Genomic DNA, 56322 nt, shown 5'->3' with positions numbered 1-56322 from the left:
CGACCTCAGCCCCGAGGCCCGCACGTTCAACTGGCTACTGGACTCGTTCACGTCCAGCACCGCCGGAGTGGTGGAGGCGATCGCGGTCTCCTCCGACGGGCTGCTGATGGCCATGTCGGCGATCAAGGACCGGTCCAACGCCGAACGCCTCGCCGCCGTGGTCTCCGGCATGACGAGCCTCGCCGGCGGCGCGGCGAGCTGGTACGCCCTCGGCGGCCTGAACCGGGTCATCGTCGACATGGCCGACGGCTACCTGCTGATCAGCGCGATCAGCGCCGGCTCGGTGCTCGGGGTGGTGGCCGACCGGTCGGCGAACCTCGGCACGGTGGCGTACGAGATGACCCTCTTCGCCGGGCGGGCCGGCGGCGCCCTCACCCCGCGACTGATCGCCGAGCTGAAGAACGCCGTCCAGCAGTGAGCCCGGAGGTCGCCGGCACCGGGCCGGATCCGGAACCCGCCGTCCGGATCCGGCCCTACCTGCGGGCGCCCTCCCCGGGCGACGGCGGGCCGGGCGGCCCGCCGGGTGGACCGGGCGGCTTCCCCGGCGACCAGGGCGGCCACCCTGGGTTCACCGGCGGTCCGGGTGGCACTCCCGGCTTTCCCGGTGGCACTCCCGGCTTTCCCGGTGGCACTCCCGGCTTCCCCGGTGGCACTCCCGGCTTCCCGGGTGGCCATGGCGACGGCCCGCCCGGCAGCCCCGGGAACGACCTTCCCGGCAGGCTGGGCGTTCCCGATCCGGAACTGCCGGCCGGACCACGCCCGTTCGTGCTGACCTCCGGCAGGGTTGCCGGGGTGGACCCGGCGATCAGCCTGGAGACCCAGGTGACCGCCAGGCCCGGTTCCGGCGCCCGGAGCACGGGGTCGTTCTCCCGGCTCGCCCCCGAACTCCAGGCGATCATCGCGCTCTGCGGGGACCCGATCTCCGTGGCGGAGATCTCGGCCCGGGCCCGGCTGCACTTCGGCGTCACCCGGGTCCTGGTCGGTGACCTCCGGGCCGCCGGCCACCTCGACGTGCACGTCAGCACCGCCAACGACGCCCTTGACCCCGACATCATCCTGCGAGTGATTGATGGACTCCGTGCGATCTCCTGAATGGCCGCCGGCCCCGCTGGGCGGGCTTTCCGCCAACAGCGCCGCCGCCCGCTACGGCACCCCGGCGGGTGCCACGCCGGCCACCGGACGCGCCACCCCGCCGGCCACCCCGGCACCGCCGCACCGGCCGCCGGTCGGGTCGCGGCACGGCGTGCCGGACGTCGGCCCGGGCCGGTCCGCGCCACCGATCCCGGTCAAGATCCTCGTCGCCGGCGGCTTCGGAGTGGGCAAGACCACGACGGTCGGGGCCATCTCGGAGATCGCGCCACTGACCACCGAGGCGGAGATGACCAGCGCCGGGATCGGCATCGACGACCCCGGCGCGCGGTCCGGCAAGACCACCACCACGGTGGCGATGGACTTCGGCTGCGTGACGATCGACCGCAGCCTGAAGCTCTACCTCTTCGGTACGCCAGGCCAGAACCGCTTCGGGTTCATGTGGGACGACCTGGCCCGGGGGGCGCTCGGCGCGCTGGTGGTGGTCGACAGCTCCCGGCTGGACGACTGCTATCCGGCGATCGACTTCTTCGAGCGTGCCGGGCTGCCGTTCATCGTCGGGGTGAACGCCTTCGACGGCCAACTGGCCGTCGACCTCGCCTCGATCCGGTGGGCCCTGGCCATCTCCGACCAGGTGCCCCTGGTGCAGTTCGACGCCCGGGACCGGCTCTCGGTGCGGGACGCCCTGCTGGTCGTCCTGGACCGGGCACTGGACCGGGCCACCCGGGACAGGAGGGACTGAACCGGCCCGGTTCGGTCCACACGCGGAAGGGGTGGCGACATGAGAGGTGATCTCGACGAGACGCTGGCCCGGCTCGCCCGGCGCGAGGAGGCGCTCCGCCGACGGGGCGCCGACCTGGGAGACGAGCCCGGCCGGGAACCGGCGGCTCCGGCCGTCCCGGTGGAGACCCCGGCCCTGCGCTCCCGGCCGGGGGGCGACGCCGGCCCGAACCCGGCGGACGCCCTGCCGCGCCGGATGGGCAGCGTCCCGGCCCTGCCCGCCGCGCCGGCCCTCGCCTATCCGGCCGGTGCCGCCGCCGGGCGGGACCCGGTCGACGAGGTGAGCGAGGCGGTCGCCCGGGTGGTGGCGGCGCACCCCGGCATGACGGTCGCGTTGCGGGTGGAGCACGACGGACAGTCGTACCCGCTGCGGGTCGGCTGGTCGAACGGGCGGGTGACGGTCGGCGCGGAGGCCGCGACCGTACCGCCCCCGGTGTGGCCGCTGTCGGTCAAGGCCGGTCCGGCGTGGACGTCCGACGACGACCGCCTGAAGGCGGACCCGGCGGCCCGGCTGGCGGAGCTCATCCGGCGCGACCCGTCACTGCTCGACGGCACCGACCCCACGCGCTGACCCCGACCGCCGCCCCGCCCCGCCCAGCCGCCCCGCCGGCGTGCTCACCGGCCCGGTGGCGGTGTGAGAGGGGAACCCTTCTCTACCGTAGGCGTTAACAGGGGGCCCTTCCTTGCCGCTAACCTCGGGCGGTGGCCGCACCCGACCTGACCCTCGTCGCCAGCCTGCGACCGGCCGCGCTGGACGGCCGGCGCGGCGTGGTGCGGCTGCACCCGGAGGTGTTGACGGCGCTCGCGCTGCGCCCCGGCGACCCGGTGCGGCTCGCCGGCCGCCGGGTGACCGCCGGGATCGTCGCGCCGGCCGGGCCGACCGCGAGCACGGCGCTGCTCTACGCCGACGACCTGCTTCTGGGCAACCTGGGGATACGCGACGGCGGGCAGGTGACGGTGAGCCGGGCGCCGGTGCTCCCGGCCCGCCGGGTGACCCTGACCGGGCCGGTGCAGGTCGCGGCAGCGGTCTCCCCGGAGATGCTCCGGCTCGCGCTGCTCGGCAAGGTGGTCACCGTCGGCGACGACGTCTCCCTGCTGCCGCAGGACGTGCTGCCGGACGCCTCGGTGCGCGCCCTCGTGGCGGCGGCCCGGCACAGCCTCTCCACCACCGTCGGGTACGCCTGGACGAGCACCCTGCTCACCGTGGCCGCCGCCGAGCCGGACGTCGCCACGCTGGTCACGATGGACACCGTGGTCGGCTGGGAGCACGGGCCGGCAGCCCTCCCTGACGGGGCGACCAGAGCCGACGAGGGGACCGCCAGCGGCGCGGGTGGCGGGCTGGACGCCGCGCCGGCCGTGGACGAGCTGCCGGGGCTGCGGGCACAGGCCGAGGAGCTGACCGAACTGCTCGACCTCGGGTTCCACCACCGTGAGGTGCTGGGCCGGCTGGGCACCTCCGTGTCGCTCGGGGTGCTGGTCGCCGGGCCGGCCGGATCGGGCAAGTCCGCCCTGGTCCGGGCGGTCGCCGCCCGGGTGGGTGCCCGGGTCCGCCCGCTCTGGGCGCCCGAACTGGCCGCGCTCGCCAACGACGCGGCGGCCCGGCGGCTGCGCGCCGCCGCCGACGAGGTACGCGGCGGCGGCCCCGCCGTGCTGCTGGTCACCGACGTGGAGGCGCTCGCCCCGGCCGACGACGCCGGCCCGGTGGCCACGGTGTTCCGCCAGGTGCTCGCCGAGACCGTCCGGGCCGGGGTGGCCGTGGTCTGCACGACCAGCCGCCCCGAGGCGGTCGACCCCGGGCTGCGCGCCCCGGACCTGCTGTCCCTGCGGATCACCGTGCCGCTGCCCGACCAGGCGCTGCGCCGGGAGCAGCTGACCGTGCTGACCCGCCAGGTGCCGCTGGCCGAGGACGTCCGGCTGGACGAGGTCGCCGGGCGTACCCCCGGGTTCGTCGCCGCCGACCTGGCGGCGCTGGTCCGGGAGGCCGGGGTACGGGCGGCGCTGCGGCAGAAGTCGGCCGACGCGCCGACGGTGGCGATGGCCGACTTCACCGCCGCCCTGGAGGTGGTCCGGCCGACGACCATGGCCGGGTCCACGCTGGAGCTGGCGGACGTCACCCTCGACGACGTCGGCGACATGGTCGAGGTCAAACAGACGTTGACCGAGTCGGTGCTGTGGCCGCTGACCTACCCGGACACCTTTGCCCGGCTGGGCGTGCAGCCGCCGCGCGGGGTGCTGCTCTACGGGCCTCCCGGCTGCGGGAAGACGTACCTGGTGACCGCGCTCGCCGGGTCGGGGCGGGCGAACGTGCTCTCGGTGAAGGGCGCGGAGCTGCTGTCGAAGTGGGTCGGCGAGAGCGAGCGGGCGGTCCGGGAGCTGTTCCGCCGCGCCCGGGAGGCCGCCCCGACCCTGATCTTCCTCGACGAGGTGGACGCGCTCGCCCCGGTACGCGGCCAGGCCAGCGACGGGGGCACCACCGACCGGGTGGTCGCCGCCCTGCTCACCGAGCTGGACGGGGTGGAGTCGCTGCGCAACGTGGTGGTGGTCGGCGCGACCAACCGCCCGGACCTGGTGGACCCGGCGCTGCTGCGCCCCGGCCGGCTGGAGCGGCTGGTCTACGTGCCGCCGCCGGACGGGTCGGCCCGCGCCGAGATCCTGCGCGCCGCAGCCCGCAACGTCCCCTTCGCCGACGACGTCGACCTCGCGGCGCTCGGTGCAGGGCTGGACGGCTTCTCGGCGGCCGACTGCGCGGCGCTGGTGCGGGAGGCGGCGCTCGCCGCGATGCGCGAGTCGCTGACCGCGTCGACGGTCACGGCGGGGCACGTCGAGGCGGCGCGGCGGCGGGTCCGCCCGTCCCTCGACCCGGCCCAGGTCTCCTGGCTGGCGGCGTACGCGCAGGCCCGCGACGCCCGCTGAGGCCCGCGCCGCGGCGGGAGAAGGGTGCCGGTTGACTCAGAAGGCGGGCGGGATGGCGTCGAGGGAAATCTCCGCGCGCACCGCGTCGCCGTCCTCGATCAGCTTCGCGCCGCACCTGCGGAGCACCGAGACGGCACCGGCGTTGTCCCGGGTTGTCTCCGCCACCACCGTGTGCATCCCGGCCGCCGCCGCGAGGTCGAGCAGGTCGCGCAGGGCGGCGGCGCCCACGCCCTGACCTCGGGCGGAGCGGCCGAGCCAGATTCCCGTCTCCACCGTCCCGGGCTCGGCGCGGCGGGTCATCCGGATCATGCCCAGCACCTCGCCGCCGACGAGGACCGCGTACATGGCGGTGCGGGTGGGGCCGTCGAGACCCGCCATGCCGGTGCGGTAGTAGTCCCGGAACGCCTCCCGCCGGGCGTGCGACCAGCCGGCCGGCGCGTCGACCGGGGGCATCACGTCGTCCGGCTCGGCCTCGGCGACCGCCACCGAGAGCAGCGGCTCCAGGTTCCGTTCGTCCACCGGCTCCAACCGGACCGTTCCCGTCACCTGCCGAAGTCTGCCGCCCCGCACCCGCCCGAGTCCACCCTTTGGCGTCCCTCCACCGGTCCGGCAGCAGCTACGACCCGGTCGGACGGTGGCTCGACCGGGGCCGAACTCGCAGAGGGCGACGGGCCGCCGGGTCAGCGGCGTCGGTTGCGGGCCCGGGAGGAGCGCAGGCGGCGCAGCCGGCCGACGAGGACCGGCTCGGCGGCCAGCGCGGCCGGATTGTCCAGCAGGCCGTTCAGCAGCTGGTAGTAGCGCGTCGCGGAGAGGCTGAAGGTGTCCCGGATCGCCTGTTCCTTGGCCCCCGCATGCCGCCACCACTGCTGCTCGAAGGCGAGGATGCGCAGTTCCCGCTCGCTGAGGCTGAGGCCGGGGGTGGGGCTGGGGGCGGGGGCGGCCGGCTCGGCTTCGACCGGCTCGGCGGTGGCGGGTTCGGCGGTGGTGGCCGGCCCGGCATCGGGTTCGGTGGGGGTGGCGGACTCCGGTGCGGACCGGGGCGGGGGGACGGTGACGCCCTCCCGGGTGCCCGTGGCCTGCCGGGTGCCAGGGCACGCCGGCCTGGGCCGGTCGGTGTCGGCCGGGGCGGCGTCGGCAGGCGGCATGGCGGTCCTCACGCGGGCGTGCGAAGGGCCGGCGGAGCCGCGCCGGCCGGGGGATCCCCAGCCTAACCAGGGCGGACCCGGACCGCATCGGACGTGCGGTGCGGCCCGGGCCACCCGGTGGCACTGCTCAGGCGACGTCCCGCCGGCGCATGCTGACCAGCGCCGCGCCGAGGCAGACCACCAGCGCGACGGAGAACAGGATCGACGCGTGCTGCCAGGTCAAATCGAAGGTTGCCGGCTCGCACTCCCCGTAGTAGGTGGCGTTGCAGGCGTTCCAGTCCTCCAGGGTGACCTTCTTCATCATCCACGCGAGCCCGTACGTCGGCAGCAGCCACGCCTCGACGAAGCGCGCCCCGGCCATCGACATCACCATGCCCAGGCCGAACTGGCCGACCACGACGGCGCCGATCGCCCCGCCGAGGGCCATCGCGGTGTGCCGGCCGAGCGAGGCGAGCGCGAACCCGATGGTCGCCGCGACCACGATCAGCGCCAGCCCGCGCAGCCCGGTCAGCGCGAACGACTGCCACACCCCGGCCGTCATCTTCTCGGTGGTGCCGCGCAGCGTGCCGACGACCCAGAACCCTGCGGTCCAGACCGCCGCGGTGGCCAGGGCCACGGCGACGAGCCCGGTGAGCAGCGCCGCCAGCTTGGTCAGCAGTACGGTGAGCCGCTGGGGCCGCCAGAGCAGCAGGTTCATCATCCCGCCGGAGCTCCACTCGGCGCCGACGAAGGAGGCGCCGATCACGAACCCGAGCCCCGCCAGGATCGCGGTGAAGGTGATGATCATCTCTTCGAAGCTGGCCCGGAAGTCGAACGTCGACGGCAGGTACCACTGCGCCTCGATGCTCTCCGGCGGCGGCGGGGTGATCATCTCGCAGTCCGGCGGGAACCGGCCGTCCTGCTCCTCGGCCTGACCGGACGCCTTGGCCTGCTCGCAGGCCTTGCGCTCCTGCTCGGCCCAGCGCACCTGCTCCTGGTACTGCTGCTCGGCCTGCCGCTGGGCGGCGGCCTGCTGCTCGGGGCCGATCTTCTGGTTGGTGAAGAAGACCCCGACGAGGACCGCGCCGAGCACCAGCAGGCCGAGCACCGTCGCCCAGCGGGCGAAGCGCCGCTTGCCCAGCCGGCGCAGCTCCGTGCGATAGAGGCTCATGCGCCCCAACCTCCTCCGGCGACGCCGGGCTGACCCGCGTCACCGACCTTCGTGGACTGGTCGACCTGGCGGTGCTGCCCCGGCACGGGGGCGGTCGAGGTCAACTCCAGGAAGACGCTCTCCAGGTCGACCGTGACGGGAGCCAGCTCGCTGACGTACAGGCCCTGACCGGCGAGGATCCGGCTCACCTGGGCCGGCTTCTCGACGCCGGCGAGCATCAGGTGGTCGGGATGGGCGGTGACCGCCACGCCCGCCCGGGTGAGCGCGTCGGCCGCGGCCGGAAGGTCGGTGACCGCCTCCAGCCGGACCCGCACGGCCCCGCCGGAGTGCTCGGCGAGCACCTGGTCGACCGGGCCGAAGGCGACCCGGCGGCCGAGCGAGATGATCGTGACCGAGTCGCAGATGAGCTGGATCTCGCCGAGGATGTGGCTGGAGAGCAGCACGGTCATCCCCGAGGCGGCCAGGTCCCGGGTGAGCGTGCGCATCTCCCGGATGCCGCCGGGGTCGAGGCCGTTGGCGGGCTCGTCGAGGATGAGCAGCTTCGGGTTCTTGAGCAGCGCCGAGGCGACGGCGAGCCGCTGTTTCATGCCGAGCGAGTACGTCTTGACCCGCTCGCCGGCCCGGTCGCGCAGGCCGACCAGCTCCAGCACCTCGTCGACCCGGGTCGGTGGCACCTCGCCCGCCCCGGCCAGCAACGACAGGGTGTCGCGGGCGGTGAAGTGCGGAAAGAACTGCGGGCTCTCGACGATCGCGCCGACCTGGCCGACGACGGCGGGCAGGGCGGCGGGCACCTCCTGCCCGAGGATCGCCATCCGGCCGCCGTTGGGCCGGATGAGCCCGAGCAGCGTACGCAGGGTGGTGGTCTTGCCCGACCCGTTGGGGCCGAGGAATCCGTGCACCTGCCCCTGCTCGACCAGCATGTCGAAGCCGTCGAGGGCGTGTCGGACCCCCCGACGGCGACTCTTGTACGTCTTACGTAGACCTTCTATTTCCAGGACAGCCGACAAGCTGTGCCTCCCCCGATGAGAACCGGTGACGACGACACCATACGCGGTATGCAGGGGGACGCAATACCCGGTATGCAGTCCGGTGTGTCAGGCGGTGACGACGTGGACGCCCGCCGCGCGGAACACCTCCACCAACACCGGGTTCGCGCCCGAGTCGGTCACCAGGGTCTCCACCCGGTCGACTGGGCAGATCCGGGCGAACGCGTGCCCGCCCAGCTTGGACGAGTCCGCGATGATCACCACCCGCTTGGCGCGGGCCACCATCAGGTTGTTCATCGCCGCCTCGCCCTCGTGGTGGGCGGCGGCGCCGAGCTGCGGGTCGATCGCGTCCACGCCGAGCAGGGCGACGTCCAGGGTGACCTCGCGCAGCAGCGCCCCGCCCAGCGGGCCGACCAGCTCGAACGACTTGGGCCGGACCACACCGCCGGCCACCACCACCTTCATCCGGGAGCGGACCAGCAGCTCGTTGGCGATGTTGAGCGCGTTGGTGACGACGGTGAGCTGGGCGCCCTCGGCGCTGGTGTTCAGGTCGGGCCGGACGGCCAGCGCGCGGGCCACCTCCGTGCTGGTGGTGCCGCCGTTGAGGCCGACCACGGTGCCCGGGGTGACCAGCGCGGCGGCGGCCGCGCCGATGCGCTGCTTCTCGGCCGAGTGCTTGGCGGTCTTGTAGCGCAGCGGCAGGTCGTAGGAGACGCCGTTGGCGACCGCGCCGCCCCGGGTGCGGGTGATCATCTGCTGCTGGGCGAGCTGGTCGAAGTCGCGCCGGATGGTGGCCTGGGAGACGTCCAGCCGCCCGGCGGCCTCCTCCACGCTCACCCGGCCGTTGTCAGTGAGCATCTCCAGCAGCGCGTTCCATCGGGCGTACCGGTCCACTGCGGGGCCTCCACTGACTGCACGAAGGGTGATCGATTGCGTGCACAGTAGTGCGCGAAACTAGAAGGTGCAAAACTCCGCTCTGCGCGATCGGGGACCCGGTTGCCAGGGACGCGAGGTTTCGCGCAGAATAACGCGCGAAAGGCGGCCGTATTGCGCCGTATTGCGCACGACCTCCCAGCGAGGAGTTCTCATGGCGTTCGTGCCCGCAGAGATCGCGAGTCAACCCGACTGTTGGCGGGAGGCAGCGCTGCTGTCCCCCACGGTCGCCGAGCACCTGCCGCGCCCCGGGGAGCGGGTCGCCGTCGTCGGCTGCGGCACGTCGTGGTTCATGGCGACGGCGTACGCCGGGCTGCGCGAGGCCGCCGGCCACGGCGAGACCGACGCGTTCCAGGCGTCCGAGTTCCCCACGGGCCGCCGCTACGACCGGCTGATCGCCGTCACCCGGTCCGGCACCACCACCGAGGTGCTGGAGCTGCTCGCCGCGCTGCGCGGCCGGATCCCCACCACCGTCATCGTCGGCGACCCGGTCTCCCCCGCCGTGGACGTCGCCTCCGCCGTGGTCGCCATGCCCTTCGCCGACGAGCGGTCCGTGGTGCAGACCCGGTTCGCCACCACCGCCCTGGCCCTGCTCCGCGCCCACCTCGGCGACAACCTCGCCGCGCTCTCCGCAGACGCCGAGGTCGCCGTCCGGGCCCCGCTGCCGATCGACCCGGCCCACATCGAGCAGGTCACCTTCCTCGGCCGGGGCTGGACGATCGGGCTGGCCCAGGAGGCCGCGCTCAAGTGCCGCGAGGCGGCCACCTTCTGGGCCGAGGCGTACCCGGCCATGGACTACCGGCACGGCCCCATCTCGGTGGCCGCGCCGGGCCGGCTGGTCTGGGCGTTCGGCGACATCCCGGAGGGGCTCGCCGAGGACGTCGCCGCCACCGGGGCCGCCTTCGTGCACAGCCGCACCCACGGCTGCCGCACCGTGCTCTCGAGCTGGGCCGCCGGGCGTACGCCGGTCGACCCGATGGCCGACCTGATCCTCGCCCAGCGGTTCGCCGTCGCCCTGTCCACCAGCCGGGGCCTCGACCCCGACGCGCCCCGCCACCTGACCCGCTCCGTGGTCCTCGCGTGAACCCAGCCGACGTCGTCAGCCCAGCCGACGTCGTCGTCGCGCTGGACGTGGGCGGCACCGGCATGAAGTGCGCGCTGGTCCGCCCGGACGGCACCGTCGTGCACGCCGAGCGGCACCCCACCGACGCGGGCCGGGGCCCCGAAGCCGTCGTCGAGACGATCCTCGACGTCGCCGACGGGCTGGCCGGCAAGGCCCGCGCCGACGGGCTCGACCCCGTCGCGCTGGGGATCGCCGTGCCCGGCGTCGTCGACGAGGCCGCCGGGGTGGCGGTCTGGTCGGCGAACGTGGGCTTCCGGGACGTACCCCTGCGGGACCTGGCGGCGGCGCGGCTCGGGCTGCCCACGGCGCTCGGCCACGACGTGCGCGTCGGCGGGCTCGCCGAGGCCCGGCTCGGCGCGGGCCGGGGCACCGGGCACGTGCTCTTCGTCGCGATCGGCACCGGCATCGCCGCCGCCCACGTAGTCGACGGGTCGGCCGCCACCGGCGCGCACGGTGCCGCCGGGGAGATCGGCCACATCCTGGTCCGCCCCGGTGGCCCGCGCTGCGGCTGCGGGCGCGACGGCTGCCTGGAGGCGGTCGCCTCCGCCTCGGCGATCGCCCGCCGGTACGCGGAGCTGACCGGCGCGGGGCTGACCCGCGCGGCGGGGAACGGCACGGCGGGGAACGGCGGCGGACCGCCCGACATTCCCGCAACCGCCGCCGAGGTGGCCGACCGGGCCGCCGCCGGGGAAACCGTCGCCGGGCGGGTCTGGGCGGAGGCGGTCGAGGCGCTGGCCGACGGGCTGGCCACCGGCCAGGCCCTCTTCGACGTGCAGACCGTCGTGCTCGGCGGCGGCCTCGCCCAGGCCGGCCCCCGCCTGTTCGACCCGCTGCGCGCGGCGCTGCGCGAGCGGATGACGTTCCACCGCCGGCCGCGCCTCGTCGCGGCGGCCCTCGGCGACGAGGCCGGCTGCCTCGGCGCCGCCCTGCTGGCGCTCGACGCCCGCTGATCCGTACCGGCACGCCTCACACAGGTCTGGAGAAACTGATGACCCTGCGGGTTAACGGCAAGGTGGTGACCCCGACCGGCGTGATCCGGCAGGGCTGCGTGGAACTCGACGGCGACCGGATCACCGCCGCCGCCGAGTACCCGTCGGTGCGCGACGGGCACTGGATCGTCCCCGGCTTCGTGGACATGCACACCCACGGCGGCGGCGGGCACACCTTCACCACCGGCGACGCCGAATCCGCCCGCCAGGCGGCGGCCTTCCACCTGGGGCACGGCACCACCACCCTGCTGGCCAGCCTGGTCAGCTCGCCGTTCGAGCTGATGCGGGCGGCGACGACCGCATACCGGCCGCTCGTCGAGGAGGGAACGCTGGCCGGCGTCCACTTCGAGGGGCCGTACCTCTCCCCGGCCCGGTGCGGCGCGCAGAACCCGCAGTTCCTCCGCGACCCGTCCGTCGACGAACTGACCGAGCTGATCAAGCTGGGCGGGGGCGCGGTGCGGATGGTCACCCTGGCCCCCGAGCGAGACGGCGCGCTGGAGGCGATCAAGCTGCTCACCGCCCACCGGGTCGTCGCCGCCGTCGGCCACACCGACGCCACGTACGACCAGACCAGGGCCGCCGTGGCGGCCGGCGCGAGCGTCGGCACCCACCTGTTCAACGGCATGCGCCCGGTGCACCACCGCGAGCCCGGCCCCGTCGTGGCCCTGCTGGACGCCCCGCACGTCGTCTGCGAGCTGGTCGCCGACGGGGTGCACCTGCACGACGGGATGCTCGCCTTCGTCACCGCGACCGCCGGCCCCGAACGGGCCGCCCTGATCACCGACGCGATGTCCGCCGCCGGCATGCCCGACGGCGAGTACGAGCTGGGCGGCCAGGCCGTCACCGTCGCCGACGGGGTGGCCCGGCTGGCGGCCGACGGGGCGATCGCCGGCAGCACCCTCACCATGGACGCCGCCCTGCGGCACGCCGTGCACGCGGGCGTGCCGATGGCGGACGCCTGCCGGATGGTGGCCACCACCCCGGCCCGCGCCATCGGCCTCGGCGACCGGGTCGGCGCGCTCCAGGTCGGCCTCCGCGCCGACCTGGTCGTCCTCGACGACGACCTGAACGTGGTCCGGGTGATGCGCGGCGGCTCCTGGGTGGAGTGACACCCCGCGCCGGGGCCGCCGGGCCGCCTCTCGGGCGGCCCGGCGGCGCGGGGGCCGGCCGGGTCAGGGCAGGGCGTCGACCTCGACACCGAGGACGGCCTGCTCGTCGGGGCGGTGCACCAGCACGTCGGCCAGGTACGACTGCACCGCGTGCCGCATGCCCACGTCCCGGCCGGCCCGCTCGGAGAGCAGCCACTTGTGCTCGATGATCTGCGCGAACAGCTCCTGCGGCTCCAGCTTGCGCCGCAGGTGCGCCGGCACCGCCCGGACCACCGGCTCGAAGACCTCGGTGAGCCAGCGGTGGGAGGCCTGCTGTTCGTCGGTCAGGTCGCTCTCCGCCCGGTACGCGTCGAGGTCGTTGAGCAGCTTGCGGGCCTGGTTCTCCTCGGCGTCCAGCCCGGTCAGGCGGAGCAGCCGGCGGTGGTGGTAGCCCGCGTCGACCACCTTGGGCCGCACCAGGTACCGCCCGTCGGAGATGCTCGACATGGCCACCTCGGCCACGTCGAAGCCCAGCTCGTTGAGGCGGCGGATCCGGCCCTCGATGTCGTGCCGGGCCTCCCGCTCGACCTGCTGCTCGTAGGTGATCTCGTGCCAGAGCCGCTCGTAGCGCTGCACGACCTCCTCGCACACCACCTCGGGGTCGATCGACTCGTGCAGCAGGCCGGCGGCCTGGAGGTCGAGCGCCTCGCCGAAGATGTTGACCCGGGCGATCTCCAGGTCCTCGCCGCGCTGGCCGTTGGAGAGCGAGTTGTGCAGGGCCCCGGTCTCGGCGTCCACCAGGTACGCGGCGAACGCGCCCGCGTCGCGGCGGAACAGCGTGTTCGACAGCGAGCAGTCGCCCCAGAAGAAACCGGTGAGGTGCATCCGGACGATCAGGGCGGCCAGCGCGTCGAGCAGCCGGCCCATCGTCTCCGGGCGCAGCGTGTGGGAGAACAGCGCCCGGTAGGGCAGCGAGAACTGGAGGTGCCGGGTGATCAGCACCGGGTCCAGCGGCTCCCCGTCGTCGGTCTGCCGGTCGGCGACGATGGCCACCGCCTCCACCGCCGGGAAGTCGATCCGCTCCAGCGCCCGCAGCAGGTCGTACTCCCGCTCGGCGACCCGCTCGCCGGTCTCCTTGACCGCGTAGACGTACCCGCCGAGGCGGACGAAGCGCACGATGTGCCGGGAGATGCCCTGCGGCAGCGCCACCAGGTGCTCGGCAGGCCACTCCTCCAGCGGGGTCGACCAGGGAAGGTCTAGCAGCGCCGGGTCCACGAGGGCAGAGGTGATCCGCACGCCGACAAGCATGACGGGTCGCCCGCCGCAGCGCTCCCCATCGTGGCTCGCCCCACAGCGGGCGGGCAGCGGCCCGGTAGCGTGGTCGCGTGCGCGAGACCCAGACGGTACGGCGGAAAGTGCAGCTCAGGCCCGTACGCCCGGCCGGCTGGTGGTGCGACGCACTCCTGCTCGCCGGATTGGCGACAATCACCCTCGCGCTGGCCCGGGGGGCGCTGCTCGGGCTCGACCTCGCGGTGAGCCGGTGGGCGTTCGCCAACGACCCGGTGCCGCTCTACCGGACCGCCCAGGTGTTCAACCTGCTCGGGCAGGGCGGCTGGCTGCTCATGCCGGTCTCCGGCGCGCTGGCGGTGGCCGTGGCGTGGCGGCGGCGCTCGGTGCGGCCGTTCCTGCTGGTCGGCGGGGCGTTCCTGCTGACGTCTGCGACCATCGGGCCGCTGAAGCTCTGGACCGACCGGGCCGCGCCGACCGCCAGCGTGAAACCGCCGTTCCTGCCGCCCGAGGAGGCGGTGCGCATCTTCAACCACCTGCCGGCCGGGGCGTACTCGATGTCGTACCCGTCGGGGCATGTGGCGAACGCGATCGTCTGGTACGGGGTGATCGCGGCGCTGCTCGTCGCGCTGACGGCCGGGCGGCTGCGCCCGGCGACGCACCGGCTGATCCGGTTCGCGCCGCCGGCGATCCTGCTGGTCACCACGACGTACCTGAACTACCACTGGCTCACCGACGGGCTGGCTGCGCTGCTGCTGGGGCTCGTGCTCGACCGGCTGCTGCACCGGGTGCCGTGGGACGACGTGCCGCTGCCCCGCCGGTGGCTGGCCGGCTGGGATCGTCCCGCGCTGTTCACCTCGACCCCCTAGGGTCCGAGGCGTGGAGCGGCTGGCGCGGCGGTTGGGCGTACCCGATGCGGTGGTCATCGGTCTGGGGTCGATGCTCGGCGCGGGCGTCTTCGTGGTCTTCGCCCCGGCGGCGGCGTCGGCCGGCGGGGCGGGCCTGCTGGTGGCGCTGGCGCTGGCCGGGTTCGTGGCGTTCTGCAACGCGACCAGCTCGGCCCGGCTGGCCGCCCGCTACCCGGAGTCCGGCGGCACGTACGTCTACGGGCGGGAACGGCTGGGCCCGTTCGCCGGCTTCGTGGCGGGCTGGGGGTTCGTGGTCGGCAAGACGGCGAGCTGCGCGGCGATGGCGTTGACCATCGGGGCGTACCTCTGGCCGGGGCGCGCCCGGTTCGTCGCCGTCGCCGCCGTCGCGGCGGTGACCGCCGTGAACCTGCACGGCATCGGCAAGACCGCGACGGCCACGAAGGCCCTGGTGGGCGTGGTGCTGGCGGTGCTGGCTCTGGTGGCGGGGGCCGGCCTGCTCGGCGGCGACTTCGACGCGGGCCGGATCGCCGGGCCGGGTGCCTTCGGCGGCGGTGACCTCGGCGGCGGGCACGGCGTGCTGGCCGCCGCCGGGCTGCTCTTCTTCGCCTTCGCCGGGTACGCCCGGATCGCCACCCTCGGCGAGGAGGTGCACGCCCCGGAGCGGACGATCCCCCGGGCGGTGCCGCTGGCCCTCGGCGTGGTGCTGGCCATCTACCTGGTGCTGGCGGTGGTGGCGCTCGGGGTGCTCGGCCCCGAGCGGCTGGCCGCGTCCGCCGCCCCCCTGGCCGACGTGGTGACCGCCGCCGGGCTGCCCGGCCTCGCCTGGGTGGTGCGCGCCGGGGCGACCGTCGCGGTGACCGGGGTGCTGCTGTCGCTGGTCGCCGGGGTGGGCCGGACCTTGCTAGCGATGGCCCGCCGCCGGGACGTGCCGCACGGCCTGGCCGCCGTGCACCCGGTGCGCCGGGTGCCGCACCGGGCCGAGCTGGCCGTGGCCGCCGTGGTGACAGCCGTGGTCCTCGTCGGCGACGTACGCGGGGCGATCGGCTTCTCCAGCTGCACGGTGCTGGTCTACTACGCCATCACCAACGCGTCGGCGCTCACCCTGGGCCGGGACCCGGGCCGCCGGCTGCCGGTGCGGCTGCTCGCCGTGCTGGGGCTGGTCGGCTGCGTGGCGCTCGCGGTCAGCCTGCCGCTGCCCAGCGTGCTCACCGGGTTCGGCGTGCTCGCCCTCGGCGCCGCCTGGTACGCCCTACGCCCCCGGAGATGACCAGTTCGTACTGCGCCGATCAGTCCGTCTCGCGGGGATGCCCGGCACCGGCATAGGTGAGCCAGATCGTACGCCGGCCATCGTCGATCAGGTACCAGATCCGCCCCCCACCGGTCACCTCGTACTGCCAGCGCTCGAACTGCTCCCCCTTCCAGACCGCCGACGCGAGTGTGCCCTTGAGGCGGTGCTGCCGCTCAGGCGTCGTCCTCGACCTCGGATCTGCCCGCAGTGCCTTATAGGCCCGCCGGAGGTTTCCCGGCGCCTGCCGGGCGAGCTGCTCCCAGCCGTCGGCCGCCGCGGAGTCGGCGAAACGCAGCTCGAACTCGGTGCCGACGGCGGGCGGGGCCGCCCGATCTCCCCGCTTCGGACTCACTGGCGAACCTCGGGGGCGGGCACCGGGCCGAGATCACCGGCCGGCTCTCGGGTCAGGATCTCCAGCAGCGTCGGGTCGGCGTGGATCTCGGCGGTGTGCCGCCACTGAGCCAACAGCACCGCCACCGGCGACAGGTTCTCCAGCGACGCCGCGCCCTGCGCCACCTCGATCAGCTCGCCCAGCAGTTGGTCGACGTCGTCCTCAGGCAGGAAGGACACCCATGGCAGCGCCTCACCCAGCACCCGGCGCACGGCGTCGGGAGACTGGGTACGGACCAGACCAGCCAGCAGACGCGCGGTGAAGTCGATGACGACGGCATCCTGCTCCAACTGGTCTGCACGGGTCAGCGCCAGATCCCCTGCGCCGCGTCGCCGCAGCCGCAGGGCGCGTACGGAGTCCAACCGGTCGGCCACAGCCGCTGGCCTGTGCAGGAACTCGCTGAACGGGAGTTCTTCGTATACAGCCGTCACGACTTCCACAGTACCTTGGAAGTAGTGCGGAGCAAGTGGCTAGCCGGACGCGCACTACTCTTCGCTCGTCCTGGGCGGGGGTGGGCCGGCCGGGGCGGCAGGCGGGGGCTGCGGCGGAGGCGGGGTCGTCTCGCGCAGCAGGGCGGTCAGCCCCGCCCGGCGGGCCACCACGGTCAGCCGGTCCCCGGCCGTGATCACCAGACGGTGGTCGGCCGACCAGTCCGCCTTCTGGCCGGGGCGGGCGTGCGCGAGCAGGCGTACCGCGCCGGGCTGGGCCACGGCGGCCAGCGGGCGGCCGTCCAGCGGCGACCCGGCGACCACCTGGACCTCGGTGACCAGCAGCGCGTGCCGGCCGACCGGGATGGTGGCGATCACCGCCCGGTCCAGCAGCGCGGCGGCGAACGACGGCGCGGCAAGGTACGACACGCTGCGCGAGATGCCGATGCCGAACGCCTTCTGGACGCGCTCGGCGAAGTCGCCGTCGAACAGGCGCAGCACCACCCGCAGGTCGGGGGTGAGCCCCCGCGCGTTCAGCGCGGCCCGCAGGTTGACGTCGTCGTCGGTGGAGACCACCACGAGGGCCTGGCAGGTCTCGACGGACGCCGAGCGCAGCGTCTCCTCCCGACCGGCGTCGCCGACCACCAACGGCACGCCGAGCCGGTGCGCCAGCGACGCGCCCCGGGCGTCCGGGTCCTTGTCGATGGCCACCACCTCGACGCCGAAGTCGTTGAGCTGGGCCATGACGCGGGTGCCGATGTTGCCCAGCCCGACGACCACGACGTGCCCGGACCGGGCGGGCTGGATCCGGCCGGCGTGCAGGGCCAGCCGGGCGTTGACGATCCCGTCGACCACCACGGCCGTGATCAGCGGGATCAGCGCCAACCCGGCCAGGTTGAGCACCACCTGCATGACCTGGGCGGCGACGGGCTTGGCGACGTCCGGGTCCTCGCCGGTGAGCGTGGTGACCAGGGTGAGGTAGAGCGCGTCGGCCCAGCCCACGTGCGCAGCCCGGGCGTTGAGCCAGCCCAGCGCGGCGATGACGGCCAGCAGCACCAGCACCGCGATCCCGATCTTGCGGGTGGCGAAGCTGCGGACCGCCCGGAGCAGCACGGCGACCGGCTGCCGGCGGCGGCGGGCGCGGACCAGCCGGCGGGCGGCCAGCTCGGTGCCCGGCGGCTGCCCGGTCGCCTCGGCCAGCACCACGTCGGCCGTCGCCTCGTCGGCCGGCAGGACCCCGGGCCGGGCCGCATCCCGGGTGTCGGCCACCCCGCACACCACGTCCGTTTCGCGTACGTCGGCGCGGCGCGCCACGTAGAGGGTGCGCCCGGCGTGCCGGAAATGGGTCGGGGCGACCTCGCCGAGGGCGGCGGCCACGAACGCGGGGGCGGCCATGGAGGCGTCCGAGAGCACCGCCGAGTCGGGGAAGAGCTGCCGCAGCCCGTTGGCGAGGCTGGTGTTGAACATGCGTACCACCAGCCGCAGCCGGGGCTCCACCTCCTGCGCGCAGAGCGCGGCGTGCATGTTGCCGACGTCGTCCTGGTGCAGCAGCGCCAGCCCGTCCGCGCCGGACAGCCCGGCCCGGCGGAACGTCACCTCGTCGAGCCGGACGGCCCGGACGACCTGGAGGCCGGGGACGTCGCGCCCGTCCGGGCCGTCGGAGCGGCGGCGCTCCGGCACCACCAGGGTGATCCGGATGCGGCCGCTGTCCAGCTCGGTGGCGAGCAGCGCCCGCACGACCCAGTACGCCAGCGGGTCCGACCCGCAGACGACGTAGTGCGGGCGGGTCTCCCCGTTCATCCGCAGCCGCCAGCCGGTGGCGCGGCGCGCGCGGTCACGCAGGGGCTCCGCCATGCGCCGAATCGTAGTCAGCGGCCGGGAGGCCGCGCAGCCCCGTGCTGCAAGCCCCGTGATCATGAACGACCGTCGGGAACGGTTGTCGGGTCTCGGGGCGGGTAGAGCAGCAGCATGCAGACGTTCCTGCCGTACCCGGACTTCCTGGCCAGCGCGCGGGCGCTGGACGCCCGGCGGCTCGGCAAGCAACGGGTGGAGGCCATCCAGGTGCTGCGCGGGCTGACCCGGCCGGGGTACGGCTGGCGCAACCACCCGGCGGTGAGGATGTGGGCCGGGTACGAGGAGGCACTGGTCCGCTACGGCCTGGACGTCTGCGCGGTGTGGTGCGAACCGGGGCGGGCCGACACCTGCGCGGCGACGCTGGCCGTCGACCTCGCCGCCGCCTGCGGCGTGACCACCGTACGAACCCAGGCGGAGCTGGCCGACACCGGTGAGCTGCCGCCGTGGCTGGGCCGCGACGACCTGCACCGCAGCCACCGCTCGTCGCTGCTGCGCAAGGACCCGGGGCACTACGGGCCCCTGTTCGGCGACGTCGACCCGAACCTGGAGTACGTCTGGCCCGCCTCCGACCGCGAACGCCGCTGCCCCGCGCGCTGAGGCCCCGCGCGCTGCCCGCGCACGCTGAGGCCCCGCCGGGGGGTGTAAGAAGGGGACCCTTCTCTACCGCAGGCGTTGACAAGGGGCCCTTCCTTGCCCTCGGGCAGACTGGGCGCATGGCGCTGTCTCGGGTGGTGGGTCGGCTCATCGGCGTACGGCAGCACGTGGTGGACCCTGGTGGCCGTGGCGGTGGCGCCCGCCGCGTGCCGCGCCCCGTGGACACCGTGGTCGTCGGCGGCGGGATCGCCGGCATGTCGGCGGCGGTGGTGCTCGCCGAGCACGGGGTGCGGGTGACCGTGCTGGAGGCCGCGGCGACCCTCGGCGGCCGGCTCGGCGCGTGGCCGCAGCAGCTGGCCGACGGCGTCCAGGCCAACGAGCACGGCTTCCACGCGTTCTTCCGGCAGTACTACAACTGGCGGTCGATCCTGCGCCGGATCGACCCGGGGCTGCGGTTCCTCAAGCCGATTCCGGGCTATCCGATCCTGAGCGCCGACTGGCCGACGGAGGAGTTCGGGCGGCTGCCCCCGGCCCCGCCGGCCAACCTGCTCGCCCTGCTGCTGCGCAGCCCGAGCCTGCGCCTGGCCGACCTGCGGGCGATGGACCGGGACGCCGCGCTGCCGCTGCTCACCTACGACCCGGTGCGCACGTACGCCGAGTTCGATGGCATCTGCGCCGACGAGCTGCTGGACTCGCTGCGGCTGCCCGACCGGGCCCGCGCGATGCTGTTCGAGGTCTTCTCCCACTCGTTCTTCAACCACGAGGCGGAGATGTCGGCGGCCGAGATGATCGCCCAGTTCCACTTCTATCTGCTCGGCAACCCGGAGGGGCTGGCGTTCGACTGCCCCGACGAGGACTACGGCACCGCCATCTGGCAGCCGCTGGCCCGGCACGTCGAGCGCCACGGCGGGCGGGTGCGCACCGGCGTCGCCGCGACCCGGCTGGACCGCACCCCCGACGGCTGGCGGGTGGGCGCCGCCGACGGCACGGCGTACCCGGCCGGGCACGTGGTGCTCGCCGTCGACCCGCCGGCCCTGGCCGCCCTCGTCGGGGCCTCGCCGGTGCTGGCCGGGGCCGCCCCCGCGCTGGTGGCGGCGATGCCCGCGTTCGGCGCCCCCGGCCCGCCGTACGCGGTGGCCCGCTACTGGTGCGACGGGGACGTCGACGCCGGGCGGGCGGTGTTCAGCGGGGTGTCCCGGCAGCCCACCCTGGACTCGGTGACGCTCTATCACCGGCTGGAGAACGAGTCCCGCCGCTGGGCGGAGCGCACCGGCGGCTCGGTGCTGGAGCTGCACGCGTACGCCTGCGAGCCGGGCGTGCCGGCCGAGGAGCTGGCCGAGCGGATGCGCGCCGAGCTGGTGGCGCTGTGGCCGGAGGCGGCCCGGCTGCGGGTACGCGAACTGCGGGCCCGGGTGGAAGCGCAGGCCCCGGCGTTCACCCCGGGCAGTCACGCCCGGCGGCCGGGGGTGCGCACCGACGCCGAGGGCCTGTACCTGGCCGGCGACGGCATCCGCACCGACTTCCCGAGCGCCCTGATGGAACGGTCCGCGGCGACGGGGATCGTCGCCGCGAACCACATCCTGCGCGCCGAGGGCCGGGCGGCCGAGCCGGTCCACTCGATCCGCCCCCGCGGCCTCCTCGCCCGGAGGTGAGGAAGGGCACCTTGTCAACGCATTCTGTATAGGAAGGGCCCCCTCTCAACACCGCCCCTCCCAACACCGCGCGTCAGGCGGCCCAGCGCGTGCCGTGGTACGCCGCCCGCATGAGCTGCTGCATGTCGTCGAGCATCGGCATCCTCGGGTTGGCCGGCGCGCACTGGTCCTCGTAGGCGTTGATCGCCTGCTGCGGCAGGGCCGCCTCGAACGCGGCCTCGTCGACCCCGATCGCGGCGAACGACGGCTCGATGCCGACCGCGTCGCGCAGCCGCTCCACGGCCGCCGCCAGCGACTCCACGCCCTCGGCCGGGGTGGCCGCCGGCAGGCCCAGCGTCCGGGCGATCTCGGCGAACCGCTCCGGCGCGCGGTAGCTCTCGTACCTGGGCCAGCCGGAGAGCTTCGACGGGACGGTGCCGTTGTATCGGATGACGTGCGGCAGCAGCACCGCGTTGGTGCGTCCGTGGGCGATGTGGAAGGTCGCCCCGAGGGTGTGCGACATGGCGTGCACGATGCCGAGGAACGCGCTGCCGAACGCCATCCCGGCGATGGTGCCGGCGTTGTGCATCCGTTCCCGCGCCCCGGCGGCGTCGCTGGCCACGGCGTGCGTCCGCGCCCCGGCGGCGTCGCTTCCAATCCCGGCGGGGCCCGCGTCGCCGCCGGTCACCGAGCGCTCCAGGTTGGCGAAGACCAGTCTGATCGCGTGCAGGGCCGGGCCGTCGGTGAAGTCGTTGGCGTAGACCGACACGTACGCCTCGATGGCGTGGGTGAGCGCGTCGAAGCCGCTGTCGGCGGCGATGGCGCGCGGCATGCTGGCGGTCAGCACCGGGTCGACGATCGCCACGGTCGGGGTGAGCGCGTAGTCCGCGAGGGGGTACTTCCTGCCGGTACGCCGGTCGGTGATGACCGCGAACGGGGTCACCTCCGCCCCGGTGCCCGAGGTGGTCGGCACGCAGACCAGCCGGGCCCGCTCGCCGAGGGTGGGGAAGGCGAAGGCGCGCTTGCGGATGTCGAAGAACTTCTCCCGCAGGTCGTCGAAGACCACCTCGGGGTGCTCGTAGCGCAGCCACATCACCTTGGCGGCGTCCATCGCCGAGCCACCGCCGAGGGCGATGATCGTGTCCGGCTGGAAGGAACGCATCAGGGCGGCGCCCCGGTCGACGGTCTCCACGCTGGGCTCGGGCTCGACGTCGTCGATGATCTGGAGCGCGACCCGGCCGGGGCGGCGCTGGAGGATCCGGTTGACCCGGTCGACGAAGCCGAGGCGGGTCATGGTGGCGTCGGTGACAACGGTGACCCGGTGCACGTCCGGCATCTCGGCGAGGTAGCGCAGCGCGTTCGGCTCGAAGTATATCTTCGACGGGACCTTGAACCACTGCATGTTGTTGGTCCGCCGGCCGATCCGCTTGATGTTGACCAGGTTGACCGCCGAGACGTTGTTCGACACCGAGTTGCGGCCGTAGCTGCCGCAGCCGAGGGTCAGCGACGGCAGGAACGCGTTGTACATGTCGCCGATGCCGCCCTGGGAGGCCGGCGAGTTCCAGATGATCCGGACCGCCTTGACCCGCTGCCCGAACTCCTCGACCAGCGCCTCGTCCTCGGTGTGGATCACCGCGCTGTGGCCGAGGCCGTGGAACTCGACCATCTCCTCGGCGTACCGCAGGCCCTGCTCGCGGGTCGCGGCGCGCAGCACCGCGAGGACCGGGCAGAGCTTCTCCCGGGTCAGCGGCTCGTCGGGGCCGACGCGGTCCACCTCCGCCAGGATGATCGAGGTACGCGGCGGGACGGTGATCCCGGCCCGCTCGGCGATCCACTCCGCCGACCGCCCGACGACGTCCGGGTTGAGCCGGCCGGCGGGGAACAGCAGCGCCTCCAGCTTCGCCTTGTCCTGCGCCGACGCCACGTACGCGTGCAGGGCCCGGAACTCGTCGAGCGCGGCGTCGGCGACGGCCTCGTCGAGGATCACCGCCTGCTCCGAGGCGCAGATCATGCCGTTGTCGAACGACTTGGACAGCACGATGTCGTTGACGGCGCGCTTGAGCTTCGCGCTGGCCTCGACGTACGCGGGCACGTTGCCCGCCCCGACGCCGAGCGCTGGCTTGCCCGCCGAGTACGCCGCGCGGACCATCGCGTTGCCGCCGGTGGCGAGGATGGTGGCGATGCCGGGGTGGCGCATGAGCGCGGTGGTCGCCTCGACCGACGGCTGCTCGATCCACTGCACGCAGTGCTCGGGCGCGCCCGCCGCGACGGCCGCGTCGCGGACGGTGCGGGCCGCCTCCACGCTGCACCGCTGCGCCGACGGGTGGAACGCGAAGACGATCGGGTTGCGGGTCTTCAGCGCCAGTAGCGCCTTGAAGATGGTGGTCGAGGTGGGGTTGGTGACCGGGGTGATGCCGGCGACGACGCCGACCGGGTCGGCGATCTCCACGATGCCGTCGATCTCGTCGCGGCTGATGATCCCGACGGTCCGCACCCGCGCCATGCTGTGGGTGACGTGCTCGCAGGCGAAGATGTTCTTCACGGCCTTGTCCTCGAAGACCCCCCGGCCGGTCTCCGCCACGGCGAGCCGGGCGAGTTCGGCGTGCCGGTCCAGGGCGGCCACGGACGCCTTGCGGACGATCCGGTCGATCTCCTCCTGGGTGAACCGGTCGTACTCGGCCAGGGCCTTGAGCCCGTCGGAGACGAGCGCGTCGACCATGGCGTCGAGTTCGGTCGACGGGGCGATCCTCGGTTCGGCCTTCATCTGTCACACCTCGGCGGTTGCGGCGTCACTGTCATCTTCAGAATCGACCGCCAACGATCCCGATGGTGGTGCGAAAGGACCCGTCCGGCACCCGCCGAAGGTCCCGAACCTGCCCCTCAATTCTCCACAAAGCAAACTATTGGTGCATATGCTCGAAGGGGTGCCCGGGGCGTCCGACAGGGCTCGCCCGCGACGAGCTGGCCCGCGAGCTGTGGCGCGACGTGCTGACGGCGGCAGGCTCCCCCACCACCCGCGCGGCCGTCGCCCTGGTCGGGCTCGGCGCCGGGCTGACCGCGATCTGGCGGACGGTGTCCGGGCCGACCCTCGCGGTCGCCGGGGAAGTGAACCGGCCGCTGCTGGAGGGCGAGCTGACCGTGCGGATGGCCGGCCGGGTCGACGGGCCGCTGGCCGACGCGCGGGCCGCGGCCCGGAGCCGACGGCAGGGGCACCCGGACCAGATCCCCGGAGGATCGAAATACGTTGCCGGCCCCGCCCCCGCCGACCTACCGTGATCGCGCAAAGTCAACCAGCCAGCCGGGAGACAGCCATGCCGTTATCGCACGTCAGAGACGTGCCGTCGGCCCTGGCCGTCGACGGTTGCCGATTCGCTGTGCCCCGGCACGAGTGGCCCGACTGACGCGTGTCCGCACGTGTCGAGCCGCCCGTCCTCCGCCGGACCCGGGCGGCTCTTCGCTGTCCGGCCCGGCCCCACCGTCAGCCCTGGGAGGAGACCCGGTGGACGCCGTCCTCGTCGTCAACGCCGACCTCGGCCCGCTGCACCGGGTCACCGTCCAGCACGCGATCCGGATGCTCTGCCGGCGGGTCGCCGAGATCCACGAGGCCGAGCCGGACCGGGTGATCGGGATCTTCCCGGTCCCCCGGGTGGTCCGCCTCGTCCGGTACGTCGTGACCCGCTGGCGGTTGCGCGCCGGCCCGGCCTGGTCCCGGACGGGCGTGCTGCGCCGCGACGACCGGTGCTGCGCCTACTGCGGCGGGCCGGCCAGCACCATCGACCACGTCCTGCCCCGCTCACGCGGCGGCCGGAACACCTGGCGCAACACCACCGCCGCCTGCTACGCGTGCAACCAGCGCAAGGGCGACCGGACGCCCGCCGAGGCGGGCATGCCGCTGCGGCACGAGCCGGCCGTCCCGAGCTGGGCGTCGCTGGCGGGGCGGTGACCGGCCGGCCGGCGGGAACGGGGGGCCGCGTCGGGGGTACGCCCCGGCGCGGCACCCGCCGGCCCCGGCCGAGTCACCGAAGGCAGGGCCACCGGACTTCGGGCCACCGCAGGCAGGGCCATCGCAGGCAGGGCTACTGCCGGCAGGGCCGCCGGGGCACGGTCAGCGCTTGGTCTCGCGTACCCTCGGCACCACCTTGCCGTTGGCGCAGCTCGCCCGGACGTCGCTGGCGTGGGTGGCGGAGCCGAGCACGACGCGGATCTCCCGGGCGGGGCCCGGCACATACTCCTCGACCTGGTAGCCGTCCGCCGGCGCGGTCGACGTCACCGCCGCGATCTGACCCGTGCAGGCGACCCGGACGGTGCCGCCGCTCGCGCGCACCGCGACCGCCGGCGGCTCGGCGGGGGCCGGCTCGGCCGGATCGGCCGGGGCGTCACCGGAGCCCGGGGCGGACGGGGACGCGGACGGGGCACCCGGAGCCGACGGCGACCTGCCCGACTCGCCGGGGGTCGACGGGCCCGGGGCGCCGCCGCCCGGGTCGGGGCTGCGTGCCGGGTCGCCGGGACGCGGCAGGCCGCCGTCCCCGCCGGGGAGGCCGAGTTCACCGGTGGGCTGGACCCCGCCGACGGGGGCGACGACCCCGTCGGCGGAGGGTGCCGGCGACGCGGTCGGACCGGCCGTCCCGGGCCGGTGCGGGCGGGACGAGTCGGCGAGCGAGCCGGCCGCCGCCACGGCGATGACCAGCGCGGCGCCGATGACGAGCGGGGCCCGGTACCGCCACCGGACCGGGACCCGGCGTGGCACAGGGCGCGGTGCGGGCCCGCGCGGCGCAGCACCGGGGCCGGCCGCCGCCCCGGCCGCACCGCCGGGCCGATCAGCACCGTCACCGGCCAGGCCGTCACCGGCAGCCGGAGCCACAACAGCCGGAGCGACAGCGGCCGGCTCGGGCAGGGCCACCTCCGCGGCCCGCATCCGGGTGACCACCGCAGCCAGTCGCGACGCCGCCTCCTCGGCGGACGGGCGTGCGGCCGGGTCCTTGGCGAGGCAGCGCCGGCACAGCTCGGCGACCTCGGCCGGCACGCCGTCGACCGGCGGCAGGGGTTTCGGCTCGACGTAGACGTGGGCCCGCAGCATCTGGGTGGGGGTGTCGGTCTCCCAGGGCAACTCGTCGGTGAGCACGAGGTGGACGAGCAGCCCGAGCGCGTAGACGTCGGAGGCGGGCACCACCTCCCCGGCGTCGAGCCGCTCCGGCGCCAGGTAGGAGGGGGTACCCAGCAGCTTGCCGTCGAAGTCGATCTCCGGCTGGCCGACGGCGGCGGCCGTGCCGAAGTCGACCACCTTCGCCCCGGACGGCGTGAGCACGACGTTGGCCGGTTTGACGTCGCGGTGCACCAGACCCCGCGCGTGCGCCGCGGCGAGCGCGGCGGCGACCTCGGCGCAGATCCGCAGCCCCTCCACCGCCGGCAGCGGCCCGTCGTCCAGCCGCCGGGCCAGGGTGGGGCCGGGCAGCAGCTCCATCACCACGTACGGCGCGACCTCGCCGGTGCGGGTCAGCGCCTCGCCGTAGTCGTAGACGTTGGTGACGTTCGGGTGCGACAGCCGGGCGGCGGCCTTCGCCTCGGCGCGGATGCGTCGGCGGGCGGCCCGGTCCGAACCGAGCAGCACCTTGACCGCCACCTCGCGTTCCAGCAGCTCGTCGTACGCCCGGTGGACCACCGCCGTGCCGCCCTTGCCGATGCGATCTCCCAGGCGGTACCGGCCGTTGAGGAATTGATCGATCTGCACCGGCACAGCGTGCCAGCACGGGCCCCGCCGCACCAACCGATCATCGAGAAAACCCGATCGGGCAGGTCACCGCCCGGATGCCGGCCGGTCCGTCGTGGAGGGGCCGGCGGCGGAGGGCGGGGCCCAGCCGAACCGGGGCGGTCGGCGCTCGTTGGCCGCCGCCGCCCCCTCCCGGGCCTCCCCGCTGTCCCGGACCTGCCCGTGCCACCAGGCGATCCGCTCCGCGTCGGCCCGGTCGTCGACGATCTCCTTCGCGGCGGCGACGGTGAGCCGGGAGCGCTCGGCGATCGCGGCGGTGAGCGCCGCCACCCGGGCAGCGAGCCCGTCCGGCGGCAGCACCTCGTCGACCAGCCCGATCCGCAGGGCCCGCTCGGCCTCGATCAGCTCCGCGGTGAAGAGCAGGTGCTTCGCGGCGGACGGGCCGACCAGCCGGGCCAGTCGCCAGGTGGTGGGCGCGGGATAGACCAGGCCGAGCCGGGCCGGCGGCACCCCGAACCGGGCGTCGGTGGCGGCGAGCCGCAGGTCGCAGGCCACCGCGAGCTGGCAGCCGCCCCCGACGCAGGCACCCTCGATCGCGGCGACGGTCGGCCGGGAGAAGGCGGCGAGCCGCTCCTCGGCGGCGACGGCGATGCTGGCGTCACCGGCGTCGAGCAGTTCGTCGAGGGCGCCGAGGTCGGCGCCGGAGCAGAAGGTGCCGGCCGCGCCGGTGAGCACCAGCGCGCGGACCCGTTCGTCGGCCTCCAGCCGGTCCAGCAGCACCGGCAGCCGCCGCCACATCGCCGGGGTCATCGCGTTGCGCCGCGCCGGGTTGGAGATCACGATCGTGGCCACCGGGCCGGTCGTCCCGACGGTCAGCTCCGCGTCCGACACCGCCACCACCCCTCGACCATAACGACGTGGGCCCGGCGACCACCCGAGTGGGGTGGCCGCCGGGCCGGAAGGCGGTACGGCTACGTCAGGCGACGTCGACCGCGGTGTCGTCGACGACGAAGGACGTCTGGAGCGAGAAGTCCTCCGTGCCGGTGAACTTCAGCGTGACGGTCTGGCCGGCGTACGAGGCCAGCGAGAACGACTTCAGCGCGTACCCGGTGGCCTTGTTCAGGTTCGAGTACGTGGCCAGGGTCGCCAGCACCGTCCCGGACGAGTTGAGCACCTGCACCGTGAGCTTGTCGTACTGCGTGCTCGTGGTGGTCTCGGCCGAGTCGATGTGCAGCCAGAAGCTGAAGTTGTACGAGGCGCAGCCGGCCGGCAGGCTCACCGACTGGGAGAGCGTCTCGGTGCTGCGGCGGCCGACACCGTTCAGCCAGGCGCTGAAGGTGCCGGTGTTGGCCGGCTGGCTGGCGCCGTGCGCGGCGATGACGCCCGAGCTGGCCGTCCACACCGTGTTGCCGGACTCGAAGCCGGGGTTGCCGAGCTTCTGGCCGGCGCCGGTGCAGCCGCCGCCGACGCTGCTGACCGTCAGCGTGTAGGTCGCCGTGTGGTTCACCGACGTGCCGGTGCCGGTGACCGTGACGGCGTAGGTGCCCGCCGGGGTGCTGGCGCCGGTGGCGATGGTGAGGGTGGACGACGCGCCCGAGGTCACCGAGGCCGGGCTGAACGACGCGGTCGCGCCGGCGGGCAGGCCGGAGGCGGAGAGCGTCACGGTCTGCGCGGTGCCGCTGGTGGTGGCGGTGGCCACGGTGGTGGTGGCGGAGCCGCCGGCGGTGACCGAGCCGGAGGTCGGCGAGAGCGTGACGGAGAAGTCGTTGCCGGTCGACGAGCAGGGCGCGTCGCTGCCGGCCACGTTCACCGCGGTCCACGCCGCCTGGACGGCCTTGTACTCGGTGGAGCAGCTGCCGTACAGGTCGGTGGCCGCCCGCAGGGTGTACGCCCGCGCGGTGTTCGACGGGGTGGTGTTGTTCACGTACGACGTGGTGGAGGTGAAGTACACGTCGAGCGCGCGGAACCAGATCTTCTCCGCCTTGGCCCGGCCGATGCCGGTCATCGCCGGGGCGGAGCCGCAGACCGGCGAGGTGCCGTACGCGGTGGCGCCGGTGCCCTCGGCGAGGTTGAAGTAGAAGTGGTTGCCGACGCCGGACGAGTAGTGCACGTCCTGGTTCTTCGTGCTGGTCGACCAGCACGAGTCGGACGAGCCGTCCAGCGACGGGTTGTACATGTAGCGCAGCGGCGTGCCGTCGCCGTTGATGTTGATCTTCTCACCGACCTGGTAGTCGCCCGGGTCGCTCGGCGCGGCGGCGTAGAACTCCACCATGTTGCCGAAGATGTCGCTGGTGGCCTCGTTGAGGCCGCCGGCCTCGCCGGAGTAGACCAGGCCGGCGACCGCCTCGGTGACGCCGTGGCTCATCTCGTGGCCGGCCACGTCGAGGGAGACCAGCGGGCGGGAGTTGCCGGAGCCGTCGCCGTAGGTCATCCGGGAGCCGTCCCAGAAGGCGTTGACGTAGTTGTTGCCGTAGTGCACCCGGCTCGGCACGCCCGCGCCGTTGCCGAAGATGCCGTTGCGGCCGTGCACGTTCTTGAAGTAGTCGAACGTCTTGGCGGCCCCGAAGTGGGCGTCGACGGCGGCCGACTGCCGGTTGGAGTTGGCGCCGGTGCCCCAGACGTTGTCGGCGTCGGTGAAGGTGGTGCAGGTCGACGTGCCGTTGTTCATGTCGCAGGTGGTGCCGTTGCCGCGCACCGGGTCGATCATCTGGTAGGTGCTGCCGGAGAGCGTGGTGTCGACGGCGACCGCACCGGTGTAGATGCCGGTTCCGCTGCCGGCGACCGACTCGATCTCGTCGTACGAGCCGATGAGCGCCCCGGTGACGGCGTCGGTGATCACGTGCAGCTTCGACGGGGTCTGCTTGTCGGCCTTCCAGCCGGTGGCGACGGTCTCCCAGGCCAGGCGGCCCTTGCCGGAGCTGGCGTCGACGAAGAGCTCCGGGGTGCCCACGGCGGTGAGCGAGCCGGAGAACTCCTTGCGCGTGGCTGCCTTGGCCTTGGCCGAGGTGACCTTCGGGCTGGTGCCGAGCGCCAGCGGGGCGGCGAGACCCACCGAGGCCCCGGCGTACTGGCCGTTGGCCGTGGCGTGGATGACGAAGTCGCCGCCGTAGACGCGCAGGCCGTGGTAGGTGCGGGTGTAGCGGGTGTGCGACGCTCCGCTGCCGTCCACCTTGGTCCGGACGACCTGGTAGGCCTCCGCGCCGGTGCCCTGCACCGCGCCGGGGTTGGCGCGCAGGACCGAGTCGGCACGGGCCGCGGCGGCGGCGTCCGGGGTGGGGGCGGCGGGCGGTGCCGCTTGCGCCGTGGTGGTGACGCAGGCGAGCAGGCCGCCGGTCAGCAGCACTGCGCTCGCAGCGGCGAGGGTTTTCTTCACGTGCCCTCCTGGCAAGAAATTGTGACGGGGGTAGTCACGCATGTAGATATAGAGACACATGAACAAAAGGGGAAGGGTGGGAGCGCTTTCAGCCCCCAACACTGGCCGAACGGATGAGTAACGGCAGGTGAAGGAACCGGGCCGAAGCCGGACACGTCCCATCAATATGAGATCGACTCTCCTCCGTGCCGCCCTCGTCGCCGCCGCCGTCACCGCGTCGCTGGCGTCGGCCGGATGCTCCCGCGGCGTCCCCGGCACCCCCGTGTCGGCCCCCTCCGGCACCACCGTCGGGTCGATCCCCGCCACCACCGGGCCGACGCCCGCCACGAACACGCCGGCGACCACCGGCCCGGCGCAGGCCACCGGCACCCTCGCCCCGGCCGCCGCAGCCCGGGTGGTCGTGCGGCGCTCCGGCGGCTACGGCGGGCTCGACGACACCGTCACCGTCGAGCCGGACGGCCGATGGACGGCCGTCGACCGCGCCGGCACCCGACGCGCCGGGCGGCTCACCGGGGCCGACCTCGACCGGCTGCGGCAGCTCGCCGCCGCCCCCCGGCTCGCCGAGGGCGGCACGGCCGACTCCGACGGCCGCTGCGCCGACGCCTTCTCCTACCGGCTCGACGTCGGCGGCGCCACGGTCGACTGGACCGACTGCCCGGTCGCGGGCACGCCGCCGCAGGCCGCGTCGGCGTTGGCCGAATTCGTGCTCACGGCCGCCCGCTGACCCACCGGGGGATCAGAAGCGGTAGGCCGCCGGGAGGCCGGTGGCCCGCAGGTCCGGCGGCAGGTGGGACACGTCGTTGACCGCGACCAGGGCCGCCGGCCCGACCGAGCTGTAACGGATCACCGTCAGGCCGGCGTTGTGGTGGCTCAGCCCGAGCCAGCGCCCCGGTGGGGCGTCCAGCGCGTGCCGGACCAACCAGGCGATCAGGAAGGTGTGGGTGACCACCAGCACCCGGTCGTCGCCGTCGGCCGGCGCGGCGGCGAACCGGGCCACGGCCGCCGCCGTCAGCCGCGGCCCGTCGACCCGCTCGGCCGGCGAATAGGCGGCCAGGAGCCTCGCGTACGCCGGAGGCAGGCCCGTCGGGTCGGTGTCGTGCGGCAGGTGGTCGCCGGCCAGCTCGGTGGCGTACACCGGAACACCGGGCAGCGACCGGGCGACCAGCCCGGCGCTAACCCGCGCTCCCGACGCCCACCGGCCCAGCCGACACAGGAGAGGAGCTCAGCCGCGCGGGAACATCTGCCCGATGCGGATCTTGTTGCCGAACGGGTCCCGGATGCCGAAGTCGATGCCGTACGGGCGCTCGGTCGGCTCGTCGGTGACCTCCACGCCCTTGCCGACGAGGTCCTCGTACGTCTTCTGCGCGTCGTCGGTGGTCATGAAGAGGTAGCCGCCCAGCGCCCCCTTGGTGAGCAGTTCCCGGACCTGCTCGGCCGTCGCCGGGTCGAGGGCCGGCGGCCCGGGCTCCTCCAGCAGGATCTCCCGCTCCGGGTCGCCCGGCAGGTTCACCGTCAGCCAGCGCATGAAGCCGAGGTCGGCGTCGGTGTTGACCTCCATGCCGAGCTTGCCGACGTAGAAGTCGAGCGCCTCGTCCTGGTCGAGCACATAGATCTGGGAGCGGCTGATCGCGTTCATCGTCATGCCCGGAACGCTAGGCGACCGCCCTGACCTGGTGCTTATCCAAAACTGCTGGGTCGCGTCCAGGCCTTGGCGAAGCAGGCCGGCACATCCGTCGGCGCCCTGCCCCGCCGGTACGCCGTCGGCGGCTCGCCCACGATCCGGTGGAACGTCCGGCTGAACGTGCCGAGGCTGGCGAACCCCACCGCGAAGCAGACGTCGGTGACGTCCCGGTCGGTCTGGGTGAGCAGGTACATGGCCCGCTCGACCCGGCGGCGTTGCAGGTAGCGGTGCGGGGTCTCGCCGAAGGTGGCGCAGAAGGTGCGGATGAAGTGCGCCGGCGAGACGTGCGCGATCCGCGCCAGGGCAGGGATGTCCAGTGGTTCGCCGTACGCCCGGTCCATGGCGTCACGGGCGCGCAGCATCGCCCGGTTGGACTCCTCCACCGCGCGGCTCATCCCACCCCCGTCCGACCCGGCGGCGGCTTCCCGCACAGAACCCTTGCCGGTACGGGCTGACCGGGTCAGGCTATCAGCGTACGCGTGGATGATCAGACCTTTGCGATGATCCAAAAAGTGGCGGAGCTGACCAATCGCCGCCCGAGCGAACTCGTGCGGGAGGTTCTGCAGGCCGCGTACCCCCACAAAGGATCTTGACGCCTGCGCCGGGGCACCCGCCAAAATCATCAGACGGCTGTCCCGGGGGCAGTCTTGCTGTCACGCCACCGGGACGGTCCGGCGGGACGCCGGAACCGCCTTGTGGACTGGAGCCCCCGGCCGGGATCGAACCGGCGACATCTCGCTTACAAGGCGAGTGCTCTGGCCAGCTGAGCTACAGGGGCGCATCGTGCGTGGTCAGCATAAGCGACAGAGCTGCGAACATCCCCCTCGGCAGCCCCTCCGAGCACGGAAAACGCTATCTTTCCGGCCCCGGAGTCGGCCAATGCTCGCCGGCCCGGCGAAACCGCGCGGAGATTGATGCCCGGCTGTGCCCGACTGACCGGAATGCGTATGCCGTCCGTCGCACCCGATGCTTCATGTCTTGGCAGGATACGAAAAGCCGTTTACCGTGCAGTGACACGGATGACACTTCCGGCGGCCCCGGCTGCCCGGCGCGTCGCCCGATGGCCGGCGTCACATGACGCCGGTTGCTCCTTCACTCGGATCGTCCGGCACGTTCCTGCCGGTGAAAGGAAGCGCTCCAGCATGGCTACGGTCACCTACGCGAAGGCATCCCGCATCTACGCGGGCACCGAGCGTCCCGCAGTGAACCAGCTCGACCTCCAGATCGGGGACGGCGAGTTCCTGGTCCTGGTCGGCCCCTCCGGTTGCGGCAAGTCCACCAGCCTGCGCATGCTCGCCGGCCTGGAGGACGTCGACGACGGCGCGATCTACATCGACGACCGCGACGTCACCCACCTGCCGCCGAAGGCCCGCGACATCGCGATGGTCTTCCAGAACTACGCCCTCTACCCGCACATGTCGGTGTACGAGAACATGGCGTTCGCGCTCAAGCTGCGCAAGACCCCCAAGGACGAGATCGACCGACGGGTCAAGGAGGCGGCGGCGCTGCTCCAGCTGGAGGAATACCTCAGCCGCAAGCCGAAGGCGCTCTCCGGTGGTCAGCGCCAGCGGGTCGCGATGGGCCGGGCGATCGTCCGCGAGCCGCAGGTCTTCCTCATGGACGAGCCGCTGTCGAACCTCGACGCCAAGCTCCGGGTGCAGACCCGCACCCAGATCGCCTCGCTGCAGGCGAAGCTCGGCATCACCACCGTCTACGTCACCCACGACCAGGTCGAGGCCATGACCATGGGTCACCGGGTGGCGGTCATGCTCGACGGCGTCCTCCAGCAGGTGGACACCCCCCGGGCGCTCTACGACACCCCGGCCAACGTCTTCGTCGCGGGCTTCATGGGCTCCCCCGCCATGAACATCAAGACCGTCCCGTTCAACGAGCAGGGCGCGGCGTTCGCCGAGATGAACATCCCGCTGACCCGCGAGCAGGCCGAGGCCGCCCGCGCCGAGGGCGGCGACAACAAGGTCACCGTCGGGTTCCGCCCGGAGGACTGCGACCTGGTCAGCCCGACCGAGGGCGGCATGCCGGTCGTGGTCGAGCTGGTCGAGGACCTGGGCTCCGACGCGAACGTCTACGGCCACGCCGCGCTGGAGGGCCACAACGAGCGCTTCGTGGTCCGCACCGACCGGCGCACCATGCCGAACATGGGCGACACCGTGTTCGTCAAGCCGCGCGCCGGGCGTACCCACGTCTTCAACGCCGCCACCGGCAAGCGGATCTGACGCAGCAGCACGGAAAGGGGCGGTCCGCCGGGTGGCGGGCCGCCCCTTTCGGCGTACGCCTGCCGGAGCCGGACGTGCGGCGGGCCGCCCCCTGGCGTGGGGACGGCCCGGCGCGGCGGTCGTGCGGGTTGTTATGCCTGCGCGGCCCGGCGGCGGGCCACCTCGGCGAGGGTGACCGCTGCGGCGACGCTGGCGTTGAGCGACTCCACCTCGGAGACCATCGGGATGCTCACCGTCAGGTCGCAGGTCTCGCCGACCAGCCGGGACAGCCCGCGCCCCTCCGAGCCGACGACCACGACCAGCGGGCCGACGGCGGCCTCCAGCTCGTACAGGTCGGTGTCGCCATCGGCGTCCAGGCCGACGACCATGAACCCGGCCTCCTGGCACGCCTTGAGCGACCGGGTCAGGTTGGTGACCTGGGCGACGGGCACCCGCGCCGCCGCGCCGGCGCTGGTGCGCCAGGCGGTCGCGGTGATCCCGGCAGCCCGTCGCTCCGGCACGAAGACGCCCTGCGCGCCGAACGCCGCGGCGGACCGGATGACCGCGCCGAGGTTGCGCGGGTCGGTGACCCCGTCGAGCGCGACCAGCAGCGGGGCCGTCTGCTCCAGCGCGGCGGCCACCAGGTCCTCGAACGACTCGTACGCGAACGGCGGCACCTGGAGGCCGATGCCCTGGTGCAGCACCCCGCCGGTCATCCGGTCCAGCTCGGCCCGGCTGATCTCCAGGATGGCGATGCCCCGGTCGGCGGCGGTGCGGACGATCTCGTTGATCCGGTCGTCGATCTCGATGCCGTGGGCCGTGTAGAGCGCGGTGGCCGGCACCTGGGCGCGCAGCGACTCCAGCACCGGGTTGCGCCCGACCAGCAGCTCCGGGCTGTCCTTCGCCGGGTTGGACTTGCGGCCCGGCGCGACCCGGGGGCCGGTGCGCCCGGCCGGCTTGCCGCCCCGGCCGCCGGCACCGCCCCGGAGGGTCGGCACCCCCCGGCCGCCGCCCCGACCCCAGGTGGTGTCCTTGGTGCCGGGCTTGCCGATCTTCGGGGAACGCCCCTCCTCGGCCGCCGCCCGGCGCTCCTTGTCCTGCTTCCAGGCGGTGCGCTGGGGCAGCTTCTCGGTGCCCGAGTAGGCCTTGTGCCAGGGACGCTCGTCGGCGGGCAGGGTCTTGCCCCGGCCCGCGAGGGAGTCCTTGTTCTTGCCGCCGGAGCCCTTGGGGGCACCCGCCTTCGACGTCAGTCGCCGGCCACGGCGCTGCGAGTTGCCGGCCATCAGTCCTGCTCTCCAATAGTCCAACGGGGGCCCTGGGGGGTGTCCTCGACCACCACGCCGGCCAGCTTGAGCTGGTCGCGGACGGCGTCCGCGGCCGCCCAGTCCTTGCGGCTGCGGGCCTGCGCGCGCTGCTCCAGGGCCAGCGCGACCAGTGAGTCGACCACGCCGCGCAGGTCGTCCGCGCGACCGCCGCCGGTCCAGGCCTCGTCGAGGGGGTCGATCCCGAGGATATCCAGCATCGCCCGCGTGGAGCCGAGCGCCGTGCGGACGGTCACATCGTCGCCGGCGGCCAGGGCGGTGTTGCCGTCCCGGAGCACCTCCTGGAGCACCGCGAGCGCGGCCGAGGTGTTCAGATCGTCGTCCATCGCGGCGACGAAGCCGGCCGGCAGCTCGCCGAGCCCGCCCGGGCCGACCCGCTCGGCGGCCCGCTGGACGAACCCCTCGATCCGGCGGAAACCGCTGGCCCACTCGCGCAGCGAATCCTCGGTGTAGTCGACGTGCGACCGGTAGTGCGCCGCCGCGTAGTAGTAACGCAGCTCGATCGGGCGCACCCCGAGCGAGCCGACGTACGCCAGGTCGAGGGCGTTGCCGAGCGACTTGCCCATCTTCGACCCGCCGATGCCGAGCAGCCCGTGGTGCACCCAGTAACGGGCGAACGGCAGGCCGGCCGCCTGCGACTGGGCGATCTCGTTCTCGTGGTGCGGGAAGGTCAGGTCGAGCCCGCCGCCGTGGATGTCGAACTCCTCGCCCAGGTAGCGCCAGCACATCGCCGAGCACTCGATGTGCCAGCCGGGCCGCCCCCGCCCCCACGGCGACGGCCAGTAGGCGTCGGCCGGCTCGTCGGGCTTCGCGCCCTTCCACAGGGCGAAGTCGCGCGGGTCGCGTTTGCCGCGCTCCGGGGCGTCGTCGGCGGCCTGCATGGCGTCGGGCGACTGCCCGGACAGCGCGCCGTAGGCTGGCCAGGACGCCACGTCGAAGTAGACGTCGCCGGAGCCGTCGGTGGCCGGGTAGGCGTGCCCGGTGTCGATCAGCTTCGCGATCAGCTCGTGCATCTCCGGGATGTGCCCGGTGGCCCGCGGCTCGTACGTCGGCGGCAGCACGTTCAGCGTCCGGTACGCGGCGGTCAGCGCCCGCTCGTTGGCGTACGCGATCGACCAGAACGGCCGGTCCTGCTCGCAGGCCTTCACCAGGATCTTGTCGTCGATGTCGGTCAGGTTGCGGATGAACCGCACCTCGAACCCCCGGGCCAGCAGCCAGCGGCGCAGCACGTCGTAGTTGACGCCGGAGCGCAGGTGACCGATGTGCGGGGGGCCCTGGAGAGTGAGACCACACAGGTAGACCCCCACCTTGCCGGCTTCCCGCGGGACGAAGTCCCGCACCGATCGGGTGGCGGTGTCGTACAGGCGTAGCGTCACGGGTCCAGGGTAGCCGTCCACGCGTTCCGGGTTCGCCCCGCGCCGGGTCGTACGCCGCCCCGCATTCCCGGTTCGCCCCGCGCCGGGTCGTACGCTGCCCCTCGTGGATGAGGCGGCGCGGCAGGACGGCACGACGGCCCGGACCGACGACGGCACGCGCGGGGGTGAGACAGCCCAGACGCTGGATCGGGGGCTGCGGCTGCTGCACCTGGTCGCCGACGCGCCGGGCGGGCTGACCGTCACCGAGGCGGCGAACCGGCTGAGCATCGGCCGCGCGGCCGTCTACCGGCTGGTCGGGGCGCTGAGCGGGCACGGCATGGTACGCCGCGACGGCGACGGCCGGCTGCGCCTCGGCGCGGGGGTGCTGCACCTGGCCCGGCGGGCCCAGCCGCTGCTCGCCGAAGGCGCACTGCCCGCCCTGCGGCGCCTCGCCGAGCAGGCCGGCGCGACCGCGCACCTGACCGTCGTCGAGGGCGGCGAGGGGGTCGCCCTGGCGGTGGTGGAGCCGAGCTGGACGTCGCTGCACGTGGCGTACCGGACCGGCACGCGGCACCCGCTGGAGCGGGGGGCGGCCGGGCGGGCCATCCTCGCCGCGCGGGCGGGCTCCGCCGGCCCGGTGAGCACCAGCGGCGAGTTGCAGCCCGGGGCGTACGGCGTGGCCGCCCCGGTCCTCGGTGTGCCGGGGCTGGAGGCGAGCGTCGGCGTGGTGGCGCTGGCCCCGCTGGACCCGGAGTCGGTCGGCGAGCAGGTGCTCGCGGCGGCAGCGGCGATCACGGCAGCCCTGGCCCCCTGACGCGCCGGCCGGGCCGGTCGTCGGGCCGCTCCGGGCCGGCGGCCAGGCCGGGCCGGGCCGGCGACCAGGCCGGGCCGGGCCGGTTGCCGGCATGTCGGCGACATGGCGGTATCCCAGCCGCTGGATACCCCCACCTCGCCGACATCCCGTCCCCGCTAGCACATCCGCGGGCGGGTGTGGCGGTTATCCACAGGGTCGGGGGTTGGCGGCAGCGCCGGTTGTCCACAGGGGTGTCGCGGGGCGTGCCGGGGCGGTGACGCTGGTCGACATGCCCCCACAACCTTCCCGCCCCGCTGCCCTGGCCCGGCAGGTCTTCCGCGGCTCGGAGGCCGTCCGGCTCGGGCTGCTCAGCCGGCACCAGCTCCGCGGCGCGTCCTGGCTGCGCCTGCGCCAAGACGTGTACGCCGACGCCCGACTCCACCGCGACCACGGCCTGGCCTGCCGCGCCGCCGTGCTGCGGTTGCCGCCGGAGGCGGTGCTCGCCGGTCCCTCGGCGGCCTACCTGCTCGGCGTCGAGCACGCCGCCTCCTTCACCGACGACGTGCATGTGCTCGTCCCCCGCTCGGCCCGGATCGACTCCCAGCCCGGCATCCGGGTGCACACCGTCGGCGCGGATCCGGTGCTCCTGCCGGTGGGGCACGGCCCGGTCACCCGGACGGGCGACGGCCGGACATGCGACAACCACACAACCGACGGCCTGACAGACGACGGCCGGGCGGTCAGCGGCCGGACGGTCAGCGGCCGGGTGGATGCGGCGGGGGCCGCCGTCGGTCCGGCCTTCGGTCCCGCCGCCGGCCCGGCCTTCGTCGACGGGACCGCCACCGGGCCGGGCATCATCGACGGGACCGCCGTCGGTGTCGGGGCCCTGCGGTGGACGCAGCCGGCCCAGGCCTCGTGGGAGACGGCCGTGTGGCTGGAACCGTTCCGGGCGGTGGCGATCGTCGACAGCCTGCTCGGCCGGGGGCTGGTCGCCCGGGGCGACCTGACGGCGGTCGCCGAGCGCAACGCCGACCGGCCCGGCGGACGGCGCGCCCGTTGGGTGTTCGGGCTCGCCGACGGCGGCGCGCAGTCACCACCGGAGTCGCACCTGCGGATCCGGCTGGTGCTGGCCGGCCTGCCCCGCCCGGTCACCCAGCACCCGGTTCGGCTGGCGTCGGGCTTGGTCCTGCACCCCGACCTGGCCTGGCCGGCCTTCCGGGTCGCCGTCGAGTACGACGGGCACTGGCACGCCGACGCCGAGCAGCTGCACCGCGACCGCCAGCGGCTCAATCACCTCGTCGGGGCGGGCTGGGTCGTGCTGCACGTGACCAGTCGCCGGCTCCACCGGGACTTCCCGGCAGTGGCCCGCGAGGTACGCGCCGCGCTGGTCGCCCGCGGCTGGCGGCGATGACCCGCCCAGCCCAGCCGACCGGCACCGAACTGACCGACGCCGGGGACCCGACGGACCGACGCCGAGGGCCGGGGCTGCGCCGCAATGTCGGCGACATTGCGCCATCCCCGCCTCCCGGACCCCGCCATGTCGCCGACATGGCACAACACCGCCGACGCCAGCAACACCGTCGACACCAGCAACGACAGCGATGCCCGGAGCACCGTCACGCCGGAGGCCGGAGACGCCGGAGGGCCCGGGCGACCGTGGTCGCCCGGGCCCCCGCCGGGAATCCGGGATGTCACATACGGGTCGTCACCGCTGCGTACGCGTCGATGATGCCGTGACCGTAGAAGCCGTTGAACGTCGAGCTACCGGCGCAGAACGCGTCGAACTCGGCCGGCCGGCCCTCGTTGGCGTACGTCTGCAGCCGGGGCTCCGGGCAGGCGTGCTCGGCGGCGGTGCGGTAGAGCTGCCGCTCCACCTTGTTCGGGTCCATGCCCAGGCCGCCCTTGACCTTCTTGCCGTACTTGCTGACGATCAGCGCGGCGACGCCGCTGACGTGCGGCGACGCCATCGAGGTCCCTTGGAGATAGGTGTAGTAGCCGCAGTCGCCGTTGGACTTGCACTCCTTGAAGACCGACGCCTCGAAGCCGGCGACGATGTTGCCGTTCTCGTCGACGGAGCCCTCCTCCTGGAGGACATGCTTCGGGTACGCGGAGAGGATCATGTTGGAGTCGAGGCGGTAGGTGTCGGTGCCGAAGCCGTCGCGGTACCAGCCGCCCGGCGCGGCGACGGCGATCTGCTCGGTGCCGTAGTTCGAGTAGTCGGCCTTCTTGCCGGACGGGCCGACCGCCGACACGCCGATGACGTGCGGGCCCTCCACCGGGAAGTCCCAGCAGCTGGCGTTGTCGATGGGCCGGTCGTACGGGTCGGCGCCGTAGTCGGGGCTGGAGATGTCGGTGCGCGGGGCACCCAGGTCCTCGTGGCTGTTGCCGAGCGAGCCGACCAGCGTGACGCCCTTGCGGTGCGCGTAGTTGAGCGCCCGCGTCATGGCCTCGATGATCGCCCGCTGCTCGGCCTGCGACTCGGACGAGTCGGCCGGGTTGGCCGTGCAGTTGTAGAGCCACGGGTCGACGTAGAAGGACATGTTGACCACGTCCAGGCCGACCTTGCCGGCGTGGACCAGAGCGTTGACGACCGGGTCGAGGAAGAAGTAGCCGGAGTCCTGGCCGCCCTTGAGCTCGACCAGGGTCACGTTCGGGGCGACGCCGGAGAGGCCGAAACCGTCGGCGGCGGCGCCGATGGTCCCGGCGACGTGGGTGCCGTGGCCGCCGTCGTCGGTGCCGACCGGGTCGAGGCAGCTCGCCACCTCGCACTCGCCGTCGACCTCGGGGATGTCGGGGGCGAAGTTGCGCGACAGTGACCAGCTGAAGTTGGCCGCCAGGTCGGGGTTGCTGGCGTCGAGGCCGGTGTCGAGGACGCCGACGGTGACCCGGCGGTCGCCCGGCTCCACCTTGCGGGCCTTGTCGGCCCGGATCATGCCGAGGCCCCAGAGCTTGTCGTCCAGTGGGTCCAGCTTCGCGCCCCGCTTGGCGGCGGGGCCCTTCGCCTTGGCCTTGGCCTGGGCGAGGAGGTTCTCCTGCTCGACCCGGTCGAGCTTCGGCTTGCGGCCGATGGCCTTCTTCTCGGCAGCGCCGAGCAGGGCGGCGTTCGCGGCGGCCCGGCTGGCGAAGTCGGCGCGGTCGCTGGTGACCTGGTACAGGCCGACCTCGTCGGTGCGGGCCACGACCGTGCCACCGGCGGCCCTGATCGCGGCGATCGCCGCGTCGGCGGAGACGCCGGACTCCGCCACGACGGTGAACTCCCGGGTCACGGTCGGCTCGGCATTCGCCGGGCCCACCACACCGGTCACCGTGAGTGCCAGCGCCGTTGCGGTTGCGACGGCACCGGCGGTGAAGCGCTTGCTCACCACATCAGATCCTCTCGTTGAGGGACGTGGCAGCCATCCCATACCACTGGGCGGAGTTCCGCTAGATGGGAGTCCGTATTACACGCCAATCAGGCTTTCGTCGGCCCACTGTCATCCGGGTGCCGGCCAGCCGATCAGCGCGGCGGGCTCGCGAGCCCACCCGGCCCGGCCCGGCGGCCTACGCGCCGCTCAACTCGACGCCGGCGAGCCGGTCGAGCACGTCCGGCAGGGCTGCCAGCGTGGATACCTCGGCGTCGGCGGGCACGCCCTCGGGGCGGGGCAGCGCGCCCCGGTTGAGCCAGACCGCCCGCATTCCGGCCCGCAGGGGTGCGAGGACGTCGTGGCTCGGCGAGTCTCCGACGTACACGATCTGGCGCGGGGGCACCCCGGCGGCCTCGACCACGGCGGCGAAGAACTCCGGAGCGGGCTTCTTCGGCAGGCCGTTCTCGTGCGCGTACACCTCGAAGGTGAACTCGCCGGCGAGCCCGCAGCGTTCGGCGCGGCTGTTGCCGTTGGTGGCGTAGCCCAGGGTGTAGCGCCCACGCAGGGCGGCGAGCGCGGGCAGCGCGTCGGGGAACGGCCGGGTGAGCGCGAAGCGCCGGGCGAAGAAGAGCGCCGCGAGGTCGTCGAGGTGCGCGTCGAGGCCGGCCCGGGCCAGCGACCGGGTCAGCGCGGCCCGCCGGATCTCCATCACGGGGGCGGCGCTCAGCGCGCCGAAGACCGCACCCCAGTCGGACTCCAGGTCCGCAAGGGTGACCTCGGCCGCCGCCGGGGTCAGCCGCCGCATCTCCTCCAGTACGACCACCAGCCCACCGGTGACCGCCGGGCGCAGGTCGAGCAGGGTTTCGTCGGCGTCGAACACGACGTGGGTCAGCATGCCGGCAAGGATGCCACCGACCGGCGTGACCCCGCGAGGGCGGCCGACCGGCTGGCGGCCCGCGCCTCGCGCAGCTCGTCGACCCGCACCAGGGCGACCCCGGCGACGATCAGGGCACCGCCGAACAGTTGCACCACGGTCGGCAGTTCGCCCAGCACCAGCCAGGCGATGAACACCGCGAACATCACCTCGGTCAGCCCGACGAACGACGACAGCCGGGCCCCGAGGAGCCGGGCTGCGGCGATCCCGGTCAGGTACGCGACGACTGCGGCGACCAGCGACAGTCCGGCGATGGGCACCAGCCAGCTCGTGCGCTGCCCCGCGAAGGTCACCTCGCCGAAGGTGGCCCGCAGCGGCAGCACCCCGGCGAGGCCGAGCCCGAGCAGGGCCGCCGCGCCGACGCCCATGCCGGCGCTGGCCATCGCCACCGACGGCAGGCCGTCGTCGAGCCGCCCGGCGATCACGAAATATCCGGCGAGGCCGACCGCCGCGCCCAGCCCCCAGAGCACGCCGGCCGGGTCGAGGCGACCGCCCCCGGTCACGTCCAGCACGGCGGGGAGGCCGGCGAGCGCGGCCACCGACCCGGCCACGGTGAGCCGGCGGGGTCGTTGCCCGTGCACCGCCCACATCCAGCCGACCACGAGGACGATGCCCAGGTATTCCAGCAGCAGCGCCACCCCGACCGGGAGGTAGCGGACGGCGTTGAAGAAGCACGCCTGCGCGAGTGCGACGGCGAGCAGCCCGAACGCGCCCACGGAGGCGAGGTTGCGCCGCAGCACGTCCCACCGGCCGCGCAGGGCCAGCGCCGCCGGCACCGCGAGGACGGCGGCGGCACTGCCGACCCGGGCGATCACCACGGCCTCCGCGGACCACCCGGCCTCGATCAGTGACCGGGCGAAGGTGCCCGAGGTGGCGAAGGTGACGGCCGACAGCAGCGCGAGGCCGAGACCGACGCCGGTGGGTCGCTGACGCATCGACTCTCCTCGGGTACGTCATCAGTGAAATGACTTATGCTCGTGACGCTAGATCGGCCGGCCAACAGGAGTCAAGTTGCTTTTCGCCCATGACACCGAGCCCGCGTTGATCGCCGCCGCAGCCCTGGTCAACACCGGGGGCAGCCACGGCGAGGCGCTGCCCGACGTCGCGGCCCTGGAGGCGTTCCTCACCACGCACGGCTGGACCGGCCGGCACGAGCGCACCGAGGCGGAGCTGCGCTCCGTCCGGGACCTGCGCCCCCGGCTGCGCCGGATCTGGTACGCCGACACCGACGAGGTCGTCGCCACCGTCAACGCGCTGCTGCGCGACGCCGGGGCGCTGCCGCAGCTCATCCGCCACGGCGACGAGCCGTACCACCTGCACGCCGTCCCGAGGGACGCGCCGCTGGCCACCCGGATGGCCGTCGAGGCCGCGATGGCCCTCGCCGACCTGGTGCGCGGCGGCGAGCTGAGCCGGCTGCGCGGGTGCGACCACCCGGACTGCGACAACGTGCTGGTCGACCTGTCCAAGAACCGGTCCCGCCGGTACTGCGACGCCGGGTGCGGCAACCGCGCGGCGGTCACCGCCTACCGGGCCCGCCGGGCCGCCGCCCGCTCCCCGCTGGGCTGACCGTGATGTCGGGCAGGTGGCGGTATCCCGGCCGCCGGATACCGCCATGTCGCCGACATGAAGTCGATCAACCGGCATGGCGTGCCGTCCACTCCCCGCGGAGCAGCTCGTACTCGACCTCGCCGTGCTCGGTGCCCTCGATCGGGTCGTCCCAGTCGAGGTGGACCGTGCGCACGTGACGCAGGCCGGACTTCTCCATCACTCGGCGCGAGGCCGTGTTGACCGCCATCGTCTCCGCCCACACCCGGGCCAGGCCGAGGGTGGTGAACGCGTACCGGACCAGGGCCCGGGACCCCTCGGTGGCCAGGCCGCGCCCCCACGCCGCCCGACGCAGGCGGTACCCCAGCTCGGCCTGCATCGCCGCCGTCGCCGGCTGCATCGCCGCCGCTGCCCGCCCAGGCAGGGGCTCCGCCTCCGGGGCACCGGCCCCGGGCAGCGGACCTGCGTCCGGGGCACCGGCCTCGGGCAAGGGGCCCGCCTCCGGGGCGTCCAGGGCAAACCAGCCGAGGAACGTTCCCGCCACCCGGTCGACGGCGGCCCACCGGCCCAGCCCGGGATGGCGGGCATACCCGGCCAGCAGGCGGGGCAGCAGCTCGCCCCGGACCACGTCGGCGGGGGTGAGCCGCCCGCCGGTCAGGTAGCGCATCACCTCCGGGTCCGAGTCCAGCTCCGTCAGGGCGTCGGCATCCTCCTCCGTGAACCGCCGCAGCCGCAGCCGCCCCGTCTCCAGCAGGACCGCCCCGGACCCGTCGGCCCCCGTCACGCCCCTCATGGGTCGGGCTGAAGATCATGTCGGGCAGGTAGCGGTTTCCCGGCCGCCGGATACCGCCATATGGCCGACATGAAGTCGATCAACCGGCCGTGGCGGCGGGGACACGGCCCTCGGCGACGACCGGAGACACGCCGTCGGGCAGCACCAGCGACACCCGGGGATCGGCCGACGACGTTGCGGACCTTGCGGTTCCGCTCCTGCGTGCAGATCCGCCACTCGTCGTCCCGGAACAGAAACCAGACCGGCGTGACGTGCGGCGAGCCGTCCGGCCGCAGCGTGCGCAGCCAGACGATCCGCTCCCCAGCAAGCCGGTCCAGGACCTCCGGCCCCGGCACCGCCCGGCCGGTCAGCGCGGGGGCGCCGCGACGAAGGCCCGCCACGCGTGCGCGTCGACGGTCAGCACCGGCCCCGCCGGGTCCTTGCTGTCCCGCACCCCGACCACCCCGGCAAGATTCGTCGCCACCTCCACACACTGGTCGTTCGACCCGCTGCGGCTGCTCTTTCGCCAGTGGGCACCCGTCAACTCCATGACTCCGCCACTTCCCTCAACCGATCGATCGACTCCTGTGGAGGCAACGCCGCGCCGAGGGTAGCTTCCCAGGTCCGCTGGAGGCGTCGCAGATCCTCAGGCTTGTCCAACTCCTGCCCGCCGATCTGGCCACCGAGGAACGCCAACTCGACGTCGTCGGACAGTGTCGCAAGGATGAACGGGCCGTTCAGGCCGGGATACTCCTCGGCCGTGCAGGGCACCACCTGCACCCGCACCCCCGGGTGCTCAGTGGTCAGCCGCGCGAGATGCGACGCCTGATCACACATGATCTTGCGACTGCCGACGCGCCGCCGGAGCACGGACTCGTCGACCACCGCGACGACACGGGGCTGGCGGTCTCCATAGAGGACAGCCTGGCTCTCCATGCGATCGTCCAGACGGCGCTGCACCTCCTCGGCATCGAGCAGGTCGTCTGCCTCGAAGACGGCGCGGGCGTAGGCCTCGGTCTGGAAGAGGCCGGGCACGTGCAGCGGATCGAACCAGCGCAGCGCGCGGGCCTGATCCAGGATCGCCCGCCAGCCACGCAGCCAGGCCTGGGCCTTGTCCAGGGTGACCAGCTCGGCGAGCATCCGACCGAAGAGGCCGCCGGTGTCGAGCGCCTCGTCGAACAGCTCCAGGTATTTCGGGGCGGGCGGCTGCTGGCCCAGCTCGACCGCGCTGACCAGCGACGGCGGGTAGTTGATCGCCTTGGCCAGCTCCTCCTGGCTCCAGCCCCGGCGCATCCGCGCCCGGCGCAGCTCCGCGACCAGGAAAGCCGCCGCCGTCGTCTGCCCACCGGTCATCAACAACCGCCCTCCATCGTCGAGATGATCCACTCCGATGCGCCGCCAGCTGCGGAGACGCCCCGAGCACCCCGGCTCTCACAACGGCCGGAGACCCTTCCGAACGTAACGGTGCGCTCACCAGACTGTGAAGTGCGGACGGCCAAAGTGGCCCATCCCCCGGCCCGACGTCCGCCCGGGGGCCGCCCCGCTCCCCGGCCGGGCGGTCCCCACCGGGGGCGATGACGCAGATGACTCAGCTCCGCAGGGAGGCCGCCCATGCTCCGACCCGCGCGCGACCAGCGAGCCGGACCCCCGCCGACCCCGCACACGGCGCTTCAGCCGCTCTGGCTGTGCCGGGCCTGCGCCGCGCCCTGGCCGTGCGCCGTCGCGCGGCTCACGCTCCGGCGGGAGTACACGCACGACCGGGTCGGGCTGCACGTCTATCTCTGCGCGGTGCTCCACGAGGCGACCGCCGACCTGTACCGGCTGCGCCCGCACGACGGCCTCGACCCGCGGGCACTCTTCGACCGGTTCCTCGGCTGGGCACGCGGCCCAGGCTCCGGTGCCGGCACCGGCACCGGCACCGGCACCGGCACCGATTACCAGCCCGGCCCAGGGTGATCCCGACGGATGAGCGTCAGGGGTGGGTCATCCGGAGCAGGTCGAGGGCCTCGTCGAGCTGCTCGGCGGTAAGCCTGCCGTTGGCCACGTGCCCCCGGGCGATCACCACGTCCCGGATCGCCATCTCCTTGGCCAGCGCCTCCTTGGCGATGGAGGCGGCCTCGTCGTACCCGAGGTGGCGATTGAGGGGAGTGACGATCGACGGCGATCCCTCGGCGTACGCGAGACAGACGTCCGCGTTCGCGACCAGGCCGGCCACGCAGCGGTCGGCGAGCAGGCGGCTCGACGCGGCCAGCAGCTTGATCGATTCCAGCAGGTTGCGGGCCATCACCGGGAGCATCACGTTCAGCTCGAAGTCGCCCTGCGACCCGGCGAAGCCGACTGCCGCGTCGTTGCCGATCACCTGGGCGCAGACCTGCCGCACGGCCTCGGCGACCACCGGGTTCACCTTGCCGGGCATGATCGACGAGCCGGGCTGAAGGTCGGGGATGCGCAGCTCGCGCAGGCCGGCGCGGGGGCCCGAGCCCATCCACCGGATGTCGTTGGCGATCTTGTAGAGGCCGACCGCGATGGTGCGGAGCTGCCCGGACGTCTCCACCAGTGCGTCCCGCGCGCCCTGCGCCTCGAAGTGGTTGCGCGCCTCGCTCAGGGGCAGGCCGGTGGACTCGCGCAGCCGGGCGATCACCGCCGCCGCGAAGCCGAGCGGGGTGTTGATGCCGGTGCCGACGGCGGTGCCGCCCAGCGGCAGCTCGGCCAGCCGGGGCAGCGCCCCCTCCAGCCGCTCGACACCATAGCGGACCTGGGCGGCGTACCCGCCGAACTCCTGGCCGAGGGTGACGGGCGTGGCGTCCATCAGGTGGGTGCGGCCGGCCTTCACCACGGTCTCGAACTCGTTCGACTTGCCCTCCAGCGCCCCGGCGAGGTGGGCCAGCGACGGGATCAGGTCCTCGACGACGAACTGCGTCGCCGCCAGGTGGATGGACGACGGGAAGACGTCGTTGCTGGACTGCGAGGCGTTGACGTCGTCGTTCGGGTGCACGTCGCGGCCCAGTTCCCGGCTGGCCAGGGTGGCGATGACCTCGTTGGTGTTCATGTTGGACGAGGTCCCCGAGCCGGTCTGGAACACGTCGATGGGGAACTGGTCGTCGTAGCCGCCGTCGGCCACGTGCGCGGCGGCGGTGGCGATCGCGGCGGCCACCTCCGCGTCGATCACGCCCAGCTCGCCGTTGACCTGCGCCGCCGCGCCCTTGATCTGGGCCAGGGCCTTGATCTGGGCCGGCTCGATGCCCCGGCCGGAGATCGGGAAGTTCTGCACCGCGCGCTGGGTCTGCGCCCGCCACAGCGCCTCGGCGGGCACCTCCACCTCGCCCATCGAGTCGCGTTCGATCCGGTAGCCCGCCGCCTCTGGAGTCGTCACGCACACCATCCTGCCCCGCCCAGCAGCTGCTCGCAGCGAGGCTGGGGAGAGTGGCCTGACCAGCCCGACGATCCGGCAGTGAGCGGACCGGCAACCTCGGGTCATCCGTACGGCGCTTGACATCGCCCGGAAATAGTCCGAACCTTTCTTCGGCATCGGAATTAACTGTCGGAAGGAAGTGGTCATGGGGGCGACCTCGGGTCCTCGGCTGCGGGACGTCAACCGGGTCGCGGTGCTCGCCCTGATCGGCCGCAGTGGACCGATCTCCCGCGCGGACATCGCCCGGCAACTCGGGCTCAGCCCGCCGACCGTCACCGCGGTGAGCCGGGCCTTGATGGAGGCCGGCGTGATCCGCAAGGTCGATGACGAGTCGCCGCGCGGCGGACGCCCCGGCGAACTGCTCGCCGTCGTCGGACAGGCCGCCGTCGCGATCGGCGCCAAGGTCGCCGCCGGACGGGTCACCGGCGTCCGCGCCTACCTCGACGGCACCGTGCTGGAGAGGTTCTCCGCCCCGTTCGACGATTTCGTCGGCAACCCGTTCGCGGCGCTCGCCCAGCTGCTCACCCCGCACGTCGAGGCCATCGGCGACGCGCCACTGCTCGGGGTCGGCCTGGGCGTGCCCGGGTTCGTGGACAGCCGGTCCGGCCTGGTCGAGGCACCGCTGCTCGGGTGGCGGCACATGCCGCTGCGCGAGTACCTGACCCAGCTGCTCGCGGTGCCGGTCGTGGTCGACAACGACGTCAACACACTCGCCGCGTACGAGCACCTCTACGGGCTTGGTCGGCCGTACGACGACTTCCTCACCATCACCCTCGGCCAGGGGATCGGCGCGGCCGTGGTCTCCGGCGGTGACCTGCGGCGCGGCGGGCACGGGGCGGCCGGTGAGCTGGGCCACCTGACGATCGACCCGACCGGCCCCCGCTGCCACTGCGGCAAACGGGGCTGCCTGGAGACGTACATCTGCGACAACGCGCTGCTCGACCAGGCCCGGGCCCGGGGCGTCGTCGCCGCGGACGCCGGCCCGGCCGATCTGCTCGCCGCCGCCGACGCCGGCGACGAGCAGGCCCAGGCGATCTACCGGACGGCCGGCGAACGGCTGGGCACGGTGGCCGCCGCCCTGGCCACCGTGCTGGACCCGCAGGCCGTGGTGGTCAGCGGCGAGGGCACCCTCGGCTGGCACCACCTGGAGGCGGGCTTCGCAACCGCGCTGCGGGCCGGCATCCTCCCGGCCATGGCCGACGGGGTCAGCGTGCACGTCGACCCCTGGGACGACAACAAGTGGGCGCTCGGCGCGGCGACCCTGGTGCTGCGCGCGCCGTTCCTGATGACCTCGGAGCCGCACACCGACGCGATCCGGGCCCGGCTGGCCGCTTTTCCCGGCGCCGAGGTGGCCCGATGACCACGTACGGAGTCCCGGCGGACGCCCCCACCGGCGCGACGGGCCCGGTGGCCGGCACCCGACGGACGACGGCGGCCCGACCCGCCGCCCCGGCCCAGCGACGGCGCGGCCGTGAGCGACGGCGCACGGCGGTCGCGGCGGCTGCATTCCTCGCTCCCAGCCTGGTGCTGCTGCTGGCCTTCTGGATCGGGCCGATGGTCGGCACCGCCTGGGTCAGCCTCCAGGACTGGAACCTCATCGGCGAGCCGAGCTTCGTCGGGCTGGACAACTACGCCGAGCTGTGGGGCGACGCCGAGTTCCACGCCACCCTCGGCCACACCCTGCTCTACCTCGGCGGATACCTGCCGCTGGTGCTCTGCCTCGGCCTCGGGGTCGCTCTGCTGCTGGACGCCCGGCTGCCGGCGATGACGCTCTACCGGGCGGCCTTCTTCCTGCCCGTGATCAGCAGCTGGGTGGCGGTGTCGCTGCTGTGGAAGTGGCTGCTCAACCCGGCCGACGGGCTGGTCAACCGGCTGCTCGGCGGGCTCGGGGTGCCCGGTCCGGGCTGGTGGAGCGACCCGGACTGGGCGATGCCGTCGGTGGTCCTCGCCTCCGTCTGGAAGGACGCCGGCTTCGTCGCGGTGATCCTGCTGGCCGGGTTGCAGGCGATTCCCGCCGACGTACGGGAGGCCGCTGCCATCGACGGCGCCGGCTGGTGGCGCCAGCTGCGCAGCGTCACGCTGCCGATGCTCTCCCCGTCGATCTTCTTCGTCCTGGTGGTCAGCCTGATCAACGGCTTCCAGGTGTTCGACCAGGTGTGGGTGATGACCGAGGGCGGTCCCGGTGGCGCCTCCAGCGTCGTGGTCGAACAGATCGTCAAGTACGCCTTCTCGTACGGCCGGGTCGGCTACGCCTCGGCCATGAGCATCGTCCTCTTCGCGGTGATCCTGCTGGTCACCCTGGTCCAGTTCCGGCTTCAGCGCAGGTGGGTGCACTATGAGTGAGCGTAACGACACGCTGGACACGCTCCGTGTCGCGCCGGCCCGCCCCCGCTGGCGGCTGGGCCGCGACATCCCGCGCTACCTGGTGCTGACCCTGGGCGCGATCGCCATGGTGGGGCCGTTCGTCTGGATGGTCGCGACCTCGCTGACCGGCGACGCCCAACTCGGCCGGGCCGACGCGTCGCTGTTGCCCGACCCGGTCACCACCGACCCGTACGCGCGGCTCGACGAGGCGTTCCCGTTCTGGCGGTTCACCGCGAACAGCATTGCCGTGGCGGTCGTCTCGACGCTGCTGCAACTGGTCACCAGCGCGACCGCCGGGTACGCCTTCAGCCGGCTGCGGTTCCGGGGCAGCAACGCGCTGTTCGTGCTCTATCTGGTCACCATGATGATCCCGATGCAGGTGATCATCGTCCCGCTCTTCATCGAGATGCGTTACCTGCGGTTGGTCGACAGCTACGCGGGCCTGCTGCTGCCCACGCTGGTCTCCAGTTTCGGGGTGTTCATGCTCCGGCAGGCGTTCCTGGCCCTGCCGCGCGAGTTGGACGAGGCGGCGTACGTGGACGGCGCCGGTCACCTACGCGTCTTCGCCCAGGTCCTGCTGCCACTGGTGTCCCCCGCGCTGGCCACCTTCTCCGTGTTCGCCTTCATGTCCAGTTGGAACGCGTTCCTCTGGCCGCTGGTCATCGCCCAGACGCAGGCGCACATGACCCTGCCGGTCGGGCTGTCGCTACTGCACGGCGGCCACACCACCGCCTGGAACGTGGTGATGGCCGGGTCGACCGTGTCGGTCCTGCCGATCCTCGCTCTCTACGTCTTCGCGCAGCGCTATGTCGTCCGCGGCATCGCGTTCACCGGGATCAAGTCATGACCCCGGCCTGACCCCGACCCACCGTCCACCACCACCTCAACCTGGGAGAAAATCGATGGGCACAACGAGACGCGTCCTCGCGGCCGCGGTCGCGGCCATCGCGGCCGCCGGCCTGCTCGGCGGCTGCGGTGGGGATGACGCCGGGGGCGCCGACGACGGCGCCACTGGCAAGATCACCTACTTCACCTTCTCGGCCGCGCCGGACCACCTCAAGGAACTCGACGCGATCAAGGCCGAGTTCGAGAAGCAGAACCCGGGCATCACGGTCGAGGTGCAGACCGCCGCCTACGCCGACTACTTCACCAAGTTGCAGACCGCGATGGCCGGCGGCACCGCGCCGGACACCTTCGAGGTCAACTACGAGAACTTCGTGACGTACGCCCGGTCCGGGGCGCTGCGGGCGCTCGACGACGTGGCGAAGGCCGACAAGGACTACGACGCCAGCCGCATCTACCCCAAGGCGCTGGCGGCGTTCCAGCAGGACGGCAAGCAGTACGCACTGCCGTCGACCTTCTCGAACGTGGTGCTCCTCTACAACAAGAAGCTCTTCGACGAGGCCGGGGTGGCCTACCCGACCGCCGACTGGACCTGGGCCGACGAGAAGGCTGCGGCGGCGAAGCTGACCGACAAGGCCAAGGGCGTCTACGGCGACTACCAGCCGCTGTCGTTCCACGAGTTCTACAAGGCCCTCGCGCAGAGCGGTGGCTCGTTCTTCTCGGCCGACGGCAAACAGGCGACCTTCAACGACGCGAAGGGCCTGGAGGCGGCCAACTGGCTGCTCGGCAAGCCGGGCACGGTGCAGCCCACGCCGGCCGAGATCGGCGGCAAGGCGGACCACGACACGGCCCTGTTCAAGTCGAACAAGCTGGCGATGTGGCACAACGGCATCTGGCAGATCGGCGGGCTGGCCGACACCAAGGGTCTCGACTTCGACATCGCGGTCGAGCCGGGCAACACCACCAGGGCCAGTGCCGCCTTCTTCAACGCGACCGCCGTGTCGGCGAAGACCAAGAAGGCGACGGCGGCGTGGAAGTGGGCCCGCTTCCTGAGCGCCTCGCCGACCGTCGTGCAGACCCGGCTCGCGTCCAACTGGGAGCTGCCGGCGGTCAACGACCAGGCGGCCTTCGACACGTACCTGAAGCAGCAGCCGCCGGCCAACCGGCAGGCGGTGTTCGACGCGCTCGACAACGTGGCGCTGCCGCCGGTGATCGATGCCCAGCAGGCCAAGATGCAGGACCTGGTGACCAAGGCGCTGGAGAAGGCCGCATCCGGCCAGTCCAGCCCGCAGCAGGCCCTCGACGAGGCCGCCACCGCGGTCACCGCCCTGCTGCGATAGCCCGACCGCCCACATCCGGTGGGGTGCGGCGGGTCCGTAGCCGGCCGCACCCCACGCACGACCGTACTCAACACCCCTGGAGGATCCCGTGCCGCCCGCTGGACGGTCCGACCTGCGCCCGCTCGTCCGGTCGAGCCTCGACCTCATCGAAGGCCATCAGCACCCATCGGGCGCCTACCCGGCCAGTCCCGACTATCCTGTCTACCGCTACAGCTGGCTGCGCGACGGCGCCTTCATCGCCGACGCGATGAGCCGGGCCGGACGGCCCGACAGCGCCGAGCGCTTCTTCGGTTGGTGCGCGCGCGTCATCGCCGACCGGGCCGACCGGATCGCCGACCTGGTCGACCGCGCCGGCCGGGGCGAGGACATCCCCGCCGAGCAGATGCTGCCCACCCGCTACACCGTCGAGGGCGCCGACGGCGACGAGCCCTGGTGGGACTTCCAACTCGACGGTTACGGGACCTGGCTCTGGGCGCTGGTCACACACGCGACCCGGCACGGGCGGCCTCTGGAGCCGTACCGGTCGGCCGTCGCGTCCACCGTCGACTACCTGGTCGCCTTCGGTGACCGGCCGTGCTTCGACTGGTGGGAGGAGCACGCCGAGCACCAGCATGTCGCCACCCTCGGCGCCGTGGTGGCCGGGCTCCGCGCGACGACCGGCGTACCCGCCGGGAACAGCCCGCCGTTGCTCGACCCCGACCGCGACTCGGCCGCCCGGCTCCGGACCGCGGCCCTCGAAGGACTGATCCACGGGGAGGCGGCCCGGGCCGGACACCTGACCAAGTGGCTGGGCAGCACCGCGGTCGACGGCAGCCTGCTCGCCTGCCTCACCCCGTTCGAGGTGGTCGACCCGCGTGGCCCCGTCGCCGAGCGGACCTACCAGCAGGTACGCGACCAGCTGCTGCGCGGCGGCGTCTACCGCTATCTCGGGGACACCTTCTACGGCGGCGGGGAGTGGCTGATCCTCACCGCCTGGCTCGGCTGGCACGAGGCCCGCACCGGCCGGGTCGACCTCGCCGACGAGCGGCTGCGGTGGATCGCCGCCCAGGCCACGCCCGCCGGACATCTGCCGGAGCAGGTCAGCGGGCACCCGCAGGACCCGGACCGGATCGACGAGTGGGTCCAGCGGTGGGGACCGGTGGCCACGCCGCTGCTCTGGTCGCACGCCATGTTCGTGACGTTAGCCATGGAGGTCGAACGATGATCAGTCATCGTCCGCACGGGACCGAGCACCCCTACCGGTACGACCTGGACCAGCGGGTGCCGACGCACCCGGTCCGGGGTGAACCCTACGAGATCCGGGTGCTCGCCGGGCCCGAGGTGACCGAGGTGCGGGTGGTGTTCGGCGACGGCCTGGTCGTCCCGGCACACCGGGTCGACCCCGCCGCGGTGGCCCTGGACTTCGGTGCCCCGGCCGCCCCGGCCAGCCAGGTCGACGGTCACCTGGCCGCTGCGGCGGCGGCCCCACCCGACACCGGCGGGCGTACGGTCTGGATCGCCCGGGCCACCGCGGCCGACGACACCACGTACGCGATCCTCGGCGCGACCGCGACGGGCGAGGCCGTGACCAGCGAGCAGTTCCCGGTACGCCCGCTGCGGTGGCGGCCGGACGGCGGCCGGCTGGAGGTGGTCGACCCGGACTGGGTGGACGTGCTCGATCCGGCCAGCGTCCAGTGGCTGACCGGCACCGACGGCGCGCGGCGGGTCCGCTTCGCGCTGCGCCTGGCCGACGCCGAGCACGTGGTCGGGTTCGGCGAGCGCTTCCATGCCGTGGACCAGCGTGGCGAGATCCTCGACGCGACCGTGTTCGAGCAGTACAAGCGGCAGGGCCACCGCACCTACCTGCCGATGCCGTACGCGGTCGTGACGGGCGGTCGGGGCTGGGGCTTCCACCTGGTCACCAGCCGACGCACCTGGTACGACGTGGGCGCCACCACGCCCGACCGGATCCTCGTCGAGGCCGACCTCGGCGGGGCGGACGGGCCGCCCGTCGAGCGCACACTTCGGTTGCGGCTCTACGGCGGCGATCCGGCGAGCGTGCTCAGCGCGTTCCTCGCCGAGACCGGCCGGCCGGAGGTCCCGCCCGCCTGGGTGTTCCGCCCCTGGATGAGCGGCAACGAGTGGAACACCCAGGACCGGGTGCTGGCCGAGGTACGGCGCAGCCTCGCCGAGGGCGTGCCGGTCGGCGCGGTGGTGATCGAGGCATGGAGCGACGAGTCGACCTTCGTGGCGTTCCGGGACGCCGAGTACCCGGTGCACTCCGACGGTGCCCCGCACCGCCTGGCCGACTTCACCTTCCCCGCCGACGGGGCCTGGCCCGACCCGCGCGCGATGGTCGAGGAGCTGCACGCCGCCGGGGTCAGGGTGCTGTTGTGGCAGATCCCGCTGGTCCCCACCGACCGGGGCGACCATGGTCAGGTCGCCGCCGACCTGGCCACCATGGCCGAACGCAGGTACGCGGTCCGCGAGGCGGACGGCTCGCCGCACCACAACCGGGGCTGGTGGTTTCCGGGTGCCCTGCTGCCCGACTGGACCAACCCGGCGGCCCGGCAGTGGTGGCTGGCGAAGCGCCGGTACCTGGTCGAGGAGGTAGGCGTCGACGGCTTCAAGACCGACGGCGGCGAGCACGCCTGGGGCCACGATCTGCGCTACTTCGACGGATCCCGGGGCGACGAGACCAACAACCTCTTCGCCGTCCAGTACGCCGCCGCGTACCACGAGCTGATGCGGTCGGCGGGCGTGGACGGGGTCACCTTCAGCCGGGCCGGTTTCACCGGATCGGCGGCCTACCCGGCGCACTGGGCCGGCGACGAGGACTCCACCTGGGCGGCGTACCGGGCGTCGATCACCGCCGGCCTGACCGCCGGGGTGAGCGGCCTCTTCTTCTGGGGCTGGGACCTGGCCGGCTTCTCCGGGCCGGTCCCGGACGCGGAGCTCTACCTGCGGTCGGCCGCGGCGGCCTGCTTCGCCCCGATCATGCAGTACCACTCGGAGTTCAACCACCACCGTGCGCCGTCCAACGACCGCACCCCGTGGAACATCGCCGAGCGGTCCGCGGATCCCGGGGTCCTGGCGGTGTTCCGGCGCTTCGCCCAGCTCCGCGATGAACTGGTGCCCTATCTGGTGGAACAGGCGAAACGGTCGGTGGCGACCGGTCGGCCGCTGATGCGACCGCTCTTCTTCGACCACCCCGCCGACAGCCGGGTGTGGGACTGGCCGGCGCAGTGGCAGCTCGGCGACGACCTGCTGGTCGCACCGGTCACCGAGCCCGGGGCGACCCGGTGGCGGGTCTACCTGCCGGCCGGCGAGTGGACGGACTTCTTCACCGGCGAGCGGCACACCGGTCCGGTCGAGGTGGACCGGCCGGTACCGCTGGACGAGATCCCGGTCTACCGCAGGGTAGGCGCCGAGGCGAGGTGATCGCCTCCGGTCGACAGACCCGAAAGTCGGGGGTACGTGGCCGCCGGAGCCGGCGGCACCGCGACGGTCAGCCACACCCCGAGCGGTACGGCCCGGACTGGCTCTACGTGCAGGCCGTGGACCGCACGGGCAACCCCTCGCCGCAGACCCGCTACGAGTTCACCGTGTGCAACACCGCGCCGACGGTCACCGACGGCAACCCCGACGGCTGGCTCGGGCAGCCGCGCGAATTCACCTTCACGCCGAACATGACGGACGTGGTGGAGTACGTCTGGTCGCTCAACGACGGCACCCAGCGGACCGTGGCGGCGGACGCCGCCGGGGCCGCCACGGTGACGGTGACGCCGACGGTGGCGCGCAACACGCTGCACGTGCGCAGTCGCACCCGGGACGGGGTGCTCTCGGGCGACGCCGGATACACCTTCTCCGTGCGCACCGCGCCGTTCGTCACCTCCGAGCAGTGGACGTTCGACGGGATGCCGGGGGCGCCGGCCGGCACCGAGGGCAGCTTCACCTTCGCCCCGGCGATGGCCGACGTCACCGAGTACGTCTACGCGTTCGACTACGGCGACCCGCACACCGTCCCGGCGGGCGCGGACGGCAGCGCGACCATCTCGTACACGCCGGCCGACGCCGGATACCACACGATCGAGGTGTTCAGCCGGACCGGCGCCGGGGTGGAGTCGGAGCGGGTCGGCCTGGCGTTCTACCCCGCCTCGGTCGCGCCGACCGTGGCGTCCGAGGTGTATCCGCGCAACACGACCGGCGGCGGGCCGGGCGTGCCGGGCACCTTCACCTTCGCCCCGCACTCCTCGGTCGCCGGCGTCACCTCGTACGTCTACCAGTTCCGGGGCGAGCCGGAGCGGACCGTGGCGGCGAGCCCGGACGGCACCGCCAGCGTCGACTGGACGCCGGCCGCCTACGACAACGAGTACGGCGGCTGGGTGGAGCTGCGGGTACGGGCGCGCACGGCCGCCGGGGTGACCACGGACGCGCAGTACTACTCGTTCCGGGTCGACCCGCAGAGCCCGCTGGTCACCTCGGACGTGTTCGGCTGGCAGGGCGGTGCCGTGGTCGGGCAGACCGGCGACTTCGTGTTCACCGCTCAGCTTCCGGGCACCACGGAGTTCGTCTACGCGTTCGACGACGGCGCGGAGGCCACCGTGGCGGTCGGCGCGGACGGCACGACCCGGGTGAGCTGGGCGGCGGACTCGCCGTACAGCCACAGCCTGACGGTGCGCAGCCGCACGGCGGCGGGGGTCGTCTCCGGCCCGGCGTACTACAACATCTTCATCGACCCAAGCTGACCCACGCCGTACGCCGAGGGGGCGCCCGGCGCACCCCCCCCCCCCCCCCCCAAACGGGG

The 56322-nt window shown here is 73.7% G+C and carries 52 protein-coding genes, 1 tRNA gene and 1 pseudogene (1 of these 54 only partly in view); 27 read left to right on the top strand and 27 right to left on the bottom strand.

Going from position 1 to position 56322, the window contains the following annotated elements; translation table 11 throughout:
* The 5 genes and pseudogenes from ACFT41_RS07225 to ACFT41_RS07205 form a co-directional block, all read left to right on the top strand.
* A protein-coding gene (locus ACFT41_RS07225) for a roadblock/LC7 domain-containing protein (protein WP_377582096.1) crosses the window boundary here: on the top strand, positions 1-418 show its 3' portion. It extends 47 nt beyond the left edge of the window; 418 of the gene's 465 nt are visible here — the last part of the coding sequence; its start codon lies off the left edge, out of view; it ends in the stop codon at positions 416-418.
* Between the two features lie 245 nt (positions 419-663).
* Positions 664-1092 (top strand): annotated as a pseudogene (locus ACFT41_RS07220) (DUF742 domain-containing protein); the annotation flags it as partial.
* Positions 1070-1831 carry an ATP/GTP-binding protein gene (locus ACFT41_RS07215; protein WP_377582094.1) on the top strand — a complete coding sequence of 254 codons (762 nt, stop codon included), beginning with the start codon at positions 1070-1072 and terminating at the stop codon, positions 1829-1831. The pseudogene ACFT41_RS07220 and the gene ACFT41_RS07215, both read left to right, overlap by 23 nt.
* A 39-nt stretch (positions 1832-1870) precedes the next feature.
* Positions 1871-2440, top strand: coding sequence for a hypothetical protein (locus ACFT41_RS07210; RefSeq protein ID WP_377582091.1), 570 nt, complete (start codon positions 1871-1873; stop codon positions 2438-2440).
* A 131-nt stretch (positions 2441-2571) separates the two neighbouring features.
* Positions 2572-4782 (top strand): AAA family ATPase, encoded by a 2211-nt coding sequence (locus tag ACFT41_RS07205; RefSeq protein ID WP_377582088.1) that lies wholly within the window; start codon positions 2572-2574, stop codon positions 4780-4782.
* 36 nt (positions 4783-4818) lie between these two features.
* On the opposite strand, the gene ACFT41_RS07200 is transcribed toward ACFT41_RS07205, so the two are convergent.
* From ACFT41_RS07200 to ACFT41_RS07180, 5 genes are all read right to left on the bottom strand, one after another.
* The gene (locus tag ACFT41_RS07200) at positions 4819-5328 is read right to left on the bottom strand and encodes a GNAT family N-acetyltransferase (RefSeq protein WP_377582084.1); all 510 of its coding nucleotides are present in this window, start codon (positions 5326-5328) and stop codon (positions 4819-4821) included.
* Between the two features lie 134 nt (positions 5329-5462).
* Entirely contained in the window at positions 5463-5927 is a 465-nt protein-coding gene (locus ACFT41_RS07195; RefSeq protein WP_377582082.1) for a DUF3263 domain-containing protein, read from the bottom strand.
* Positions 5928-6054: 127 nt separating this feature from the next.
* The gene (locus tag ACFT41_RS07190) at positions 6055-7077 is read right to left on the bottom strand and encodes an ABC transporter permease subunit (protein WP_377582080.1); all 1023 of its coding nucleotides are present in this window, start codon (positions 7075-7077) and stop codon (positions 6055-6057) included.
* Positions 7074-7997 carry an ATP-binding cassette domain-containing protein gene (locus ACFT41_RS07185; protein ID WP_377582078.1) on the bottom strand — a complete coding sequence of 308 codons (924 nt, stop codon included), beginning with the start codon at positions 7995-7997 and terminating at the stop codon, positions 7074-7076. Before ACFT41_RS07185 ends, ACFT41_RS07190 begins: the two co-directional genes overlap by 4 nt.
* Positions 7998-8171: 174 nt before the next feature.
* Entirely contained in the window at positions 8172-8957 is a 786-nt protein-coding gene (locus tag ACFT41_RS07180) for a DeoR/GlpR family DNA-binding transcription regulator (protein WP_377582075.1), read from the bottom strand.
* A gap of 193 nt (positions 8958-9150) precedes the next feature.
* Here ACFT41_RS07180 and ACFT41_RS07175 point away from each other — a divergent pair, with 193 nt between their 5' ends.
* The 3 genes from ACFT41_RS07175 (at position 9151) to nagA (ending at position 12217) form a co-directional block, all read left to right on the top strand.
* A complete protein-coding gene (locus tag ACFT41_RS07175; RefSeq protein ID WP_377582073.1) occupies positions 9151-10080 on the top strand; it encodes an SIS domain-containing protein in 930 nt (309 codons plus the stop codon).
* A 62-nt stretch (positions 10081-10142) separates the two neighbouring features.
* Positions 10143-11069, top strand: coding sequence for an ROK family protein (locus ACFT41_RS07170; RefSeq protein WP_377582320.1), 927 nt, complete (start codon positions 10143-10145; stop codon positions 11067-11069).
* 38 nt (positions 11070-11107) lie between these two features.
* Positions 11108-12217, top strand: a complete 1110-nt coding sequence (gene nagA, locus ACFT41_RS07165) for an N-acetylglucosamine-6-phosphate deacetylase (RefSeq protein ID WP_377613760.1) — start codon at positions 11108-11110, stop codon at positions 12215-12217.
* A 63-nt stretch (positions 12218-12280) separates the two neighbouring features.
* Here the strand turns inward: nagA and ACFT41_RS07160 are convergent, their stop codons facing one another.
* The gene (locus ACFT41_RS07160) at positions 12281-13504 is read right to left on the bottom strand and encodes a DUF4032 domain-containing protein (RefSeq protein WP_377587267.1); all 1224 of its coding nucleotides are present in this window, start codon (positions 13502-13504) and stop codon (positions 12281-12283) included.
* Positions 13505-13581: 77 nt separating this feature from the next.
* Between ACFT41_RS07160 and ACFT41_RS07155 the strand changes: the two genes are divergently transcribed.
* Entirely contained in the window at positions 13582-14352 is a 771-nt protein-coding gene (locus ACFT41_RS07155) for a phosphatase PAP2 family protein (protein WP_377587266.1), read from the top strand.
* 10 nt (positions 14353-14362) lie between these two features.
* Positions 14363-15619: an APC family permease gene (locus ACFT41_RS07150; RefSeq protein ID WP_377587265.1), complete on the top strand. Its 1257-nt coding sequence runs from the start codon at positions 14363-14365 to the stop codon at positions 15617-15619.
* Between the two features lie 19 nt (positions 15620-15638).
* Here the strand turns inward: ACFT41_RS07150 and ACFT41_RS07145 are convergent, their stop codons facing one another.
* Genes ACFT41_RS07145 through ACFT41_RS07135 form a run of 3 tightly spaced genes read right to left on the bottom strand, consistent with a single transcriptional unit; the run spans position 15639 to position 18376 of the window.
* Positions 15639-15992, bottom strand: a complete 354-nt coding sequence (locus ACFT41_RS07145) for a hypothetical protein (protein WP_377587264.1) — start codon at positions 15990-15992, stop codon at positions 15639-15641.
* A complete protein-coding gene (locus tag ACFT41_RS07140; RefSeq protein ID WP_377587263.1) occupies positions 15989-16462 on the bottom strand; it encodes a hypothetical protein in 474 nt (157 codons plus the stop codon). The genes ACFT41_RS07145 and ACFT41_RS07140 overlap by 4 nt, the downstream gene beginning before the upstream one ends.
* Positions 16463-16516: 54 nt before the next feature.
* A complete protein-coding gene (locus ACFT41_RS07135; RefSeq protein ID WP_377587262.1) occupies positions 16517-18376 on the bottom strand; it encodes a potassium channel family protein in 1860 nt (619 codons plus the stop codon).
* Between the two features lie 51 nt (positions 18377-18427).
* On the opposite strand from ACFT41_RS07135, the gene ACFT41_RS07130 reads away from it, so the two are divergent.
* Both ACFT41_RS07130 and ACFT41_RS07125 read left to right on the top strand, forming a co-directional pair.
* A complete protein-coding gene (locus tag ACFT41_RS07130) occupies positions 18428-18910 on the top strand; it encodes an MSMEG_6728 family protein (RefSeq protein ID WP_377587260.1) in 483 nt (160 codons plus the stop codon).
* Between the two features lie 116 nt (positions 18911-19026).
* Positions 19027-20559 carry an FAD-dependent oxidoreductase gene (locus tag ACFT41_RS07125; RefSeq protein WP_377587259.1) on the top strand — a complete coding sequence of 511 codons (1533 nt, stop codon included), beginning with the start codon at positions 19027-19029 and terminating at the stop codon, positions 20557-20559.
* 73 nt (positions 20560-20632) lie between these two features.
* Here the strand turns inward: ACFT41_RS07125 and adhE are convergent, their stop codons facing one another.
* Positions 20633-23302, bottom strand: a complete 2670-nt coding sequence (adhE, locus tag ACFT41_RS07120) for a bifunctional acetaldehyde-CoA/alcohol dehydrogenase (protein ID WP_377587258.1) — start codon at positions 23300-23302, stop codon at positions 20633-20635.
* Between the two features lie 221 nt (positions 23303-23523).
* Between adhE and ACFT41_RS07115 the strand changes: the two genes are divergently transcribed.
* Both ACFT41_RS07115 and ACFT41_RS07110 read left to right on the top strand, forming a co-directional pair.
* On the top strand, positions 23524-23814 hold the full coding sequence (locus ACFT41_RS07115) for a hypothetical protein (protein WP_377587257.1): 291 nt from the start codon (positions 23524-23526) through the stop codon (positions 23812-23814).
* A gap of 223 nt (positions 23815-24037) precedes the next feature.
* The gene (locus tag ACFT41_RS07110) at positions 24038-24481 is read left to right on the top strand and encodes an HNH endonuclease (RefSeq protein WP_377587256.1); all 444 of its coding nucleotides are present in this window, start codon (positions 24038-24040) and stop codon (positions 24479-24481) included.
* A gap of 162 nt (positions 24482-24643) precedes the next feature.
* Here the strand turns inward: ACFT41_RS07110 and ACFT41_RS07105 are convergent, their stop codons facing one another.
* The 3 genes from ACFT41_RS07105 to ACFT41_RS07095 all read right to left on the bottom strand — a co-directional run bounded on the left by ACFT41_RS07105 (position 24644) and on the right by ACFT41_RS07095 (position 29618).
* Positions 24644-26266, bottom strand: coding sequence for a serine/threonine-protein kinase (locus tag ACFT41_RS07105; protein WP_377587255.1), 1623 nt, complete (start codon positions 26264-26266; stop codon positions 24644-24646).
* 66 nt (positions 26267-26332) lie between these two features.
* Positions 26333-27142, bottom strand: coding sequence for an enoyl-CoA hydratase/isomerase family protein (locus ACFT41_RS07100; protein WP_377587269.1), 810 nt, complete (start codon positions 27140-27142; stop codon positions 26333-26335).
* Positions 27143-27221: 79 nt separating this feature from the next.
* Positions 27222-29618: a M4 family metallopeptidase gene (locus tag ACFT41_RS07095; RefSeq protein WP_377587254.1), complete on the bottom strand. Its 2397-nt coding sequence runs from the start codon at positions 29616-29618 to the stop codon at positions 27222-27224.
* 166 nt (positions 29619-29784) lie between these two features.
* On the opposite strand from ACFT41_RS07095, the gene ACFT41_RS07090 reads away from it, so the two are divergent.
* Positions 29785-30342, top strand: a complete 558-nt coding sequence (locus tag ACFT41_RS07090) for a hypothetical protein (RefSeq protein ID WP_377587252.1) — start codon at positions 29785-29787, stop codon at positions 30340-30342.
* A gap of 12 nt (positions 30343-30354) precedes the next feature.
* Here ACFT41_RS07090 and ACFT41_RS07085 read toward each other — a convergent pair whose 3' ends face one another.
* The 4 genes from ACFT41_RS07085 to ACFT41_RS07070 all read right to left on the bottom strand — a co-directional run bounded on the left by ACFT41_RS07085 (position 30355) and on the right by ACFT41_RS07070 (position 32077).
* Positions 30355-30753, bottom strand: coding sequence for a histidine phosphatase family protein (locus ACFT41_RS07085; protein WP_377587251.1), 399 nt, complete (start codon positions 30751-30753; stop codon positions 30355-30357).
* Between the two features lie 87 nt (positions 30754-30840).
* Entirely contained in the window at positions 30841-31260 is a 420-nt protein-coding gene (locus ACFT41_RS07080) for a VOC family protein (protein ID WP_377587250.1), read from the bottom strand.
* Positions 31261-31295: 35 nt separating this feature from the next.
* Positions 31296-31694: a helix-turn-helix domain-containing protein gene (locus ACFT41_RS07075; RefSeq protein ID WP_377587249.1), complete on the bottom strand. Its 399-nt coding sequence runs from the start codon at positions 31692-31694 to the stop codon at positions 31296-31298.
* 306 nt (positions 31695-32000) lie between these two features.
* A tRNA-Thr gene (locus ACFT41_RS07070) sits at positions 32001-32077 on the bottom strand.
* Positions 32078-32441: 364 nt separating this feature from the next.
* Here ACFT41_RS07070 and ACFT41_RS07065 point away from each other — a divergent pair.
* Positions 32442-33533, top strand: coding sequence for an ABC transporter ATP-binding protein (locus tag ACFT41_RS07065; protein WP_377587247.1), 1092 nt, complete (start codon positions 32442-32444; stop codon positions 33531-33533).
* 131 nt (positions 33534-33664) lie between these two features.
* On the opposite strand, the gene rlmB is transcribed toward ACFT41_RS07065, so the two are convergent.
* Together rlmB and cysS are read right to left on the bottom strand one after the other, a co-directional pair.
* Complete coding sequence (rlmB, locus tag ACFT41_RS07060) at positions 33665-34795, bottom strand: 23S rRNA (guanosine(2251)-2'-O)-methyltransferase RlmB (RefSeq protein WP_377587246.1); 1131 nt, start codon at positions 34793-34795, stop codon at positions 33665-33667.
* On the bottom strand, positions 34795-36210 hold the full coding sequence (gene cysS, locus ACFT41_RS07055) for a cysteine--tRNA ligase (RefSeq protein WP_377587245.1): 1416 nt from the start codon (positions 36208-36210) through the stop codon (positions 34795-34797). The genes rlmB and cysS overlap by 1 nt, the downstream gene beginning before the upstream one ends.
* Positions 36211-36313: 103 nt before the next feature.
* Between cysS and ACFT41_RS07050 the strand changes: the two genes are divergently transcribed.
* Both ACFT41_RS07050 and ACFT41_RS07045 read left to right on the top strand, forming a co-directional pair.
* A complete protein-coding gene (locus ACFT41_RS07050) occupies positions 36314-37003 on the top strand; it encodes an IclR family transcriptional regulator (protein ID WP_377587244.1) in 690 nt (229 codons plus the stop codon).
* 268 nt (positions 37004-37271) lie between these two features.
* A complete protein-coding gene (locus tag ACFT41_RS07045) occupies positions 37272-38393 on the top strand; it encodes a hypothetical protein (RefSeq protein WP_377587243.1) in 1122 nt (373 codons plus the stop codon).
* A gap of 280 nt (positions 38394-38673) precedes the next feature.
* Here ACFT41_RS07045 and ACFT41_RS07040 read toward each other — a convergent pair whose 3' ends face one another.
* The 3 genes from ACFT41_RS07040 to ACFT41_RS07030 all read right to left on the bottom strand — a co-directional run bounded on the left by ACFT41_RS07040 (position 38674) and on the right by ACFT41_RS07030 (position 42195).
* On the bottom strand, positions 38674-40344 hold the full coding sequence (locus ACFT41_RS07040) for a S8 family serine peptidase (protein WP_377587242.1): 1671 nt from the start codon (positions 40342-40344) through the stop codon (positions 38674-38676).
* A gap of 178 nt (positions 40345-40522) precedes the next feature.
* On the bottom strand, positions 40523-41221 hold the full coding sequence (locus ACFT41_RS07035) for an HAD family hydrolase (RefSeq protein ID WP_377587241.1): 699 nt from the start codon (positions 41219-41221) through the stop codon (positions 40523-40525).
* On the bottom strand, positions 41215-42195 hold the full coding sequence (locus ACFT41_RS07030; RefSeq protein ID WP_377587240.1) for a DMT family transporter: 981 nt from the start codon (positions 42193-42195) through the stop codon (positions 41215-41217). The genes ACFT41_RS07035 and ACFT41_RS07030 overlap by 7 nt, the downstream gene beginning before the upstream one ends.
* A 76-nt stretch (positions 42196-42271) precedes the next feature.
* Here ACFT41_RS07030 and ACFT41_RS07025 point away from each other — a divergent pair, with 76 nt between their 5' ends.
* On the top strand, positions 42272-42826 hold the full coding sequence (locus ACFT41_RS07025) for a CGNR zinc finger domain-containing protein (RefSeq protein WP_377587239.1): 555 nt from the start codon (positions 42272-42274) through the stop codon (positions 42824-42826).
* 67 nt (positions 42827-42893) lie between these two features.
* Here ACFT41_RS07025 and ACFT41_RS07020 read toward each other — a convergent pair whose 3' ends face one another.
* The 4 genes from ACFT41_RS07020 to ACFT41_RS07005 are packed head-to-tail and all read right to left on the bottom strand — an operon-like array spanning position 42894 to position 44930.
* Positions 42894-43598 (bottom strand): GNAT family N-acetyltransferase, encoded by a 705-nt coding sequence (locus ACFT41_RS07020; RefSeq protein WP_377587238.1) that lies wholly within the window; start codon positions 43596-43598, stop codon positions 42894-42896.
* Positions 43595-43933 (bottom strand): pyridoxamine 5'-phosphate oxidase family protein, encoded by a 339-nt coding sequence (locus ACFT41_RS07015; RefSeq protein ID WP_377587268.1) that lies wholly within the window; start codon positions 43931-43933, stop codon positions 43595-43597. The genes ACFT41_RS07020 and ACFT41_RS07015 overlap by 4 nt, the downstream gene beginning before the upstream one ends.
* Before the next feature lie 11 nt (positions 43934-43944).
* Positions 43945-44127 carry a DUF397 domain-containing protein gene (locus ACFT41_RS07010; RefSeq protein ID WP_377587237.1) on the bottom strand — a complete coding sequence of 61 codons (183 nt, stop codon included), beginning with the start codon at positions 44125-44127 and terminating at the stop codon, positions 43945-43947.
* Positions 44118-44930: a Scr1 family TA system antitoxin-like transcriptional regulator gene (locus ACFT41_RS07005; RefSeq protein WP_377587236.1), complete on the bottom strand. Its 813-nt coding sequence runs from the start codon at positions 44928-44930 to the stop codon at positions 44118-44120. The genes ACFT41_RS07010 and ACFT41_RS07005 overlap by 10 nt, the downstream gene beginning before the upstream one ends.
* A 258-nt stretch (positions 44931-45188) precedes the next feature.
* Between ACFT41_RS07005 and ACFT41_RS07000 the strand changes: the two genes are divergently transcribed.
* Positions 45189-45533, top strand: a complete 345-nt coding sequence (locus tag ACFT41_RS07000; protein WP_377587235.1) for a hypothetical protein — start codon at positions 45189-45191, stop codon at positions 45531-45533.
* A 16-nt stretch (positions 45534-45549) separates the two neighbouring features.
* Here the strand turns inward: ACFT41_RS07000 and ACFT41_RS06995 are convergent, their stop codons facing one another.
* Positions 45550-46959, bottom strand: a complete 1410-nt coding sequence (locus ACFT41_RS06995) for a class II fumarate hydratase (protein ID WP_377587234.1) — start codon at positions 46957-46959, stop codon at positions 45550-45552.
* Between the two features lie 175 nt (positions 46960-47134).
* Between ACFT41_RS06995 and ACFT41_RS06990 the strand changes: the two genes are divergently transcribed.
* From ACFT41_RS06990 to ACFT41_RS06960, 7 genes are all read left to right on the top strand, one after another.
* Positions 47135-48349 carry an ROK family protein gene (locus ACFT41_RS06990; protein ID WP_377587233.1) on the top strand — a complete coding sequence of 405 codons (1215 nt, stop codon included), beginning with the start codon at positions 47135-47137 and terminating at the stop codon, positions 48347-48349.
* On the top strand, positions 48346-49332 hold the full coding sequence (locus ACFT41_RS06985) for a carbohydrate ABC transporter permease (RefSeq protein ID WP_377587232.1): 987 nt from the start codon (positions 48346-48348) through the stop codon (positions 49330-49332). Before ACFT41_RS06990 ends, ACFT41_RS06985 begins: the two co-directional genes overlap by 4 nt.
* The gene (locus ACFT41_RS06980) at positions 49325-50200 is read left to right on the top strand and encodes a carbohydrate ABC transporter permease (protein ID WP_377587231.1); all 876 of its coding nucleotides are present in this window, start codon (positions 49325-49327) and stop codon (positions 50198-50200) included. Before ACFT41_RS06985 ends, ACFT41_RS06980 begins: the two co-directional genes overlap by 8 nt.
* Positions 50201-50255: 55 nt before the next feature.
* Complete coding sequence (locus tag ACFT41_RS06975) at positions 50256-51536, top strand: ABC transporter substrate-binding protein (RefSeq protein WP_377587230.1); 1281 nt, start codon at positions 50256-50258, stop codon at positions 51534-51536.
* Positions 51537-51624: 88 nt separating this feature from the next.
* Positions 51625-52740 (top strand): glycoside hydrolase family 15 protein, encoded by a 1116-nt coding sequence (locus ACFT41_RS06970; protein ID WP_377587229.1) that lies wholly within the window; start codon positions 51625-51627, stop codon positions 52738-52740.
* Positions 52737-54956, top strand: a complete 2220-nt coding sequence (locus tag ACFT41_RS06965; protein WP_377587228.1) for a TIM-barrel domain-containing protein — start codon at positions 52737-52739, stop codon at positions 54954-54956. The genes ACFT41_RS06970 and ACFT41_RS06965 overlap by 4 nt, the downstream gene beginning before the upstream one ends.
* The gene (locus ACFT41_RS06960; protein WP_377587227.1) at positions 54953-56263 is read left to right on the top strand and encodes a hypothetical protein; all 1311 of its coding nucleotides are present in this window, start codon (positions 54953-54955) and stop codon (positions 56261-56263) included. The genes ACFT41_RS06965 and ACFT41_RS06960 overlap by 4 nt, the downstream gene beginning before the upstream one ends.
* Positions 56264-56322: the final 59 nt, after the last annotated feature.

It is taken from the genome of Micromonospora sp. NPDC057141, from assembly GCF_042670805.1.
GTDB lineage: Bacteria > Actinomycetota > Actinomycetes > Mycobacteriales > Micromonosporaceae > Micromonospora.
This window is presented reverse-complemented; position numbering and strand designations above follow the sequence as displayed.

Excerpts from the sequence above, each read along its gene's own strand:
- ACFT41_RS07215 (WP_377582094.1), top strand. The coding sequence starts at position 1,070 with ATGGACTCCGTGCGATCTCCTGAATGGCCGCCGGCCCCGCTGGGCGGG.
- ACFT41_RS07210 (WP_377582091.1), top strand. The coding sequence starts at position 1,871 with ATGAGAGGTGATCTCGACGAGACGCTGGCCCGGCTCGCCCGGCGCGAG.
- ACFT41_RS07195 (WP_377582082.1), bottom strand. The coding sequence starts at position 5,927 with ATGCCGCCTGCCGACGCCGCCCCGGCCGACACCGACCGGCCCAGGCCG.
- ACFT41_RS07190 (WP_377582080.1), bottom strand. The coding sequence starts at position 7,077 with ATGAGCCTCTATCGCACGGAGCTGCGCCGGCTGGGCAAGCGGCGCTTC.
- ACFT41_RS07185 (WP_377582078.1), bottom strand. The coding sequence starts at position 7,997 with ATGCTGGTCGAGCAGGGGCAGGTGCACGGATTCCTCGGCCCCAACGGG.
- ACFT41_RS07175 (WP_377582073.1), top strand. The coding sequence starts at position 9,151 with ATGGCGTTCGTGCCCGCAGAGATCGCGAGTCAACCCGACTGTTGGCGG.
- ACFT41_RS07170 (WP_377582320.1), top strand. The coding sequence starts at position 10,143 with ATGAAGTGCGCGCTGGTCCGCCCGGACGGCACCGTCGTGCACGCCGAG.
- nagA (WP_377613760.1), top strand. The coding sequence starts at position 11,108 with ATGACCCTGCGGGTTAACGGCAAGGTGGTGACCCCGACCGGCGTGATC.
- ACFT41_RS07160 (WP_377587267.1), bottom strand. The coding sequence starts at position 13,504 with ATGCTTGTCGGCGTGCGGATCACCTCTGCCCTCGTGGACCCGGCGCTG.
- ACFT41_RS07135 (WP_377587262.1), bottom strand. The coding sequence starts at position 18,376 with ATGATCACGGGGCTTGCAGCACGGGGCTGCGCGGCCTCCCGGCCGCTG.
- ACFT41_RS07130 (WP_377587260.1), top strand. The coding sequence starts at position 18,428 with ATGCAGACGTTCCTGCCGTACCCGGACTTCCTGGCCAGCGCGCGGGCG.
- ACFT41_RS07125 (WP_377587259.1), top strand. The coding sequence starts at position 19,027 with ATGGCGCTGTCTCGGGTGGTGGGTCGGCTCATCGGCGTACGGCAGCAC.
- adhE (WP_377587258.1), bottom strand. The coding sequence starts at position 23,302 with ATGAAGGCCGAACCGAGGATCGCCCCGTCGACCGAACTCGACGCCATG.
- ACFT41_RS07090 (WP_377587252.1), top strand. The coding sequence starts at position 29,785 with ATGAGATCGACTCTCCTCCGTGCCGCCCTCGTCGCCGCCGCCGTCACC.
- ACFT41_RS07080 (WP_377587250.1), bottom strand. The coding sequence starts at position 31,260 with ATGACGATGAACGCGATCAGCCGCTCCCAGATCTATGTGCTCGACCAG.
- ACFT41_RS07075 (WP_377587249.1), bottom strand. The coding sequence starts at position 31,694 with ATGAGCCGCGCGGTGGAGGAGTCCAACCGGGCGATGCTGCGCGCCCGT.
- ACFT41_RS07065 (WP_377587247.1), top strand. The coding sequence starts at position 32,442 with ATGGCTACGGTCACCTACGCGAAGGCATCCCGCATCTACGCGGGCACC.
- rlmB (WP_377587246.1), bottom strand. The coding sequence starts at position 34,795 with ATGGCCGGCAACTCGCAGCGCCGTGGCCGGCGACTGACGTCGAAGGCG.
- ACFT41_RS07045 (WP_377587243.1), top strand. The coding sequence starts at position 37,272 with ATGCCCCCACAACCTTCCCGCCCCGCTGCCCTGGCCCGGCAGGTCTTC.
- ACFT41_RS07035 (WP_377587241.1), bottom strand. The coding sequence starts at position 41,221 with ATGCTGACCCACGTCGTGTTCGACGCCGACGAAACCCTGCTCGACCTG.
- ACFT41_RS07030 (WP_377587240.1), bottom strand. The coding sequence starts at position 42,195 with ATGCGTCAGCGACCCACCGGCGTCGGTCTCGGCCTCGCGCTGCTGTCG.
- ACFT41_RS07020 (WP_377587238.1), bottom strand. The coding sequence starts at position 43,598 with ATGAGGGGCGTGACGGGGGCCGACGGGTCCGGGGCGGTCCTGCTGGAG.
- ACFT41_RS07010 (WP_377587237.1), bottom strand. The coding sequence starts at position 44,127 with ATGGAGTTGACGGGTGCCCACTGGCGAAAGAGCAGCCGCAGCGGGTCG.
- ACFT41_RS07005 (WP_377587236.1), bottom strand. The coding sequence starts at position 44,930 with ATGACCGGTGGGCAGACGACGGCGGCGGCTTTCCTGGTCGCGGAGCTG.
- ACFT41_RS07000 (WP_377587235.1), top strand. The coding sequence starts at position 45,189 with ATGCTCCGACCCGCGCGCGACCAGCGAGCCGGACCCCCGCCGACCCCG.
- ACFT41_RS06995 (WP_377587234.1), bottom strand. The coding sequence starts at position 46,959 with ATGGTGTGCGTGACGACTCCAGAGGCGGCGGGCTACCGGATCGAACGC.
- ACFT41_RS06990 (WP_377587233.1), top strand. The coding sequence starts at position 47,135 with ATGGGGGCGACCTCGGGTCCTCGGCTGCGGGACGTCAACCGGGTCGCG.
- ACFT41_RS06985 (WP_377587232.1), top strand. The coding sequence starts at position 48,346 with ATGACCACGTACGGAGTCCCGGCGGACGCCCCCACCGGCGCGACGGGC.
- ACFT41_RS06980 (WP_377587231.1), top strand. The coding sequence starts at position 49,325 with ATGAGTGAGCGTAACGACACGCTGGACACGCTCCGTGTCGCGCCGGCC.
- ACFT41_RS06975 (WP_377587230.1), top strand. The coding sequence starts at position 50,256 with ATGGGCACAACGAGACGCGTCCTCGCGGCCGCGGTCGCGGCCATCGCG.
- ACFT41_RS06965 (WP_377587228.1), top strand. The coding sequence starts at position 52,737 with ATGATCAGTCATCGTCCGCACGGGACCGAGCACCCCTACCGGTACGAC.